We start from the raw sequence: 57,671 nt of genomic DNA on the forward strand, positions 1-57,671 counted from the left end.
ATGGTGCCCAGAGGCGGAATCGAACCACCGACACGAGGATTTTCAATCCTCTGCTCTACCGACTGAGCTATCTGGGCGTGCGGCGTATTAAACGGGTTTTGCCTTCTCAAGTCAACTTTTTTTTGAGGATTCTAACTGTTTGCACAGTTTTCAATCAAGATTGCTGATTTCAATAGTTTTTAGCTTATTTAACCAACAACTTTTATGCTTTTAAATTGACTCTCATCATAAAAGAGTTACCTCTGTTAAAAACGTGATGAATTTTTCTTCACAGATGGTAGGATTGTCTAAATATCAAGGAAATGTACCTAGCTGTAAAATTGTTGGATAAGAACCATGCCAAGTAAATCGAATTCACCTGTAAAAGGCTTACTACCGCTTTTTATAATTACGAATCTCGTCATCACCCTGTTAGCGGTCGTTGCTTTTTCGTTTTATCCAACTAATGATGAAGCACCAGTAAAAGAGTTGCAGCCAAATTTAACGGCCATTCAAGTTTCAAATCAATTGCGTGCCCCCCTTGTTAGTGCTTTAACAATGCCAGGGCAAGATAAAGTAAAAGAAGTACTGGATTTAAGCTTACTTCTTAATACTGGCTTTGATTACTATTTATATAGATACGAGTTTAACGGTGATGTTTCTTTAGTTTATGCAAACAACAAAGAGCTTATTCAACCCACTAAAGTCAATCAACAACTAGCTGAAAAAACACTAATACATACTGTTCTTGAATTTAATGACCAGCCTGTTGGCGAGTTAATTGTGAAACAACACCCTATTGAGCAGCCTATTACACAATCTTCTGTGCTTTCAATCGGTCTTGCTGGCTTAACGCTTCTAGCTTTAATTATATTATCTGTTGCGCTGAGTATTTTTATCAATAAGCGTTTTAGTAAAAGTAGTTCATCGTTAAATAAAGAGCTAAAAGCTATTACTGACAATGCGGACTACCAAGGGCAAGTAACTGAAACCCTTGACTTTGGCCTAGACTCTGTCGCAAAGCATGTAAATCAATTACTTAAAAAAGTTGAATCAGCAATTACCGAGAACAAAGCAGCACAAGCTGATTTGCAAAAATTACAAAACAGCCTAGAGACAGAGGTACAAAATCGTACTCTCGCTCTTGAGCAAGCAACTCTAAAAGCTGAACAAGCAAACGAAACTAAAACCACTTTCTTGGCTACCATGAGCCATGAGATTCGCACCCCAATGAACGGTGTTATTGGCACAATTGATTTACTTCGCCAAACAGAGCTTGATGGGGCGCAACATAGACTAAGTACAATTATTCGTGATTCTGCATTTTCGTTATTAGGGATATTAGATGACATTCTCGATTTCTCGAAAATCGAAGCGGGTAAATTAAATATCGATAACATTCCTTTTTCAGTATCTGACACGATTGAAGAAGTTGCCCGTGTTTTATCATCGGTTGCCAAAAAGCGTGACCTTGAGCTAGAGCTCGCTATTGCGCCCGATATCCCAACAAACCTAATTGGCGACACAGTACGAGTTCGCCAAGTACTTTACAATCTATGTAGTAATGCAATTAAGTTCACTAGCACAGACGACAAGCAAAAAGGTCATGTAAAAATTTCGGTGGAGGTTGCACAAAACACCACTGATCACTACACATTACGCTTTAGTGTATTAGATAACGGTAAAGGGATGACGCAAGCGCAGCTTCGCGAAATATTTAATCCATTTATTCAAGCTGAAGGGTCAATAACCCGCGAATACGGTGGCACAGGGTTAGGTTTATCGATTTGTAAAAGCTTAACCGAACTAATGTTGGGTACAATTTCTGTAACCAGTGACTTAGGTATTGGCAGTGAGTTTGTCGTTGAATTACCTTTTAGTACACAAGGTAAAGTTGATTATGCTCACAAACAAGTCATGAAAGATCAAAGAGTTGTTGTGGTCTCTAATCATGACGGTCGAAAAAAACTACTGACACGTTATTTATCATTTATGGGGGCAACACCAGTTATCGCCCAAAACAATGAGCAAATTGAAGTTGAGCAGGACCGAAAAGAGCTGATTTGGATCCTTGATGGGATCGAAACCATGGAAGATATTAACTATATCTTACGTCGCTTACTTTACACTTTAGAAGATAATAATCAGCAAGTTATCGTCTTAAGTAGATTAGATGAAGCTGCCGTAAATCATAAGAATATTTTTTATCTAAATGCAGTACCATTATGTAAGTCAAACTTTATGATGTCACTTCTCGTAGCAGCTGGGTTACATAAGCCTAAACAAATTTCTTCTACCAAATCATTTAACGACTACCTAAGTGTTGATAAGGCTCGTGAAGAAAACAAGTTAGTACTTCTTGTTGAAGATAACGTGCTAAATCAGCAAGTGCTGACCGATCAGCTACATCTACTAGGCTATGGTGTTGAAATGGCTGAAAATGGTGAGAAAGGTTTAGAAGCATGGCGTGAAGGTAAGCACTCTATTATCTTAACTGATTTACACATGCCAAAAATGTCTGGTTACGATATGGTAGAAAAAATACGCCATGAAGCATCGCAACTTGAAGATATCAACGCCCAGCCTTATGTAATTGCTATAACAGCTAATGCGCTTAAAGGTGAAAAAGAGCGTTGTTTAAGCATAGGCATGAACGATTACATTACAAAACCTGTTGAGCTAAATGTGCTTGAAGGAACACTTCATAAATGTGCTTATAAAGCAAACCCAGAAGCTGCAAAATTGGAAAGTAAAAAACTTACAACACCAATTGATATGGATGTGCTAGGTAAATATGTCAATGATGAAGCGAAGAAGCTACGTTTCTTTAAGATGTATTTAGAACAGAGTAATCAACTCAGTAAAGAGGTAAACGCTGGGGTTATAGAATATGATTTAGATAAAATTATTACTTCTTGCCATCAGCTAAAGTCAATTTCGAAAACCATAGGAGCAATGAAGGTTGCTGAGCTTGCCGCTGGATTTGAACAAACCTGCAAAGAAGGCGAGCCTACAAGCGACGAATTAATTGCACTTAGAGATAGTTTCGAAATTGAATACTCTAAGGTGGCTCAGTTCTTAAAAGAACAAATTAACAAAGCCGAACAAGAAGCTGAATAATACAGATCAAAAAGGGCCATTACGGCCCTTTTTACTTTTGATTATGCGCTTATTTTTCTGGTGGACGGTAGCCTTCTATTTCTACGTCTTTACCTTCAAATAAGAAACCCACCATTTGCTCTTCTAAAAAAGCACGGTGCTCTGGGTCCATCATGTTCAGGTGTTTTTCGTTGATCAGCATTGTTTGCTTGTGTTGCCATTGGCCCCACGCTTCTTTACTGATGTTGTTGAAAATCTTTTCACCAAGCTCACCTGGGTATAGTTGGAAGCCTAAGCCTTCAGCTTCTTTTTGTAACTTTTGACAAAATACTGTACGTGCCATAATTGCTCTCTACTCTTATTGCGTGGTGCTATTGTAATCTATTGCGCTTAATTGTTTAACCAGCTTTTTCGTTGGTGCAGCAAGACCAACCTCAACAGACTCATCAAGCGGATACCAAACCAGTTGTCGTTCATTAATGAGATCTGGAATGCTCGGCAAGGTTAAAACATGTGGATTGATGGTTAGCTCAAAATGCGAAAATACATGGGTAAAGGCTTCAAGTGCTTGCGTATTGTTTGATAAACCATGCTGGGCTAAAAATGTTTCTAACTCAGTTAATTCGTTAAACTCAAAAAAGCCAAACAATCCACCCCATATCCCTGAGCTTGGGCGCTTTTCCATAAGCACTTTATTGTCGCAGGCTAGAATGAGCTGATGGCATGACTTTTTCGGTACAGCTTTTTTAGGCTTTGAATGCGGGAACTCTTTTACTTTACCTTCTTTAAAAGCAAGGCATTTACTATTCAAAGGACAAGGCTCACAGTCAAACTTACTACGTGAACAAAGGCTTGCACCTAAATCCATCATTGCCTGATTAAACTCAGTAACCGACTCTTTAGGCGTTAATTGCGATGATAATGACCAAAGTTGATTTTCGACCTTTTTCACTCCGTACCAGCCTTCAACCATAAAAAAGCGTGCTAGCACTCGTTTAACATTGCCATCTAAAATTGGATGATGTTGACCAAGCGATAAAGACAAGATAGCCCCTGCCGTTGAACGACCAATACCCGGCAAGTCCATAACTTCTTCAAGCGTAGTTGGAAACTCACCTTGGTAGTTATCACGGACTATTTTTGCAGTTTTATGTAAGTTACGCGCTCGGGCGTAGTAGCCAAGGCCAGTCCAATGGTGTAACACCTGATCTTCATCGGCATTAGCAAGCGCAATAATGTCAGGAAAGCTTTGCATAAACTTTTCAAAGTATGGAATAACAGTCACCACTTGAGTCTGCTGTAGCATGACCTCAGAGATCCATACCTTATAAGGGGTTTTATTTAACTGCCAAGGGAGAGTTTTACGGCCGTGAAGGTGGTACCAGTCAACCACTTGGTTTGCAAACCAAGTTGACTCCTTATTGCTTAAATTCAAAATAACATCTTTACTTGCTGAAGCTCATTGCGGCCAAGTCTATTGCAGTTGGTTAGGCCAAGCAAGTCGAACAGCCCCTACTTTGCCTAAATAGCTAGCATATGGCTGCAATATTAATCTCATAAGATAAACAAGCCCAGACTATTGTACTCAAGGCGCAGGTCAGGGATAATACGCACCCTTTTTCTATCGTCAGTATTTTTATCAGGCCAAAATATATGAGTGACTCAAGTAACCCAAACCTCGAGCAAGCAAAGCAAGAGGGTAAATACATCCGCACGATTCGTAGTTTCGTAAAGCGCGAAGGTCGCCTCACAAAAGGCCAAGCGGCAGCCATCGAGAAGTGTTGGCCAACGATGGGCCTTGAGCATAAAAATGGCATGCTAAACCTAAAAGAAGTGTTTGGTAACGATAACGATGTGGTACTAGAAATCGGTTTTGGTATGGGTAAATCGCTAGTCGAAATGGCTAAAAACGCACCAGAGCTTAACTTCATCGGTATTGAAGTTCACCGCCCAGGTGTAGGTGCCTGTTTAATGGATGCCGACGAAGCAGGTGTAACAAACTTACGCGTATTCGAACACGATGCAGTTGAAGTTCTAGCTGATTGTATTGCCGATGAAAGCTTATCTAAGCTGCAATTATTCTTCCCTGATCCATGGCATAAAAAACGTCACCATAAGCGTCGTATCGTACAACCAGAGTTTGCACAAAAGTTACGTAGCAAATTAAAAATTGGCGGTGTTTTCCATATGGCGACTGACTGGGAAAATTATGCTGAGCATATGCTTGAAGTAATGCAAGTTGCTGAAGGTTACAAAAACCAATCAGAAACTAACGATTACGTTCCTCGCCCAGATTCACGTCCACTGACAAAATTTGAGCAGCGCGGTCACCGTTTAGGTCACGGCGTATGGGATCTAATGTTTGAGCGTACTAAGTAACAAAAGGTAAAGCAGCATGAGTAAGTTAACCAACCCAAGTTTATTATTGCTTCGAAATGAAGACGAACTTGTTGGACAATCGATTTTAGTGGTTAACTTTGAGCAAGATGGCTTCTTACGCGAACTTAAAACGCTAAACCCTGAAGCAAAAATTACTGCGTTCAGTTATAACCACGCAAATGCCATGTATGCTAGCAGAATTGCCGGTGTACATGCTGTGGTTAGCCACACTATTCCAGATAATAACTACGATTTAGTTATCTATTATTACCCAAAAGCTAAGCCCGAAGCACAAATGTGCCTCGATAACATTCGTGCTGTTTGTCATCAAGACGCGCAACTATTTGTGGTAGGTGAAAATAAAAGCGGTGTTAAATCAGCAGAGAAACAACTAAAAGATCACTGTGGTTTTAGTAACAAAATCGATAGTGCCAAGCACTGTATTTTGTATTTATTCTCTGAGCTTACGCTAAACGATAACTTTGCTATCGGTCGTTATCATAAGCAATTTCAAGTGAAAGCCGGCGATATTGAATTTACGGCGATTAGTGTGCCGGGCGTATTTAACCACGGTGCGCTTGATGTAGGTACCGCGGTACTTCTAAATAATGCGCCAAGTATTAGCAAGGGTAAAGTGCTCGACTTTGCATGTGGCGCAGGCATTATTGCTACTTATTTAGGAAAAAAGCAGCCTGAGCTTGAGTTTGTATGTAGCGATGTAAGTGCTCTTGCTACTTACGCCACAGAGCAAACACTTGCATTAAATAACCTTAAAGGCCAAGCGGTATTAAGTGATGGCTTATCTGATATTAATGGTAAATTCGACTTAATTATCAGTAACCCTCCTTTCCACACCGGTATTGCCACTGATTACACCATTGCCGAGGCATTTCTTAGCTCTGCAAAGCAACACTTGAGTAAGCAAGGTAAACTGACCATAGTTGCAAACAGCTTCTTAAAATACCCACCTATTTTAGAAGCGCAATTTGGCCAATACAGTACCGATTTCAAAAATACAAAATTTGCAGTTTACTCAGCTAAATAAAAGTTGAGTAAATAGCTTATTCGTAGCAAAAATATTTTTTAAAATATTTAGTTACTTTTAAATGTCTTTGCTAGACTAAACTCTTACTAATAAAATAAAAATTTAGGCTTTCTATAGCGCATGTTAATTTTATCGGCACAAACGAGTATTCGTAAGGCATTAACTAATGCGGTTATGCTTGTTACTGCGTTGTGCTTGTCTTTGTCTATCTCTATTTCGACCTATCTAGATGTAAAAGAACAAAAAGCCTTAATTGTCGATAAAATAACTATTCTATCTGAAATTATTGCATATAACGCCCAGGTCACAGTGTTATTTGATGATAACGAAACTGAAACAGAGCGCCTAAAATCTTTCGAGACAGTGCCGCTCATTAAAAACATTCACATATACGCAATTGACGAATTATCGAATGAGCCTGTTTTTTTCAGCAGCTTTAACGCCAATAGAACTCCGCCAGTTCCTATCAAAGTAAACAGTATCAGCGAGCTGTCTGAGCCAAAGTTTAAAGATGATGTAATAGAATTAATAAAACCAATCAAATATGAAGGAGAAGTGATTGGCTATGCCTATGTTCGTGGTGGCTTAGATAGGCTCAATCAGTATATTAACCGTAAAATCTTTATTGATATTTTACTAACCCTATTTGTTTTAGTGTTGGTATATTTTGTTGCTCTGCGTATTCAAAAACGTATTGCGAACCCAATTGATGAACTGAGTAACTTGCTTCAAGATGTGTCAAAAAACCATAACTATGACACTCGCGCACAAAAAACTAATGTCGATGAAATTAATCAGCTTTCTAGCAGCTTAAATATCATGCTTGCCCGAACCCAAAAGCAAATCGAGCGCCACGAAAAAGACAAACAAGAAATAAAACAGCTTAACCAAAGCCTTGAAGAGAAAGTAAATCAACGTACTATTGCCTTGCGTGAGGCTAACCAAGAACTACTCAATACACTTGAGCGTATGCATCAATACCAAAATCAAATAGTAGAAAATGAAAAAATGGCCTCTTTAGGGCAAATGGTTGCAGGTGTAGCCCATGAGGTAAATACACCTATCGGCTTAGGTATTACGGGTTCAACTTTGCTGCGTGACAAGCTGGCAGAAATCAACGCGCAGTTTGAGCAAAAAACACTCACCTCAGCACATTTAAAACGCTTTATAACTGATGGCATTGAAAATCTAGATCTTATCTATCGCAACTTAAACCGAGCCGCAGAGCTAGTCTCAAGCTTTAAGAAAGTGGCAGTTAATCAAGATGTCGAAATAACCACTAACGTAAACTTATATAATTTATTAAATGATGTGATTATGTCGATGCGCTCAGAAATGCAATATCGCAATCCTAAAATCACGATTAACTGCAATAATGACTTTAGTATTGAGACTAAATCGGGACCATTACAGCAGGTGTTACAGCAGTTATTGAGTAACTCTGTGATCCATGGTTTTAGCGACGAGCTTGATAACGAGATCACCTTTAACGTTGAGCGCAATGAAAGCAGCTTTATTATTCACTATTTCGATAATGGCGTTGGTGTTGAAAAGACGATTCGAAAACGTATTTTCGACCCATTTGTGACAACCAAACGAGGCGAAGGTGGAAGTGGACTAGGTATGCATTTAGTTTATAACCTGGTAACCCAAGCCTTAGGCGGTACAATAATTCACGATGAGTTAAATACCGAGGGTGCTCATTTTATTATTACTCTCCCCTTATCTGAAGGTAATGCATGATGAAAATCATATGTTGCCTTTTTGCTTTTGTTATTTACGCCACCCCGAGTTTTGCAAAATCACCAGAACAAGTAAAATCGGCGTTTTTATATCAAATTGCTAAGTTCACTAAGTTTAATGAAAGCATGGATCCTCCACCTATTTCTTTCTGTTTTTATAATGTAGAAACAGGGCCTGGGTCGTTCCTAAAGGACAAAAGTGAACTGCAAATTAACAAAAAACCTATCAACGTTATTTTAGTGAAAAAAACTCAGCAAATTTCTGAACTTTCTCAGATTTGTGATATCACATACATTGATGAAACATTAGAAAATGATATACTTCCACTTTGGACCGATACAATTTCATTAAATACTTTAACGATAGGTGAAAGTATTCGCTTTTTAGAGAAAGGCGGAATAGCCTCTCTGGTTCAAGAAGGAAATAAAATCCGACTGTATATCAATAAGCAGCACGTATTGCAGCATAACTTTAAAGTGCAATCTCGATTGTTAGCTATGGCTAAGTTTTATCCAAATTGATTTTACTTGTTAACAATTGGATCTAATCCTATAATCTCTAGTATTCGGTTTTGCTTGATAATACCGAATTTTTGTAAATAAAATTTCCGAAAAGGTTAATATACAATGCAAACGCCAGTCATTCTGATCGTAGAGGATGAAGACGTAACTCGACTAAACCTCGTTAGTTTATTTGAAGCCGAAGGTTACAAAGTTATTGAAGCCATTGATGGCGATGATATGCATGACAAGCTTACAAATAATGATGATGTGAACCTTGTAGTTATGGATATCAACCTACCAGGTAAAAACGGGCTTATTTTAGCGCGTGAATTACGTCAAAAACGTAATGTTGGTTTAATTTTCTTAACAGGTCGTGACAACGACGTTGATCGCATTTTAGGTCTTGAAATTGGTGCTGATGATTACATCACAAAACCATTCAACCCTCGCGAATTAACTATTCGTGCTCGTAACCTTATTTCGCGCACAGCATTAGGTGGCGAAGAAGCGAATATCGAAACAAATGGTGTTATTACATTTAACGGTTGGGAACTTGACGAAAACAGCCGTTGCTTAACATCTCCAAGTGGCGACGCTAAGCGTTTACCTAAAGGTGAATACCGCGCACTTCGTTTAATGCTCGATTCACCGGGCCGTATTTTCAGCCGTGAGCAATTAATTAAGCACATGACTGGCCGTGAGCTTCGCGCAAATGACCGCACTGTAGACGTAACCATTCGTCGTATCAGAAAACACTTTGAAAGCGATAACAGCACCTCTGAGCTGATCAGCACCATCCATGGTGAAGGCTATCGTTTCATTGGTAAAATCGACAGCTAATTAGAATTAATCTTCTAACTGTTGTAAGAATAATTGGAGGGCGTCACGCCCTTCATTTATTTTAACTGCAAGTTCATCAAGCCACTGTTGTAACTCTTCACTACTTTCTTCAAGCGCGCCGTGTTCCATCTTCTTAGCATGTAACTGCACATCGTTTAAGCCTACAGAGCCAGCTGCACCTTTCAATTTATGCGCCACCGATTTGTATTCTTCTCTATCATCTTCAGCTAACGCATCTGCTAGCTCAGTTTGATACTGAGGGTTTAACTTATTAAATAACTCACAGCTACGATTAAAAATAACCAGCCCCATTGAGCCTACAAAGTCTTCGATGGTTTCTATATCGAGAAGCTCAACACGTATACCCGATAAGTCTTTTTCCGTCACGGCTTTAATTGGCTCAGGCTGACAATTTTGTTGCTGTTTGATATCAAATAGCTCGCCGAGCATTTTATCGAGTTTTGTGGTGTTGATAGGCTTAGCGAGTGCACCTTGAATATTAATACCCGCAAGTTCTTCTTCGGCACTACGCACGTTGGCAGTCAAGGCAACGATTGGCAGCTTATCAAAGTGCTCATCATCACGAATTTGACGAGCAACTTCATCACCATTGATGTCTGGTAATTGCATATCAAGTAAAACGAGGTCTAAGTCATCTTCTGTGTAGACAAACGACAGCGCATCTTCACCAGTTTCAGCCCAAATAACTTCGTGGCCACGCTGCTCAAGTAAGTTGGTAGCAATCTCAGCATTTAGCGGCACATCTTCAACTAAAAGAATATTTAAGCTGCGTACCGCATAACTTTGCTCAGCTGGCGCAATACAAAGCTTAAGGGGAATTTCGACAACAAAAACACTGCCTTCACCTTCAGTACTGCTGACATTGATTTCACCTTTCATCGCAGTAACAAGTGCTTTAGTTACTGCAAGACCAATCCCTGAACCAATTGCATTGGTGCCTTTGATATCAGGTGCCTTATAGTACATGTCAAAAATACGGTGCAGCTGCTCTTGAGGAATGCCTTGACCGGTGTCGCTTACACGCATCACTAACCAAGGCCCATCAGCGCGATTCTCACGGCGACATTCAAGCTCAACATGACCCTGTTGGGTGAACTTAACCGCATTATTGATGAGATTCCAAACAACTTGACGTAAACGAGTCGGATCAAGTGACGCATAAACGTCTAACGTACCTTTGCGTTTAATATTGAACTCAAGCCCCTTTTGCTCAGCAATTAAGCCTGCAAAGTTCACCACATCATTTATAAAGTCGGCCACATTGACTGAGTCAGCAACAATATCAAGCTGCTCACGATCAATTTTATCCAAGTCGATAATATCGTTAAATATATTGCCAAGGGTTTCGGCGCTTGAGAATACCGTGTTACACCAACTACGTTGTTGTTTATCAAGTTCTGTATCTAGCAACATGCGGGTTAAACCCACTATACCGTTAAGCGGTGTTCTTAGTTCATGACTTAGAGTCGCAATGAATTTACCTTTATCTTTGTAAGCCGCTTCAAGGGCCTGAGCCGCCTCTTTACGACTGGTGATATCACGGCCAAAGGCAAGTAAACCAATGTACTCACCTTTTTCATTAATAAAGGGTAACTTACGCATCTCAAACCAACGCTTTTCACCATTAACAGGGTATTCAACGTCAAGTGTAAGAGCTTGGTGAGTTTGAGATACTTTTTTGTCGGTGCGAAGTACCTCCGGTAAATAATCACTTGGATAGATTTCTTCGACACTCTTGCCGATTAACTCATCGCTGCTTTTACCAATCACTTGTTCGAACATTTTATTACAGCCAGCAAACACACCATTGTTGTCGCGGTAATAAAACAAATCGGGAGATGAGTCGACAATAGAGCGTAATAGCATGCCTTGTTGAGCTAGTTCTTGTTGAGTTTTCTTACGCTCAGCAATTTCGCGTCTAAGTTCTTCTATTGCTCTGTGCTTAGCATGAAACGCCATTTTACGTTCATCAATCTCTTCGTTTAAGCGACTGATATTGTCTTTTAGTGTTTGATTGAGCAGTTTTTCTTGTTTGGTTGCGCTATCTAGATAACTATAAGATGCTTCTAACTGGCGAATAGAATTGAGCAGCACTGTTATTAATATCGGCGATACTACTGCGGTAAAAAACAACACAGCTAAAACATCAACTAAAGTTACCGTACCGACTGCTACATAATAAAACATGCACGATAAAATCAGCGACATGACCAGTAATAAGGCATAACAGGCAGCGGCAGTTTTAAACTCACCGTACTTAGAAATAAAGCTTGAGAGTGTGCGAGCCCAGGGACTCAAAGAAGAATCAATCATATATTAAAGCTTAGGCACATAATCGAAAAAAAACAGCATAGTTAATTTTATCACTATTCCTTTAGAAATATTCATATTGTGCGATAAACATAGAATTTTTTCATCAACGCCGCTTTTTTATATTTTTTCATGTAAAATACCGCGCTTTAATAATTGCAAAGAATGAGTATTACCATGCAAACCACAATGCCAGATATTGCTGATACGGCTCCCGCCTTACAAACAGGTAAATTAGACTGGGTTGGCATGGGCGAAATTGAACTTCCTTTCATTTTTGAAACTCGCAATATTGCCCCTGTAAACGTAATTGCCAAGGCACGCGCTTTTGTAAACTTGCATAAAGAAGACGCCAAAGGCATTCATATGTCGCGTTTATTTTTAGCCCTTGATACCTTATCAACCGAGCAGCAAGTTAATCCACAAACTCTCAAGCAAGCACTTGATGCCTTTATTAGCAGCCATGATGATTTAAGTGACCAAGCACAAATCGAATTTAAGTTTGAGCTACCACTGCGCCGAAAATCTTTATTAAGTGGCAAAGTAGGTTGGAAAAACTACCCGATTCATCTGATCGCTAAGATCAACCAAGGCATTGTAAGCTTTGAGTTAATGGTTAATGTCACTTACTCGTCAACATGCCCATGTTCAGCGGCTCTTGCTCGTCAATTAATTCAAAATGCCTTTAGCGAAAAGTTTGCAGAGCAAAATGTTGATAAGCAAACTGTTTTAGAATGGCTAGGCACAACTGACGGGATTGTAGCTACACCACACTCACAGCGTTCAATCGCCAACGTGAAAGTAAAACTCGACAGCCAAATTGACAGCTTTGATGTGGTTGGCTTAATTGATGCTTTAGAAACTGAGCTAAAAACGCCAGTACAAGCGGCGGTTAAACGTGAAGATGAGCAAGAGTTTGCCCGCTTAAATGGTCAAAACCTCATGTTCTGCGAAGATGCTGCACGTAAAATTAAAGGCTTACTTGAACAGCATAACTACGCAGATTACTGGCTACAAATAAACCACTACGAATCACTTCATGCCCATGACGCGGTAGCAATCGCTGTTAAAGGGGTTGCTGGCGGATACACGGCTTAAAAATTTCGGGTAGCTCCATACAGTTAGGCACGCTAATTGCTATTAGTTTTCAGTGTCAATTTGTTGTTGTGGAGTTACCGTATGGAATTCGCTTTATTATCAATTTTAGTATTAGTCGTCGTAGCCTCTGTTGTTGCGTCAAAGTTTACCGATGAAGGCGGAAACCCTTACCCTTTCACTCGTAAGCAAACTGTTTTTACGCAAGTTGAGAGTGCTTTTTTACACCTGCTAGAACGTGCTGTAGGTGACCAGTACAAAATCGTCAGCCGTGTTAAACTGATTGATTTAATCGACTGTAAGCAAGGCTTATCTGTCAAAGCTAAACGTGCTGCAATGGCTAAAGCCAAAAACAAACAGTTAGATTACGTGCTTATCGACAAGGACAAACTTAGCATTGTTGCCGCTGTTGATTTAGTAAATAACACCAACCGCGACGGCCATAAAGCACAACGTGACTGGTTTGTCAGTGGCGCGTTAGAAGCGGCAGGCATTCCGCATATTCGTATGAAAGTAAAATCAGGCTATCAACCAAGAGAAGTGCGTGACGCTATCATGTTTAAACTTGGTAAACCTGCAGCAGCACCGGCAAGACCTGCACGCAATCGAGTAACTAAACCAGCAGTACTATCACCATCACAAGCAAAAGCACACTCAACGGCGCTTGCAGAAATATAGTCCGTCATAATATTGGCAAAAGCAGACTTTAAGGTCTGCTTTTTTGTTTGTTTTAGACATTTTTAGGTATAATCATCCTATTCAACCTAAGGAATCAAATATTATGCACGTTGGTATTATTGGCGCGATGGAGCCAGAAGTAAAAATCTTACGCGAAGCAATGGTAAACCCAAGCATCATGACTAAAGCTGGTTTTACCTTTTACACCGGTGAACTAGCGGGTAACACTGTTACTTTAGTTCAATCTGGTATTGGAAAAGTAGCTTCTGCAGTAGCAACGACACTACTAATCGACAACTTCAGCCCAGATTGTGTGATCAACACAGGTTCTGCAGGTGGTTTTGAGCCATCGCTAAATGTAGGTGATGTGGTTATTTCTTCAGAAGTTCGTCACCACGATGTAGACGTTACTGCATTCGGTTACGAAATCGGCCAAGTACCACAAATGCCAGCGGGCTTTACTGCGCACCCTAAATTGATTGAAGCGGCAGAGCAAAGCGTAAGCCAAATCAGCGATGTCAAAACCATGATTGGCCTAATTTGTACTGGTGATTCATTCATGTGTGACCCGGTAAGAATTGAAAAAACACGCGCAGAATTTCCAACTATGCTTGCAGTAGAAATGGAAGGTGCAGCAATTGCACAAGCTTGTCACGTGCTAGAAACACCATTTGTTGTTATTCGTTCAATGTCTGACATTGCTGGCAAAGAATCGCCGCAATCATTTGAAGAGTATATCGAAACTGCATCTATCAACTCATCTAAAATGGTTGTTGCTCTTTTAGAGAAGCTAACATCGGTGAGTTTATAAGGTGATTGCAAATATTGTTCAAAACCATTTGGACATTATTGTATTTTTTGTAGCGCTCTTAGCTGAGCGCTTCTTTCCTTTGGTTAGTTGGTATCATCCTAATACCTTTTTAACCGTTATTTTCTCTGCCCTCAGCGATCGTTTATACAACCCAACGAATCCTAAAAGCTATCAATATTTAGCCTCAACTTTGGCTTTTACACTCACCATTTTAGTGATAGTGACATTAGTTGTGCTGTTTTTAGAGTTTGCTTTTTACCCTGAGTTATTAAGTGGCTTAATTTTATATTTGTTACTCAGTAGCCGCGCGCAAGAGAAGAAATCATTACGTATTGCCAGATTGCTCAAGCTCAACCAAAAAGCGACTGCTAGAGAGCTACTCTCGAGCCTTGTTGCCCGTGATGTATCACGTTTATCGGCTTCTGGAATTTGTAAAGCAACCATGGAGTCACTGGTGTTACAAAGTGCGCGGCATTATTTTGCCGTTATATTCTTTTATCTACTTGGCGGCGCTATCCTTGCTTTAGTTTATCGCTTACTGACATTAATTCATCAAGCATGGCGAAAAAACCAAAAACCAAACAACCCGTTTTTGGCTACCATTGCTAAGTTACTATTTGTATTGGAGTGGTTACCCACTCGATTAGTCGCATTAACCATTGCAGCAACCAATGCCAGTAGACAGAGCATCCATTACATTAAGCACTATGGCAGACACTTTTATCAAACCAATACGGGTTGGCTGTTAAGTGTTACATCGGCTGCTCTACAAGTGCAATTAGGCGGCCCTGCCCTTTACCAAGGTGAGCGCTTTAATAAAATGCGTGTTGGTACTGATCGCTTGCCAGATGCCGATGATCTTCCCGCTTTAGTGAATCGTTTAAATCAAGCGAAAGCATTTTGGTTACTACTTATCATCGCCATTGAAGTGGCTACGCTGTTTATTAACTAAAAAAGGCACAAAAAAACCAGCCGCAGCTGGTTTTTATTCTGTTAGCTTATTTAAGCTAAGGTGATTTTAGCAAACTTACGTTTACCTACTTGGTAAATCTGTGTAGTGCCTTTAGCAACTTCAAGCTTAGTATCCGTTACTTTTTCTTCACCATTAATTTTTACAGCGCCTTGTTTAATCATACGCATTGCTTCTGACGTACTTGCAACAAGGTTCGCTTCTTTTAATAGATTAGTGATAAACACAGTGTCTTCAGCAATTGTTACTGTTACTTCAGGGATCTCATCTGGTAATGCATTCTTTTGGAAACGCTTGATGAAATCTTGATGAGCACCTTCGGCTGCTTCTTCGCTGTGGAAACGTGCAATCATTTCTTTGGCAAGCTCAATCTTAATGTCGCGCGGGTTTGCACCATCTGCAACACGTTGTTTAAGCGCTGCAATCTCTTCGATAGATAATGCACTTAATAAGTCATAGTAACGCCACATTAGCTCATCACTAATAGACATCACTTTACCAAACATGTCGTTAGGCTCATCAGTAATACCAATGTAATTACCTAATGACTTAGACATTTTCTGAACGCCATCAGTACCTTCAAGCAGTGGCATCATAAGTACTGTTTGTGGCTTTTGACCTTCGTCTTTTTGTAATTCACGACCCATTAATAGGTTAAAGCGTTGGTCTGTACCGCCAAGCTCAACATCAGCTTCTAATGCAACTGAGTCCCAACCTTGTACCAGTGGATATAAAAATTCGTGGATAGCAATTGATTGACCGTTGGCATAACGCTTTTTAAAGTCATCACGTTCTAGCATACGTGCTACTGTTTGACGCGCAGCCAGTTTAATCATACCTGCTGCACCTAAGTTCTCCATCCAAGTAGAGTTGAATGCAACTGTAGTTTTAGCAGGATCAAGAATCTTAAATACTTGCTCTTTATAGGTTTCAGCATTAGCTAATACATCTTCACGGGTTAACGGTTTACGCGTTACGTTTTTACCCGTCGGATCACCAATCATACCGGTGAAGTCACCGATCAAGAAAATCACTTCATGACCTAGGTCTTGGAAGGTTTTCATTTTGTTGATAAGAACTGTGTGACCTAAATGCAGATCAGGCGCAGTTGGATCGAAACCCGCTTTGATCTTAAGTTTCTTACCAGACTTTAGCTTTTCGACTAATTCGTCTTCAATTAATATCTCTTCTGCACCGCGTTTTATCTCAGCTAGAGCGGTTTGTAAATCCACTGTGTATTACTCCAAAAATTCAGCTACCGGGGCGTGGTGGCCTGTCAGGGTTATAAATATAGAGCTAAAAACTTTAAAATTTAGCTAGTTAGCACCAAAAAGCGACACTAGAAAAAAGCCTAACTTAAATAGTTTAAGAAACAGCCCTGAAGGCAGCGCGCATGATTGTTCTTTATACCGCGTTATTGCAATTTAATGAAGGGACTTTAGTTAACTAATGTAGATTTAGTTTAACCATAGACATCTGCTGCAATTTTAAACAAAAAAGTTTAACGCGCAGGCCAATTCTAGCGTAAAATAGCGCCAGTTTAAATCTACAAAACACTGGTATTTGCTCTATTTTAGGTATATCCTGCGATATTAGTATTTAAATTTCTTGACAGCAGAAAAGGCACGATATGGTTCACGTAGTGCACAAACTTCCCAAAAAACACAAACTGCTTATTCTCGGTTTGGTTTCTGCTATTGTCGGCTTGGCATTATTGCCTTCTGAAAAAGCCACCGCATCAAAGGACAACAGTGCAAACGCACTTGAAATTGGCAAACGCTACGAATTACAAGTTAAAGTTGATGATAACGAAAAACTAACTGAGCTTAATTCGGAGCAAGCAGCAGCAAAACTTCCAGAATACGAGCTTATCGACCATGAAGTACGTAATGGCGATAATTTAGCACTTATCTTTAAACGTGCGGGTTTCTCAGCGCAAACATTACACAAACTAGTTAATACCAACGCTGAAACTCGTAAGTTAACAAAAATTCACCCAGGCGAAATCTTAAGCTTTGCAACCGCTGAAGATGGCTCTTTAGCGCAGCTTCGTTATGTGATCTCAAAAACAGATACCTTATACGTTACATTAAATGACGAAGGTAACTACGACACTTCTATCGATAGCAAAGAAATCGAAACGCTAAGTAAATCTGCTGGCGGCGAGATCTCTAATAGCTTTTGGACATCAGGCATTGCCGCTGGCTTAAGCGAGCGTCAAATTATGAATTTTGCTGACATCTTTGGTTGGGATGTCGACTTTGCTAATGACATTCGTAAAGGTGACCAATTTGGTCTTATTTACGAAGCTCACTATGTTGATGGTGAATACATTGGCGACGGTAAAATTATTGCCGCAGAGTTTATTAACCAAGGCGAGCGTTACACTGCTATTCGCCATACCGATGGTAACTTCTATACGCCTGAAGGCCGCAGCATGAAAAAAGCTTTCTTACGTGCGCCAGTTAACTTTAAGTATATTAGTTCGAGCTTTAACCCGCGTCGTTTACACCCAGTGACCAAAACGGTAAAACCACATAACGGTATCGATTACGCAGCGCGTACCGGTACGCCAGTTGTATCATCGGGTAATGGTAAAGTGATTAGAGCAGGCTACAGTAAATACAATGGTAACTATGTATTTATTAGCCATGGCACACAGTATGTAACTAAGTACTTACACTTAGACAAAAAGATGGTTAGAACTGGTCAGAAAGTGAAGCAAGGCCAAAAGATTGGTACGGTTGGTGCGACAGGTCGTGTAACGGGCCCACACTTACACTATGAATTCTTAGTAAACGGTGTACACCGTAATCCGAAAACGGTCAAACTACCTAAATCAGAGCCTTTACCGCGCGATGAGTTAGCTAAGTTTAAACCGATTGCTGATAACTTCTTAGCGCAATTACAACGTAACCGTGAGTTACAATTGGCGTTAAATAAGTAGTTAAGTAAACATAAAAAAGCCGCTTCAATTGAAGCGGCTTTTTTGTGCCAAATAAACCCGGCTAAAACTATTATAGACTTTACTAAAATGAGTACTGATAGCACTGCGGTTTAATACAACTATTACCTTAAAAGAACATAGATAAGTTGAATAATCAGCGAAATCATCACCAGTGGCCAAATGTACTTTGCATACTTTGTCGCGCCATCAAGCCCCATTCTAGACTGATATTTTTCAAGTAGCGGTATTAGAATAACCAAGGCAACAAAAAGGCATAATAAGATAATAAAAACATTCATGGCGGCTTCCTTACACAACTATCATTTAACTACAATTTCTTTAGGGTGACCCTAGTCTATAGGCAAAAAAAAGCGCAGTAAAATTACTGCGCCAGTCGGTTGGAAGTAAATCGACTTAGCCAACAATCGCTAACAGAATACCTGCTGCAACGGCACTTCCTAATACCCCTGCTACGTTTGGTCCCATGGCATGCATTAACAAGAAGTTATGCGGGTTGCTCTCAAGGCCTACCTTATTAACCACCCGTGCTGCCATTGGTACCGCTGACACACCTGCTGCGCCTACTAATGGGTTGATTGGCGATTTAGAGATCTTATTCAGACCTTTTGCCATAAACACCCCTGACGCTGTACCAATTGCAAAGGCCAATGCACCTAACACCAAAATACCGATTGTTTCTACGGTTAAGAACTTATCGGCTGCAAGCTTTGAGCCTACCGCTAAGCCTAAGAAAATGGTGGTAATGTTGATGATTTCGTTTTGTGCACTATTGCTCAAACGATCAACCACGCCCGATTCACGCATCAAGTTACCTAGGCAGAACATACCTACCAGCGGTGTTGCCGCAGGTAAAAACAAGATAGTTAAACTAAGCACCATTAATGGAAAAACAATTTTCTCTTTTTTCGATACTGTACGAAGTTGCGGCATTTGAATTTCGCGCTCTTCTTGCGTTGTTAATGCACGCATAATTGGCGGCTGAATAATTGGCACAAGTGCCATATATGAATAAGCCGCTACTGCTATTGCACCAAGTAAATCAGGTGCCAGCTTAGATGCTAAGAAAATAGCTGTTGGACCATCTGCTCCACCAATAATGGCAATGGCCGATGCATCTTGAAGTGTAAACTCAAAACCAGGAATAAAGTTAAGTAGAATTGCACCAAATAAAGTAGCAAAAATACCAAACTGTGCAGCCGCGCCTAACAGCAACATACGCGGATTTGCTATCAAGGCACTAAAGTCTGTAAGCGCCCCCACGCCCATAAAGATCAAAAGTGGGAACACCCCAGAATCAATCCCGATATCGTACACGTAATAAAGCAAACCACCCGGTTCAGATAACCCGGCTACAGGAATATTAGTTAAAATAGCCCCAAAGCCGATAGGTAATAACAATAATGGCTCAAATTTACGGGCGATTGCGAGATATAATAACCCGCAACCTACCGCAATCATTATTAATGCAGGAAAGGTAAAGTTAGCAATACCTGTCGCATGCCAGAGGTTTAAAACACCATCCATCCTCTGCCTCCTATGCTAGCGCGATTAGCGCATCGCCAGTGGCAACAGAGTCGCCCTCTGCTACTAATACTTCAGCTATTGTACCTGAGTGTGCGGCGCGAACTTCTGTTTCCATTTTCATTGCTTCCATTATGATAACCACATCACCTTCATTTACTGTTTGGCCAGCTTTTACTTTCACTTTGAAAATATTGCCTGCTAACGGCGCGTTTAAGGTTTCGCTAACAGACGCTGAGGCAGATTGAGGAATTAACTCACTGTCTTTTAGAGTTACTTCTTTTAGTTCACCACCTTGCGCTACAACGACATCGTAAACTTTACCGTCAACTTTAACGCTGTATTGCTCTGCTTTTGCAGGACTTGAAGCGGCTGGTTTGCTTTCTGACTTAGCAACTTCACCCGTTGGAATTGCTTCAAACGCATCAGGGTTGTTACGGTTTTTAATAAACTTAAGGCCAATTTGAGGGAATAATGCGTAAGTAAGCACATCATCAATCACGTCATCAGCAAGCTCTAAACCTTGCTCTTTAGCTTCACTTAATAACTCTGCTTCAAGCTTCTCAAGTTCAGGCTCAAGCTTATCAGCAGGACGGCAAGTGATTGCTTCAGCGCCATCTAGTACACGTTCTTGCAGCTCTTTATTCATTGGCGCTGGTGTTGCACCATACTCGCCTTTAAGGACACCCGCAGTTTCTTTAGTGATGGTTTTATATCGCTCGCCAGTCAAAACATTAAGTACTGCTTGAGTACCAACAATTTGCGAGGTTGGTGTAACGAGTGGAATGTAACCTAAGTCTTCGCGAACACGCGGGATCTCGAGTAATACTTGATCAAGTTTGTCAGCAGCACCTTGCTCTTTAAGCTGATTTTCCATATTAGTTAACATGCCGCCCGGCACTTGCGCTAATAAGATACGTCCATCAACGCCTTTAAGGCTACCTTCAAATGCAGCATATTTCTTGCGTACGTCACGGAAGTAAGCAGCAATTTCTTCTAATTGGTTTAAATCAAGGCCTGTGTCTCGCTCAGTGCCTTCTACAATTGAAACGATGGTTTCTGTGGCGCTATGACCATAGGTCATACTCATTGACGAAATAGCCGTATCAAGCATATCGATACCTGCATCGATCGCTTTTTGGTAAGTTGCAGTGCTTAAACCTGTGGTCGCGTGGCATTGCATCGCAATAGGAATAGACACAGTTTCTTTTAAACCTTTGATCAACTGTTCACAATCATAAGGCTTTAATAAACCTGCCATATCTTTGATACAAATTGAATGACAACCAAGATCTTCTAGTTGTTTTGCAAGCTCAAGCCACATATCAAGCGTATGTACAGGGCTTACTGTGTACGAAATAGTACCTTGGGCATGAGCACCTACTTTAACAGCAGCTTTAATGGCAGTTTCAAGGTTACGCACATCGTTCATCGCATCGAAAATACGGAAAACATCAACACCGTTTTTGTGGGCACGCTCAACAAACTTTTCGACTACATCATCAGCATAATGACGGTAACCTAGAAGATTTTGTCCGCGTAGTAGCATTTGTTGCTTAGTGTTTGGCATTGCCGCTTTTAGCTCGCGAATACGTTGCCAAGGATCTTCACCTAAATAACGGATACACGAGTCAAACGTCGCACCACCCCATGATTCAATTGACCAATAACCCGCATTATCGAGTTTTTCTGCCATGGGTAGCATGTCGTCTAAGCGCATACGCGTTGCCAAAAGAGACTGGTGTGCGTCGCGCAATACTAGTTCGGTTAGTTTTAATTTAGCCATGTTTAAGCTGCCCCGTTATTTTTGTTTATTTCGAAATTGAGCAATTGCAGCGCTGATTGCTGCAATATGTGCCTGTGGCACACCCTGTTGAGGTTGAACTTTTGCTGTACGCGTAGGTTCTGCAGTTGCAGGATCATCAAATCGACCCACCAGCTTTGACATTAAAGTGACTGCTGAAATCAAAATAGTCAGAAAAACAAACACGCCTACCATGCCTGTCACCATCAAACTGGCCGCAGTGGTGAGTAATCCACCTATATCCATACGACTCCCCTAGCTTACTTAAAATAAAAAGTTATTTTTGTTAAATAATTATGCACCAATAATAACAAACAAAATTCATTTGTATAGCACCATTGTAAATTGGTAAAACCAATTAAATTTAAAATAACATGACGTACATATAATTAACACCCTACTATTAGCGCATTTAAAGCCCCGCTATAGATGATATAAATAATCAATATAGCCAGTCGTTATATGCTGAACTATTAATTAATAGCAACAAAATGGCTAAAAACCACACACAACAAGGTGTTAGAGGTAGCCAACCCAAATAAAGTTAAATTGGTCTTACCATTTATTGATGCATTATCTCTTTTTCTCATGCATCTCAATATGAAAAAATATCACTATGAATAAGTTACATGCTTACTCGTAAAAGTTACCAAATGATGAACCCTCTAAAGAACAACAAAAACACACAACCCATTGAAATATATAAAATAAAAGCTCTGGCACGGAACTCGCTTCAGTTACATCGAACTTAAGAAAATTTAAATAGCCAAGGAGACCACTATGTTACGCTGGACAATTACTTTTCTAGTTATCGCGTTAATCGCAGCAGTGTTAGGTTTTGGCGGTATCGCAGGAGCCGCTGCAGGCATCGCTAAGATTATCTTTTTTATATTTTTAGTATTACTTGTTATTTCGCTGGTATCAGGAGCACTTAGAGGCAACGTCCCTAAGTAGTTAAAAGCAGATAACCACTTACTTTATTTTTAAATTTACAAGGAATTTCATTATGAAAAATTCAACTTTAAAAGCCGCAACTATCGCCCTATTTTCAGGTCTTTTCATCATGGGTTGTGAAGACAACTCTGCTGAAGACGCAGGTGAGCGTATTGACGAAGCAATTACTGATACACAAAATGCAGTTGAAGATGCATGTGAAGAAGTAAAGGAAGGTGTTAACGCAGAAGAAACTAACTGCTAATAGCACACCATACTTAAGAAAAGCGGCCAAGTGCCGCTTTTTTGTTTTTTAAATGATGCATGAGATCTGAGATAATCGTAGGAATGGTTTTAACCGTGAACTTTTGGCTATAGCGTGAGTTTTTCGGCGTTAAAACGCCTCCTACAAGTCTTAACTTGGGTTTAAAGTCTGATGACTTTATAAACCACCGCGCGAAATAAATTTCACGCCTACGTGAGCCTCAAACTCGATAACTTTAATCTTTCCTCTAGAAATTCGCTAACTTGTTGGGTTTTAATCTGATAGCTGACAGCTGAAAGCTAATAGCTCCTCTCTCTAGAAACTCGCTAACTTGTTGGATTTTAATCTGATAGCTGACAGCTGAAAGCTAATAGCTCCTCCCTCTAGAAACTCGCTAACTTGTTGGGTTTTAATCTGATAGCTGACGGCTGAAAGCTGATAGCTCCTTTCTCTAAAAACTCGCTAACTTTCAGCTTTCATTTACAAACCTTAGTGAGGGGCTCGTTTGTCGTTACACTTGCTATATGCCATTGGCCGTCGATAAAACTTACTTTTGCGACATCGCTTACAGCAAAATCTCCGGGGACATTTAAACGCGTTAAGTTACTCGCTAACGGCTGCTGACAATATGGGCCGGTATCGCCATGCATTACAAGCACAGGCTTCTTAGTGTGCTTTGCAAAGTCGCTGATGGCATCTCGGTATAGTTTAAATGCATCACATTTAGAGCGCTGCGATTCACTACAGGCGGGTTTACTGCTTGGGTGGTAAATATCAGCCTGAAAGCCAAACACATAGGCCTTAGCATCTTGTTGAACAAGTGCTTGTTTTAACCAAATTAAGTTGTACTTATCACGTTTGTCAGCGGCATCAAGTGCTGCGTTTTTGTCACTTTTTAAAATTTGCGAGCGGCCATTAAAAGTGCCCGGTATATGCAAAGTACGAAACTCAATACCATCAAACTGCCAACGGGCATTCTCTAGCATTTCAGCTTGTGTGGCATAACCCTGTAATTGCTTCGCTTTTTGTGTATAAGCCTCGTCGAACATTAGGCCTTTAACAAAGCTTAGCCGCTCAAGCTCATCAAAACGTACCGATAGCTTTTCTCGGTCACAATCGGTCCATTCATTATCACCTGGGGTATAAATAAAAGGCTGTTTGGTCAACGACGTCAATAACGCTTTATTTGTTTGCAAAAGCTTGTTCGTGCAAGCAAGCGCCCCGGATTTCATATCACCAAGATGTATTAAAAAGCCATGAGGTGTTGCTTCGATTGCCTTGGTAATTTTTCCGCCTTTGGCGAGATTAATTTCATCAATCGGGGTGTATGGCATATCGCCCATTACTAAAAAAGTATTTGTGGTCATTGCAAGTGCTAATGACATTGAACTAACTAACATACAACTTACACCTTTAAAATACACATAACTTAAGCTCTCACAATGACAACTAAATGAAAACCAACTACGGCAGATTTTTTCTATCAATGTTAAACTGCTGTCAGCAAATTAAGTGAGCCCACGAATGACATTAAGTACAACTTACACATTAGATAAACCGTATTATTACGAATGCTTTGATGAGTCTTTGCCGTATTCATCTCAAGCCAAGCCTAAATACCCGCTGTTGATATTGTTAATAACCTTAAGCTTATTGGCGTTTTATCAATTAGAGAATCATTACCTTGGTAGCTTTATGATTATGCTTGCCGTCGTTGAGTGCTTATCGTTTTATTACAAGCGCCCATGGTGGGTCGCAAGACAAATGATGAGCCGTGCATCAGGCAGCGAAGTGACTATCGTATTTGATGATGATGGGGTGAAAGCCGAAAACCCGCATAAAAGCTACCAATTAAGCTGGCAACAGATTAGTGAGATTATTGAAACTGAGCGAGGTTATATTTTAAAGGCACAGCGCGGTATGCAATATATTTCTAAACAAGCGCTAAATGATGAAATGACAGCCGAACTAAATAAAAGAGCCACTCAGTGAGTGGCTCTTAAAATATCTGTCGCTGATTAAACGTTGCCCGGATTTGGGTTAGATTTCTCTGCTTGAATTCGCATGTAGATTTCTTCACGATGTACAGATACATCTTTCGGTGCGTTTACACCAATGCGAACTTGATTTCCTTTAACACCAAGAACAGTAACTGTTACTTCGTCACCGATCATTAGGGTTTCACCTACTCTACGAGTTAGTATTAGCATTCTCTTGCTCCCATGTTCCAAAAAATTAAAAGATTCCGCGTCAAAAACATTCTAATGAAATCTAGACTTAAAAGTAAGTAAAAACTCTAGATCTTATTCATTTTCGGTTAAAAAAACTTTGTGTAGCGCACGTACAGCCAGTTCTAAATACTTTTCGTCAATTAAAACTGATATCTTTATTTCTGATGTCGATACAAGCATCACTTTGATGTTTTCATCGGCAAGGGCATTAAAAAATAAACTTGCCACACCAGAGTGAGATTTCATCCCTACACCTACTGCAGACACCTTGGCAACATTGCTGATCCCTTTAATAGATTCTGCGCTGATACCATCTTGGTTACTGGTCAAAATTTCAAGCGCTTGCTCAAAATCATTCGTGTGCACAGTAAAAGCATAGTCTATTTTTTCAAAGTTATGATTAACTTGATTAATCATATCTATTTCGATGCCAAATTCTGCAAAAAGTTTCAAAATTTTTGCAAGGTTTTCCGTTCCTTGGTGTACGCCATTGACGTAAATCAAGCTTTCGTCACGATTAAAGGCGATACCCGACACAATGTTTGCTTGCACATCCGGCTCCTCAAAACTGATCAAGGTCCCTTGATCCGGGTTAAAACTCGATAACACTCTGAGCGGTATATTGTATTTTCCTGCCGCTTCGACACTACGAATATGCAGTACCTTAGCCCCAAGACTAGCCATTTCGAGCATTTCTTCGAAGGTGACATGGCTCATACGTCGCGCATTAGGCTCAATACGTGGGTCGGTGGTGTATACCCCATCAACATCGGTGTAAATTTGACATTCATCGGCATTGATAGCGCCTGCAATCTCAACCGCAGAAGTATCAGTACCACCGCGACCAAGCGTGGTGATATTGCCTTCAATATCACGGCCCTGAAAGCCCGCTATTATAGCAATCCGGTTATGTTCAAGTTCATGCTTTAGACGAGTCGCCGCAATCTCTTCAATGCGCGCTTTACCAAACATGTTATCGGTGCGAATGTTGACCTGATCAGCAAGTAAGCTTACCGCTGAGTGACCACGTTTAATAATAGCCATAGCGAGTAAAGAGACCGACACTTGCTCACCGGTGGTTAGCAATACATCAAGCTCACGAGCACTGGGTCGAGAATCGATTTGTTTAGCGAGTTCAATTAGACGGTTAGTTTCTCCCGACATCGCCGAGAGCACCACCACAACTTGATGGCCTTGTTGTTTGGTTTTTACAACAAGGTCGGCGACGGCCTCAATTCGCTCTATTGAGCCAACTGAGGTGCCACCGAATTTTTGGACGATAAGTGCCACTAGTGATTAAGAACGCTCAGTTAACCAAGCCGTTACACTTTCTAAGGCTGCAGCTAGGTTCTCTGGCTGAGTACCACCTGCTTGCGCCATATCAGGACGACCACCGCCCTTACCGCCTACTTGTGCAGCCATGTGATTTACAAGTTCACCGGCTTTCACTTTACCTGTTAAGTCTTTAGTTACACCGGCAATTAGGCTTACTTTGTCGCCATTAGCAACACCAAGGGCAATAACACCTGAACCAATCTTCGTTTTCAGGTCATCAACCATGCCGCGTAGTGCTTTAGATTCAGTACCTGCAACATCAGCAACCAGTAGTTTAATACCGTTCACTTCAACAACAGAGTCAAGTAACGATGCACCAGCCGCACTTGCTAGCTTGTCGTTAAGCTGCGCAATTTGCTTCTCAAGGCCTTTTGATTTCTCTAGTAACGCAGTTACTTTTTCAAGTACTGTGCTGCTATCACCTTTTACTAGTGCTGCAACATCGTTTAACTGTTGTTCTTGCTCACTTACATAAGCAACAGCTTCAGCACCCGTTACCGCTTCAATACGGCGGATACCGGCAGCGATACCGCTTTCTGATACGATTTTAAATAAACCGATATCACCTGCACGCTTAACGTGAGTACCACCACATAGCTCGATTGAGTAATCACCAATGGTTACTACGCGAACTTCATCGTCGTATTTTTCACCGAATAATGCCATCGCACCTTTTGCTTTTGCATCTTCGATAGCCATTAGCTCAGTTTCAAGCGCAAAGTTACGACGGATTTCATCGTTTACTGCGCGCTCGATTTGACGTAATTCGTCTTTTGTTACCGCTTCAAAGTGAGAGAAGTCAAAACGTAAACGTTCAGGGTCAACTAGTGAGCCTTTTTGACTTACGTGCTCACCTAAAATTTGGCGTAATGTTTCATGCAAGATATGCGTTGCAGTGTGGTTTTTCTTGATGCTATCGCGACGTGCTGCATCAATTGTTGCCTCTGCTTTATCGTTTGTACCAATACGACCTTGTACACGACCATGGTGTGCAAATGCATTACCAAGTTTCGTGGTGTTAGTCACTACAAACTCACCACCAGCGACTTTTAAAACACCCGTGTCACCAACCTGACCACCTGATTCAGCGTAGAACGGTGTACGGTCTAAGATTGCGATACCTTCTTGACCATCTTCAAGTACAGAAACCGATTGACCTTCAGAGAAAAGTTCAACCACAGTACCTGTGTAATGTTCTGCATCGTAACCTTTAAAGTCTGTGTGTTTTTCAGACTTAAGTTGTTGGTTGTAATCAGCACCAAACTTACCCGCTTGCTGTGCTTGCTTACGCTGAACAGCCATACACTCTTGGAAGCCGTGCTCATCAATCGTCATGAAACGCTCACGCGCCACGTCAGCCGTTAAATCAGCTGGGAAACCGTAAGTATCGTAAAGTTTGAATACTAAGTCACCTGGGATCACATCGCCTTCGATGTCAGTTAGGCTTTCTTCTAAAATAGCCAGACCACGCTCAAGTGTTTTACCAAACTGCTCTTCTTCAATACGCAGTACTTTTTCAATAATTTCCTGTTGCTTAGCAAGCTCTGGGTACGCTTGACCCATTTGCTCAATTAGCGCAGCAACTAGCTTGTAGAAGAAAGCACCTTTTGCGCCTAGCTTGTTACCGTGACGAACAGCACGACGAATGATACGACGTAATACATAACCACGGCCTTCGTTTGATGGCATAACGCCGTCAGACACTAAGAACGCACACGAACGAATGTGGTCAGCCACAACGCGTAACGATTTATCATCTAAATCTTGTGCGTTTGTTACTTTGGCCGCAGCTGCAATAAGAGCTTGGAATAAATCGATTTCGTAGTTTGAGTGCACGCCTTGTAAAATTGCAGAAATACGCTCAAGACCCATACCTGTATCAACAGACTGCTTAGGAAGCGGCTCCATTGTACCGTCGGCATGGCGGTTATACTGCATAAATACTAGGTTCCAGATCTCGATGAAACGGTCACCGTCTTCTTCAGGTGAACCTGGAGGGCCACCCCAAATTTCTTCACCGTGATCGTAAAAGATTTCAGAACATGGACCACAAGGACCTGTATCACCCATTGACCAGAAGTTATCGCTAGTTGCAATGCGAATAATACGGTCTTCACTTAGACCCACTTCTTTATGCCAAATGTTGAAGGCTTCTTCATCATCGTGATAAATAGTAACAAGGAGCTTTTCTTGCGGTAGTTTTACAACGTCAGTTAAAAACTCCCAAGCAAATTTGATTGCGTCTTGCTTGAAGTAATCGCCAAAGCTGAAGTTACCTAGCATTTCAAAGAATGTATGGTGACGTGCAGTGTAGCCTACGTTTTCAAGGTCGTTATGTTTACCACCTGCTCGTACACAACGTTGAGAGCTGGTTGCACGTGAATAAGGGCGGCTTTCCGCACCTAAAAATACATCTTTAAATTGCACCATACCGGCGTTATTGAATAATAACGTGGCATCGTTACCCGGGATCAGCGAGCTTGAAGGAACAATTTGGTGTTGTTTAGAGGCAAAAAAGTCTAAGAACTGTTGCCTGATCTGTGCGGTAGTCATATGCTGCATGTGAAAATCTCACCCGTTTATTGCTGTGCTTGCATTGCAAAATCAATTTGTTCGTAATTAAAGCCTCGATACATCAAGTAGCGTACACGTTTCGCTCTTTCTTTCTGGTCGAGTTCTTTACCTGAATTTGAAAACTTCTTTAAATATGCGTCCTTTGCGAGTTCGAACCAATCGACTTCGAACTCCTCGAGCGTCTTGTCTAATAGTGCTCGGTCTATCCCTTTTGCCATTGCTTCGCTCTGAATGCGTTTTACACCATGATACTTAGCTAAATGGCGGCGTACAAACCCTTCGCAATAGCGCTGTTCGTTAATAAAGTTGTGTGATTCACACCAATCTAACAAGCGCTCTGTAAACTCAGGTGTCGCCTCTTTTTGCTGTAACTTTCGCGTTAAATCCCGACGCGAATAATCTTGTCGGGACAATAACCAAAGTACGTAATTCTTTAACTTTTGTTCTTTATCATCCATTACGCGTCAAAGCGTCCTGATTGTGACTGTGCTTCAGGTGCTTTTGTTTGGTCATCACCTTTTGGCACAACTGGCATAAAAATGGCCTGAAAAGACACGAAGAAGCTAATGTAACAAATTGGCATTAAAACCAATAGTGGAATAAACGATAAAGGAATACAGATCACCATTAAAACAGCGCAAATTAGGCCATAAACACCAAGTGGCGCCATATTATGGTAAAACACCATGAATGAGGTTTTTAAAACCTGAAACATATTGCTTTGCTTTTGAAAATAAACCAAAGGCACTGCATAGGCAAAAGCAGTTAAATACACACAGATCGCCAATAGAAATACCGCAACTTGCCCCATTGAAATGGTTGCTAATAAATCGGCAATATGTGTTTGGTTTTGTGGGTCGAAAGTTTGACTCGAAATAACTGCGTAGGCATCTGCAAAAATGAAATTAGACAGTAAGGCTAATAAAATACCTGCCGCCATCTGATACACAGCCACACGCACTAAACCTATACGGTTTCCTTTATTACTAAATGGCTTAAAAATATCAGCTTGGCTGATAGTCCCGCCTTGCTGCTTAGTTAACACAGCTTGATAAAAACCTGCCATCAAAAATGGCGTCACAAACGCACCAACAACTTGCAGTAAAGGTAGCAGCAATGCTAAAAAGCTAATTATCACGATTAGCAGATGCATTAAAATAAAAGTCAAAGGTTGCAGCTTAAAGATTTCCCATCCAGCTTTAAACCATTTAACGCCCGCATCAGCTTTAAAAATACGTACTTCGATCGACATAGTTTCTCATTCAATAACGACAAAACGCACCGAGTATAACTGGGTGCGCCGCTTGTTTATAGTCACCTGTAGTGAAATTTACTCAGGCTTTTTAATTTTTTTAATATCAAGCATGTGCGAGCCATGTTTGATTTTCGTTTCAAGGTAAGCTCGGTTACCTACCACACCCGCTTTAATGTGCGCATGAGTGCCAACCACTGAATCAACTTCAATACCCGCATCACGCAGTGCTTTGAGCTTATTTGGGTTGTTAGTCATTAACTTAACATGCTTTTGATTGAGTGCTTCGAGCATTAATACCGCGTCTGAAAAATCACGTAAATCATCAGCAAAACCCAAATGGTTATTTGCTTCGTACGTATTCATACCTTGCGACTGTAATACGTAAGCATCAATCTTATTGTATAAGCCAATACCACGGCCTTCTTGGCGTAAATACAGTAAAATACCACCTTGCTGGTGCATCATCTCGATACACTCATTTAATTGCTCACCACAATCACAACGTGAAGAGTGAAATACATCGCCCGTTAAACACTCTGAATGCATTCGAATTAAAGGAACATCTTGCTCTGTGTCGGCTTGATTAAACACTAAAGCAACATGTTCTTGGCCATCATTTAAGCCACTAAAAGATACGATTTCTGCAGGGATATCACTGTTTTTGCCAACATTCAGCTGGACTCTTGCTCTTACTTGCGCCACGACAAATCCAAATTAAAAAATAAATGCGATACTGCAAATGTGATTACAACAGCTTGAGGTTGTAAGGATGCAACATACGACGAGTGATAACTAATATTGAGGCAGTTACCAGCAATTCAAGTATTATACACTCAAACCACCCCAAGATACGAGCTTTGCGCCTCGCTTTAGTGGCGCTCATCAAACACTTGAAAACTCGCCGTCATACAGCTACCTAATTGAATTGTAATGCGTTTTAAAAAATCACATTCAAAATATTCGAAAAAATAGATTAGTTTAATCTCGATAAACAGTCAGACCTTGTTCAAATTGTTAATAAAAACATACTATGTATCTTAATATTCAACAGTGACACAGCGAGTGTAACTTGCTACCTTGCACCTAATGATGATAATGATTATCATCAACTAGTATTAATTCCCTTCTCTATCTCAGGGCAAAATAATAAGGAATATTATGAAAAAGAGCTCGCTTGCCTTATGCATAGCACTTTTATTTAGCCAGCAAAGCATGGCTAATGAAATGACCACCCAAGAGTTTAACGACACCTACCGCGCTTATGTCGCCGCTGTAAAAAATCAGCAAGACAGTAGTGAGCTTGCAAAAAAAGCGTTTGAACTAGGCAAAAAAGTTTATGGCGAAAGCGCCGACAACACTGCGAACCTTGCTATTAACTATGCAAACAGCCTAGATAAAAGCGAGCAAGAGCAACGCTTTGAGTTATATCGTACAGCCTACGAAATACTAGAACAAAATCACGGTAAACTCAGTGCACAAGTGTATGACTCATTAATCGGCATGGCAGAATCAACACCTTCAGCTAAGCGTGCAGATACGTATTTAGATGATGTCATTGCCATTGCTGAAAAACAAAACTCCGCCAAGCTTGTTGCAGATGCAAAAATGACCGCCGCTCGTATCCTTGCATATAAAGGCACTGGTGAGCGCTATTACACTGCAAAGAAATATCTTGAAGAAGCCGATGATTACTATCAAGAGAATTTACCCAATAACGCTGTCGATCGTATTAGCGCTGACTTTTTAGTTGCCGCATTTGCAGAAAATCAACGTAAATACAGCACCGCCATTGAGCGTTTAAATCACGTGGTAAGCGTATTTGATCAAGAGCTAGACTTTGATCATCAAACCGAATTAAACGCCCATTCAAAGCTAGTTCATTTATACGAAAAAACAGGTAAAAGCGACGAAGCAACTAAACATTGCTTAGCGATTGCGAAAATGGTGCCGTGGAAAGAAAGCCAAGAACAAGAGCCGTTATATCGCGTACATCCTAAATATCCAAAATCAAAAGTTCAACGTATGGAAGATGGCAGTGTCGTAATGGAGTTTGAAGTAACCCCGTCAGGCTTTGTAGACAACATTACTGTGGTTGGCTCTGAGGGTGGCTCTGCATTTGAAAGAGAAGCTGTTAAAGCAGTAAAACAGTGGCGTTATGCCCCTAAGTTTGAAAATGGGCAAGCTATTGCTGCGACTTCTCGGGTGCAATTAGATTTTAAAATCAACAACTAAATAACAGGGTCGCAGTGCGACCCTATCATATCTTGTTAAGTAGTTTATCTGCTGCGTTCTCAATTAAATCGAGTACTTTTTCGAAGCCTTGATCGCCACCATAGTAGGGATCAGGGATCTCGTTTTCCCCTGCGTCACCATGACTTAAAAATAGCGACAGCTTATATTGTAAGTGCTCTGGACACTGGGCTTTTAAATCAGCAAGATTTTGCTTGTCGGCTGCGAGGATTAAATCAAACTCATAAAAATCAGCTTGAGTCACAGGTCGCGAATAAATTCCTTTAAAACTATAGCCGCGCTTTTCGGCTGCTGCTTTTGAGCGAGGATCTGGTGGATTACCTTGGTGATAACCAATGGTGCCAGCAGAATCAACTTTGACATTAATACCTAATGACTTTGCTCGACTACGAAGCACCGCTTCAGCTGTGGGTGAGCGGCAAATATTGCCTAAGCAAACAATCAAAATCTTCTTCATTAAAATGAACCACCTTTATTATTTGCTTCAAAAAATTGCTTAAAACTCATAACTCAAGTTGATACCACCATCAACACGTTTATCATCATCGCTTGAGGCTTCACCGTATCCTAATTCAAACCTCAATCGCCAACCGTCTTGGTTTAAGCCACTGAAATTATAGCTGTAACTAAGCCCAATACCATTAGTGGTTTCTTCATCAAACGCTTCAGCGAGAGCACAACCAATTGCGTTGGCAAATGCTGCTGTAAGTTCATCGCTATTTTGAGATTCATCGCACTGAGTATCTACTTCTCTGTTTCCTAATGCGCCAACCAGCAAGCCGATTGCATGTTTATTATTATCACTTATAGCTTGCTCAAAACCCACAGCAAATCCATCATCAAGGCCTATCTTATAATTGCCATACCAACGCTGGCTTAAGTCAGCACTTGCAACAGATACTTCAGGTATTACAAAGTACGGATAGCCACCACCAATCGAAAAACTAATATCATTAGCGCTAGCAAAAGTGGGGCCTAGTAGCAGCAACGAGACAACTGTATGTGTTATTTTTTTCATTGTTCACAATCTTTAAAATTTTGACGGAACAAAAAATAAAGCAAAATAGGTACAAAGACAACTTTTTAGTATTGATTTAGTATCTTTTCGTCATACTTATCAACATCTAAAGTTAAATTGTACTGCTGCGCAACACTATCAAGCTCAGCCTGCTTAATTGCCAACTCATCCATGGTAATAGTGTTGTCATCAAGCTGCCATAACAAACGTGACCCCGCATAACTGTATTGAATTGCTAATAAAGCATCGGCATTGCCCTCACGCCCTGCTGCTTTTAACTTTGGCATTTTACGGGTGATTTTATTCAGCGCTTTTTTAAGCTCCCACACATAGACAATTTCAGTCATGTAATCATGATTGCGGTACTTATTAAGCACAAAGCCCACCAGCAAACTACACACAACAACCCCTAATAGGTTCCAATGAAAATGGCTACCGCTTGGATCAGGAAATAACGCAATTAATGTTTGTGAAATGGCTAAACTGCCAACGGCTAAAGCAATTACACAAGCAATAATTACTTGGTTTAAATGTTTACGGTAACGGGCTTTATCTATTTGAATAAGTTTCATAACAACCTAAAAAACTTGTGAAAAATAAAAAGTGAAAAAAATTTCACCCCTTTTTTATTTGCCAGCCGTTTTAGCTATGAAAGCAATTATCCAAAGAGGAACGGCTATGCATACTTTACCACTAAACTCAGCAAGCTTGAATAACAGCAATGCTGCTTTAAAGACAACCGCAGCAATTATTGGTGGTGGTGTCATGACCTTTGCAGCATTTGCATTTATGCAGTACTTAATTTCTGCTGAGCAAAGAGCCGATGTAAAAACAGGCCCAGACATCACAGTTGAAATTTATGAAGTACCGGAAGACTCAAAAGTACAAGTAAAGCAAACACTGCCGCCACCGCCAGTAGCAAAAATGCCACCAAAAGTGCCACCGCGGCCAACCATTGATACGACCGAAACAGTTGTGGTGGCTGATTTAACACCAACAATGACATTCGATAACATTGGCGACACACTGAGCAAAACTATTAATCAACCAACAGGAGATGCAACGCCAATTGTACGTATTAACCCTAAGTACCCTCCGGTAGCAGCTCGCGACGGCATTGAAGGTTGGGTGCAAATTAGCTTTAGTATTTCACCGACTGGTGAAGTGATTGATCCTGTTATTATTGATGCTGAGCCTAAACGGGTATTTGACCGTGAAGCAATTCGCGCGATTAAACGTTGGAAATATCGCCCTAAAGTTGTTGAAGGTGTGGCACAATTGCAAACAAACCAAAGCGTTCAACTTGATTTTAAAATAGATGGATAACTGCCTATGCTAATGAGCATCAAGACATGGTTATTTGACAAGCCAAACACAGATTGTTTGGCGCAGTATGCCAAAACGGGCGACAACCGTTACCTTAACCAACTCGTTGCTCAATACGGGAATGATCTTTATCACTATCTAGTTACACAAAGTGATAAAGATCTTGCCCTTGATATATGCCAGCAAACCTGGTTAAAAGTTATTGATAAACGCGACTTTTACAATGATCAGAACAACCCAAAAGCGTGGCTTTTTCGATTAGCTCGTAATTTATTAATTGATGAATTTCGTAAGCAGCAAAAATTCGTTGAATTAGAAGACAACCAACTATTTACCGAATCTCAGGATGCAAGTTATCACTACGACTATGAAGCCTTTGATAAAGCACTTATGGCGCTTAGCTTTGTACAACGTGAAGCGCTGACCTTACAACAAGAAGGCTTTAGTCTCGATGATATTGTAGCTATCACACAAAGTAACCCAGAGACCATTAAAACTCGGCTGCGATATGCCCGTCAAAACCTGAAACAACAACTAGGAGGCCATCATGAAGCGTAACGACGAGCAACTCGATGCTGATTTAAAAGCACATTTTCAAAAACGTAAGGCAGAGCACAGCTTAAGCAGCGACGAGCTTTCACACATGCAAAAGCCACAGTCGGCAACGCCAAGACCACAACGCTTTTTAGGCCTACAAATGACCGGTGTTTTTGCTGCTTTAGCGATTCTTGGCTTTGTCATGCTGCAATACAACAACCGTGAATTAACTGATGTTTACGCCGTGGATTTATCTGATTATCAATGGCTTGAGGTACACGAACTTGACGCCAAAGGCAGCTATGTGAGTAATCTTAAACAACAAAAACAAAACCTAGATGCGAACTACCAACAAGCATTAGCCAATCACCAAGCCCGCACCAGCTTCACCGGCCGTCTAGTCAGTGTTGATAACGACTGGTATATCGCCGACTGCGAGCAAAATGTCATAGTACAAATTAAACAATCACTCCTTGAAGAGCTGCAAAAACACGGCACCCTAGATACACATATTCACCAAGGTGACCTACTCGCCCTAGACCAAAACAAGCAAGGCCAAATCATCGCACTCAAACAGCTAACTCACGAGGCGAAAAAGTGTACGAGTTAGCGAGCTCGTAGGTTGGGTAGAGCGTAGCGAAACCCAACACACTCAGAGCAGTCAGATTTAAAAAAGTTAGCGAGCTACAAGGGGAAAGAGTAAAGGAGTACTGTAGGCGTGAAATTTATTTCGCGCGATTCTCTCAATTTATGCGGCTGTAAGTCGGGCTTTAGCCCGCCACGTATGAGTGATAAAACATGTTTCGCCATAAATGACGACCTACGTGACGTTGGTTAGAACGGAGTGAAAACCAACACACTCAGAGCTTTCAGCTATCAGATTTAAAACAACCTAGCGAGTTACAAGAGTAAAGTCGCAAGTTTTTAGGTAGCAGCTGGTTTACCCCGCGTAGTTAGTCTTCAGATGTCAGATCATTCTTCTGACATCTGATCCCTAATATCAATCTCACTCCCCTACCTTCGGCAACATGCTTTTACTAATCACTTCAAATGTATCTAAGTCTACCAGCATAGAGTAAACTTCATCGTTGTTAATAAATACAACGAATAAATTGCCCTCAGCGTTGAGGTTAGACTCTATAATGCGGTTGTAACCTGAAATAACTTCGCTGTAGTTTGAGCCATCAATCTTGCTTAGCGCGAAGGTGCGCTTATCTTTGCCATCGAGCAGTTTGTCGTTGTTGGTATCGTTTTTGATAACTTCGTAAGAAACGGCCTTAGGAGCATTGGCTTTTTGCTCATTGTAAACTCGAGTATCAAACTCTTCGTAATGGCTTAATGCACCAAACTCTATGATCAACTGATCCGTTGTTTTAAATAGCCACTTGGCGTGATTGGTTTTGTCATTAAGAAACAAAATGTTCTTTGAGCGCGTAGGTCTGTATTTATAACCACCGCTAAAATTATTGTAAACTGTTACATCAGCTTTCACCTCGATATCCAGTTTTTCTGATTCCAACGGGATAAAGTAAAAATCACTCCCCTCGACCTTACGGGGGTAACCCAGTTTCCACTTTTCTTGCTGCTTTTCATCTTCAGCTAAGTTTAGTGTTTGTTGCTGAACATGGTTATCGGACTTTAGTAAGTAAGCAACAAAATTATACCCTATTGCTGCAGCTCCAATGATTAAGCCCATAAGTAAAATTAGGCCGTTAACATTCCACACCCATTTAAAAAACTTTTCTGACTTCATACGACTGGTTAAATCCTTTTAAGAATAAGAACTCGCTAAGCTAGCAGATTTAAAACAAGTTAGCGAGCTACAAGGGGGAAAGAGTAAAGGAGTACCGTAGGCGTGAAACTTATTTCGCGCGATGGTTCAACGAGCCATCAGCTTTCAAACTGACGGCTGACAGCTGACAGCTGACAGCTAATACTCCACTCTTTACCTCGCTTTTCCTACCAATAATCGCACATTGCTCTAATGTTAATAACAATTTAATGCTGAACCAGCTAGGCTAGTAACATCGTGTTTAAATATTATGGAGTTACCATGAAAAGGTCTTTGTTTAACAGTTTAATCATTACCTCAATTAGCTTGTCGAGCTTGCAAGCGTGTGCTCAGCCGGAGCAAAAGATCCCTCTGGATGCTAGCGCTAATGACTACAAACTAGAATTAGTAAGTGAAGGAATTCAAATTCCGTGGGGTATGGCTTGGCTTAACGAGCGTGACTTACTCGTTACCGACAGACGTGGCGAGCTTAGATTAATTCGTGATGGCAAACTCGTTGAGCAAATAGTTAAAGGCACACCTAAAGTACATGATGAAGGTCAAGGGGGCTTATTAGACATAGAGCTTGATCCGAACTTTGCCGACAATGGCTGGATTTACTTTTCGTACTCGGGCTATGAAGGCGATGGTGAGGGTTATAACACCTCGATTATGCGCGCCCGCTTTAAAGATATGGCTCTTATCGATCAGCAATTATTGTTTGATGGCGAGCCAAATATTGAAACAACAAAACACTATGGTTCGCGTATTGAGTTCGACAAACAAGGTTACTTGTACTTCTCTATTGGCGACCGTGGCAAAAGAGACGTTCACCCACAAAGCCTTGACTATGATGCTGGCAAAATTCACCGTATCAATAGCGATGGCTCTATCCCTAAATCAAACCCGTTTTATAACCATAAAACAACTCACAAAAGTATTTATTCATATGGACACCGTAACCCTCAAGGTATGGCGATGCACCCAGAAACTGGGGTTATATGGAGTCATGAACATGGCCCCCGTGGCGGCGATGAAATCAACATAGTTAAAGCAGGTGCTAACTATGGTTGGCCTGAGATCACTTATGGGATCAACTACATTGGTACAAAAATTACTGACGAAACCAGTCGCGAGGGAATGGAACAACCTGATTGGTATTGGGTGCCTTCCATTGCCCCTTCTGGAATGGAATTTATCACCAGCGATAAATACCCTCAGTGGCAAGGTCAAATTGCCGTAGGTTCGATGAAGTTTGGTCATCTTGTGTTAGTGAAACTTGATGGTGACAAAGTAACAGGCCACAGCAAGGTTTTTGAAGGTGTAGGTCGCGTGCGCAGCCTTGCCACTCACCCTAATGGTGATTTATACCTTGGTGTTGATGGTGTCGGTGTTTATAAGGTTGTACCTAAATCGTAGGTTGGATAGAGCGAAGCGAAACCCAACACCTCAGAGCTATCAGCTTTCAGCCGTCAGCTATCAAATTTAAAACGAGTTAGCGAGTTACAAGGGGAAAGAGTAAAGGAATACCGTAGGCGTGAATTTTATTTCGCGCGATGGTTCAACGAGCCATCAGCTTTCAAACTGACGGCTGACGGCTGACGGCTGACGGCTGACGGCTGACGGCTATCAAACTTGAACATACGACTTACGTTACAAGCAATAAAAAACCACAGACTCCTCTGTGGTTTTTTTACTTATAACTTAAGGCTTAAAGCTATTACTTATAAAACAATTATGCTCGTCACTAGGTAAGCAATAAAAGTTAGCGCACCGCCGAATAAGGCATATGGCATTTGGGTTTTTACGTGAGTTAATAAATCACACCCTGATGCAATGGCCGATACCGCGCTGGTATCTGAAATTGGCGAGCAGTGATCGCCAAACACACCACCACCTAGAATAGCAGCAATGACCAATGAAGGTGGTAAACCTAATGCTTGAATGAGCGGTACACCAATTGGAATAAGTATTGCAAATGTGCCCCACGAGGTACCTGTGGTAAATGAAATTACTGCACCCGTTAAAAACAGCACTGGCACAACCAAGTAAATAGGTAAGAAATCACCGACTAGCCCGGCTACAAACACACCCGTACCTAAGTCTTTTAAGCTTGCACCTAAAGTGAGTGAAAGTAATACAATAGACACTAATGGCAGTAACTCACCCATTCCTTTAAAGCCAATATCAACCAGCTTATGATGCGTAAATTCACGCGAGCTAATCATTAAAAAGTAAGCCACAACACAAGCTAAAATAGTTGCATACAGCACTGATTTAGAGCCGCTGCCGCTGGCAATATCGCCATCGCCAGTCCAGAACATAAAGCCAACCATGCTACCAATTAAAGTGATAAGTGGCACAAGCATGTAACGCGCTTTTGAGCCTTTGACTTCTTCTGTTAGTTCGGTTTCTTGTTGTTCAAAATTTTCTTCTGCTTGCTTTAATGGGCCATGTACCTTGTCGAAAGTAATCGTATAAAACACGATAAGTAGCGCGATAATGGCATAGAAGTTATAACCAATACTGCCCCATAATACCGATACAGCTGACTCTTCCATTTCGTAGTTGCCAAGCAAGCCCAACACATAAGCGCCCCAACCATTTAGCAAGATTAAGATACACACAGGTGCACTAGTACTATCGATAATGTAAGCAAGGCGCGCTCGGCTCATTTTAAATTTATCAAACAAACCACGCGATAAAATCCCCGAGGTTAATACACTTAAGTTCGATTCAATGAACACCGCAATACCTGAGAACATGGTTAAGTAACCCACTTGGCGCTTACTTTTTGCAACCCCTTTGTTCATCAGTAAATTAACCGTCGCAGCCACACCGCCAGATTCACGAATGTAGGCAAGTAAAGCACCGATTAGAACACTAAAAATAAGGATACGGCTATTACCAGGGGAGCTGGCAACTTCAATGACTCGCTCTATGGTATTGATAAAGGTGAAAAACAAGGTATTACCTTCACCATTCAGAGCAAGTAAAAACTCAGACGACGCAACAGCGACTAATAACGCCATGATCACTTCTTTGCGCCAAAACACAATTAAGATAGCAATCAAGGGTGGTAAAATTGAATACCAAGACATAAAAACCCTTTTAAATTAAGAACAACATTTTATTTTTATTATGCGAAAACTTGCTAAGCTTAATGGCTTTGCCACCAAACTCAACTTAATTCGACTAGTGATTTAATATACTCTCATAAATCAGTGAGATAATAGAGCCATACTTACCTGTTTCGAAACGCTTGCCGACAAACTGGTAATTTTCTTGCGACCCTTCAATAGGGGTATGACGCGCATTGGTTAGTAGTACAATAGCAAGGTCGTATTCGGGGTCAATAACGGTTACAGTGCCTGTCCAGCCCGTATGACCAAAAGCCCGCGGGCTAGCATAAGGGCCAAAATGCCATTTGCGCGCTTGATGCCCAGCGCGTCGCCACCCTAACCCATAGGTCTCATCGCTTGCTTGGGAGTTTGTGAATTGCTCAAGTACTTGTGGCGTAAAAATTTGTTTGTTGTCGTAACCGCCACCATTGAGTAACACCTGCATAAGTACGGACAAGTCACCAGCGGTACTAAATAGCCCCGCATGCCCCGCTACACCACCTAAAGCATAAAAGGCTTTTTCATCATGTACTTCACCTTGCAGTACATTGGTTCGAATGTTTTCAAACTCAATGCGACCACCTCGGGTGTTGCCGTTAATCTCAGTAGCGGCAATCTGTGAAGCTAAAAAGCCTTTTTGCAATGGATTATAAACCGTATGTGTTAAACCAAGCGGCTGATAAACTTGGCTCTCAACATAGGTATCGAGCGCCATACCGCTGATACGCTCAACTAATACACCAAGCAACATATAATCGATATCAGAATATAGGTGTTTTACGTTACGACCAGCCACAAAAGGCACGCCTGTTAATAACAGGTTTTTAGTACGTAGGCTGTTTTGAGAAAAAAAGCGCTCACCAAATTTATTGTCTTTACGATGAAAATCAACCACGGCTGGGTAACCCGCACTATGGGTGAGTAAATCTTTTACTAAACGCTGTTCACGGCCGCTGCCCCTAAATTCTGGTAGGTAATAGAACAGCGGTTTTTCTACGTCGAGTTTTCCTTCGCTGGCAAGCTTCATCAGCGCAAAGTTAGTGGCAAACATTTTTGAATTTGAAGCTATATCAAACAAGGTATCGTTTTGCATGGCTTGTGGGCTTGCAAGCTCACTGCCATCAGTATGGTACTTTTTAGCCGCGCCATAATGGCTTAGTTTGATCAACTTGCCATCTTTAATAACGGCAAGTACTGCACCCGGAAAGCCCTCTTTAATCTCTTGATTAATTAACTCATCAACGGCACTAAAACGCTTTTGACTGTTGTTTGTATCAAGCGTTGGGTAAGGAAAACGTAAGGTTAAGCTTGCCCCTTCAGGCAACACATTCTCTACCTTATAAGTGTTAATGCCATCGCGGGTGCGTTTAGCTAAACTGTATTGATATATTTTTTCGGCTGTTAATGGTGAGGCAATATTAATTTTTTCACCATTAATGAAAATATCAGCACTGGTTGCATCTTGATTTTCTATGATGATTTCACCGCGGCCTTTATAGGCTATAAAAGTGCCTCGGTCGTTCACTAGCGCGCGGCTACTCGGATCAAGCGCCGGAATACGCGCTACAACTTGTGCATTGGCCAATGTTTTTGGCGCAGGCTCAACCGCTTGCTGTTGCTGCTGATATTCTTGGAATAACCGCTCAAGCTTTTTAGGAAAGTATTTATCTAATAACGCAAATAGCACTGCGGCACTTCTTGCATCACTATTGCCACTGACATGCCAAGGCAAAAAGTGCATTTGAAAAGCACTTAGGGCATCGAGCGTTTGCGAATCAAGCTGACCCGTTGCAATCACCTCATAGCCGTAACTGCGCAATGCTTTTTGCATTAACTCAACAGAAGGTTTTGATGCGCTAAATAGCTGCCAATACTTATCAACGGTGTTGCTGTCATACCACGCACCGATACCTGCTTTATACAGTTGATACCAAGGAAAACGCGGACCTGGGTCGTTCTTACGGCTTGGAGCAATATCAGAATGGCCAATAACTTGAGTTGGGCCGATATCTGGGTTACGAGCAAGAATATCTTTGCTTAGCTTGATTAGTAGCTCTATTTGCTTAGCGTCGTAGTCAGGAAAAATACATAACTTGCTGGCGTCGTTTTCCATTGCAAGCTTTGTTTGCTCAGGAATATGACAGCTTGGTACATTCACTATTTCAATACCAATAGAATGATCGTTTAAATCTTCTCGGCCTTGCCAAAAGCTGCGTCCGGCGTGCCATGCTCTATCTTTTTCATCAACTAGCTGAATAATTTCTAAATCATCTTTTGGGTAACTAGGATCGCCTGATTCGGGTAATAAATAATGTGAACTCAATCCCCCTTCATCCACGAGCGCACGCATTGATTTTTCGTAATCAATAGCGGTGTAATGCATCACTAAGAACTTAACACGATGGCTGTAATTAGCTGATTGTGTGTAGGTATATGGATTACTGGCACAGCTTACTAATAATGCCGCACTACTGAGATAACACAGCTGTTTAAGTAATGTTTTCAAAGGGGTAAAACTCATAACAGATTCATACCTGATGATTTAAGCATTGACGATTCTCAGCAATACAGTAGCAACACCCACTTAACATGTAAAATATTTTATTTCACATTTAAAGAATAAAAAGCATACATTATCGCTAAGTTACTAAAAATAGGGCTTTCTCAATAATTAGTGTTGTATCTATTATGGAATAAAACTATATTATTCCATCTAAATTAAGAAAAATATTCCAAACTTAGGTCTGCTAAAACAAAAATAAGTCGTCGTGTTAAGCAAACAATGCGCCCAAGCCCTGTGTTTATAATAGAACCATGCTTTGCGTTTTGACTAAGTTAAGCAAACAAAGTGAGCCCTATGTCTACTTTTGTAAAAATTAAAGCCTTACGCCAATCTCTATCGAGCAGCGAAGCTAAGCTTGCTGACTTTACGTTAAATTCAGCGAATGCGATTCGTAATTTATCATCGGTTGAACTAGCAAAAGTGGTTGGTGTAAGCCAATCTAGTGTGGTGAAATTTTCGCAAAAGTTAGGTTATAAAGGCTTCCCTGCTTTTAAACTTGCAGTAATTGATGCCCTTAACGATGAAACGAGCGAACCTAAACTACATGGCAAGATCACCCTTAATGACTCGCTAGAGCAAATCGCCGAAAAACTATTAAGCAGTAAATTGGCGGTATTAACGGAAACAAAAAACCTCAACGAAGCGCCTGCCGTCGAAAAAGCGGTAGAGCTATTAAAATCAGCAAAACGTATTCTGATTTGTGGTTTAGGTGGCTCAGCGCTGGTTGCAAAAGATTTTTCTTATAAATTACAAAAACTCGGTATGCCTGCAATTGCAGAGCCAGATGGGCATGCACAACTTGCGTATGTTGCGACCTTTTCGAAAGGTGATTTGGTCATCGCGATTAGTGAATCAGGTATGACTCGCGAAATTGCCGAAGTTGTTAAGCAAGCCAAGAAAAATTCAAGCTCGGTGATCTCAGTGACAAAATTTGGCAGTAGCCTTGTTGCCGACTCAGCTGATGTAAAACTTTACTCGGTTGCTGAGGGTGAGTCTGTACGTTTATCGTCAATTTTAGCGCGAACGGCACAAGATTTTGTCATTGATATTTTGTTTATAGCCCTAACGCAATCAAGCCGTCAAGGCCGTAAGTTACTAGAACATTCTAATGAAGTTGTTGGCGAATTTAAGAATAACTAATTTCTTCATTAAAGTTACTTAAATACTAAAAAGCAGCTTAGGCTGCTTTTTTTGTGTCTATTTTATATTTGTAATTAACAATTCATTTTTACCCTCTAAATCATTTACTCGTTTAGCTAAGGTACTGACCAAAAAGTCATAATTTCTTACAAAGTTTTGCTAACACTAAATTAGCCACTCGCTAAGGCTAGTTATTGCTAAGCTTTACCTAAAATCGGTTATATATTTTATTCCTAAAAACACACCTTAAAATAAAAAAATATTCTTGACCACATTCAATAACACCTGTTTAATATATGGGCAACATAATTTTAAAGTTCATAAGTCTCAATTGGGTAAGTAGTCCAGCAAAGCATATAAATATAAGGACGGGAAACAATGAAACAACATGCATCCACACTCGCAATGAGCTATATAGCAAAAGCGACTAGCAATGCACTTCGCGCAAAGAAAACAGCCTTAACCGGTGTTGTTATGGCCGCGGCACTCGCCAGCGCGCCAGCCTTTGCAAATCTAACCGGGGGGATCAAAGGTAAGGTATCATCACCAGAAGCACAGCAGTCACTGGCGGGGATCACCGTTACAGCAAAAAGTAATGTGATGCCAAAACCACGTACTGTTGTTACACGAGAAGACGGCAGCTACGACTTACCACAATTAAAACCGGGTACTTATGAACTGACTTTCACCGATAAAAACGGTGTAACTCAAACCATGACTGTGGATGTTTTACTTGAACAAACTTCGAGCCTAAACGTCACTATGGGTGGTGCTAACGAAAACGTTGAAGTCATCACGGTTACCGGCAGTAAATTATTCCGCCAAGGTAAGTCTGCACTAACTAACTCATTAGGTGAAGAAGCAATCAACAGCGTGCCTGTTGGTCAAGATTATCGTGACCTATTAAAACTTGTACCGGGTGTTGAGCTTTCGGCAAATACAATTTTAGGTCCGTCAGCGGGTGGTTCTGGGGTTGATAACTCTTATGGATTTGACGGTGTAAATGTTTCAATGCCAATGTTTGGTAACTTAGCATCAGAGCCATCAACTCACGACGTTGCTTACGTTACTATGGACCGCGGTGGTGCAAAAGCGGTTGGTTTTAACCGCTCAGGCGGCTTCTCAATTAACACTGTATCAAAATCAGGTACTGACGAGTTTCACGGCAATGTAGAATACAAAGTACAACCAAAAAGCTTTGTTGCAACACCTGTTGGTGAAGAAAGCTATGAGCTCGATAAAAGCTGGTTAACAGCAAGTTTAGGCGGCCCACTTATTGAGGATACCTTATATTTCTATACCTCTTATTATCGCCCAGAAGAAACTCGCTCGAATAAAGATACTGCCTATGGTGGCGTTAAAGAATATGAAAGTGTCCGCGATGAATACTTTGGTAAATTAACTTGGGCACCCACTGACGATATTTTAATTAATATTTCACAACGTACATCCGACAAAGAAGTTAAAGGTGATTCAATTGGCGCTTACGAAACTGACAGTGTATCTGTCGGTAGTAAAGCTGACCAAGATATTTTTACTTTAGATGGCTCTTGGATTTTAGGCTCTGCAACCACTCTATCATTCCAATACAGTAAGTTTGAATTAGAAACAGGTTCGAAACCAGATACAGAGTTGAGTGTCGTACCTTCATTAAATAGTCAGCTTGATGTTAACAACCTTACTCAGATGGGTTACTTCTCGGTACCAAGCCTTAGAGACTATGATCCTGAAGAAGGCTTCACTGAAGAACAAATTGCTATTTACAATGCTGGAGCTACCGGATTAATTAATACCTACGGTTACACGGAAGATGGAGTGTTAAAAGGCGGTGGTGGAGTTGGCGCTTATTCACAATATGACAATATTAACTTCTATCGTGATTCGTTTGAAATTAGCTTAGAGCATGAATTTGACTGGGGTGACACATACCACACGCTTCATTTTGGTGCTAAGTGGGAAGAAAGTGAAGAGCAACTTACCCGATTATCAAATGGCTGGGGACGCATCTCTTACCTTGGCGGTTTAGTCGATGCTGATGCAGACACTGAAGGCTTTGACCCTGCCGATGCCATTTATCGCGCACATGTACAACAAATGAGTCTGGCAACCGAAGATGGAAGCACAGTCTCAGGTATCGATTCTGAAATGCGCAGCCTCAATTTCGAAATAAACGATACTATTGAGCATGGTAACTGGACTTATAATATCGGTTTACTTGTGAGCCAAGATACTTGGTACGGACAAGGCTTAAAAGCGAAGTCAGGAACCGTTTCAGGTTATGAGTTGGCTCCAGGAAATAAGTACGAAATGTATAAAACAGATTGGAGTGATATGCTTCAACCTCGTTTAGGTGCAACCTGGACATACTCTGGCGAAGATTCAGTATTTGCGAACTTTGCTATTTATAACCCTGAAGCAAGCTCTTTGGCTCGTGCAGCTTCATGGGATCGTAATACTCGCGCTGAAATTGAATTACTACTTGATGAATCAGGTAATATTCTTTCTGCATCACCTCGACGCGGCTCGTCAGGTAAAGCATTCCAAGAAGGCATGAAGCCTCGTCGAATTAATGAGTTCACGCTTGGTACCACTAAATACGTGGGTTCTGATTTAGTATTACGTGCTCACGTACGTCACCGTAAAGGTATGCATTTTTGGGAAGATATGCCAAACACTGCACGCTTAACTGACTACTCTGGCGTTGATGCTGATGGCGTACCGCAACATATTGCAGATAAAGGTTTATATGTAGATAACCTAGATGAAATCCGCGATGAAATTGGTGGTTCTTCTTATGTGATTGCTGAAGTCGATGGCGGTGAAACCAAATATTGGGAAGCCAGCATCGAAGCTGAATACTTAGGTGAAAACAGCTACATCAATGCTTCATATGTTTGGAGCCATTACTACGGTAATTTCGACCAAGACAATACCACAACAAGTAATGATGCAAATAACTTTATTGGCTCATCATACTATGGTGATGGGCGCGGTCGTTACTCATGGGATAACCGATACGGGACTCTTTCCGGTGATAAGCCACATAAAGTTAAAGTGTATGGTTACTACACTGTGCCGTGGGAAGCAAACATTGGTGCTTACTTTGTATTCCAATCTGGTCAAGCTTGGGAAAACTGGGATGGTACTATGTATGGTTATCCAACCAGCCATGTTAGCCGCTATGCCGAGCCTGCAGGTTCTCGAAGAACAGCAAGTCACTGGCAACTTGACTTAAACTACACCCAAGACTTTAAGTTCTCAGGTGATATGGAATTACAATTCCGCGCAGATATATTTAATGTCTTTAACCGCCAAACAGGTTACAACAAAAACCCATATGTACTTGATGAAAACTATGGTGAATCACGCAGTTACTATAACCCGCGTAGTTTGCAGCTTTCAGTTAACTTCAAGTTCTAAGTTAATCAATCCTGTTGGGGCCGCTATTGCGGCCCTTTTTTATGCCTCAAAAAATAAAAGACAAAGCTTAAATTGTACAAAATGCTTTTGCAGCATCTATATTAGCCGCTTCTTTCATGAAGTAGTCTAGCTGCACCGTTCGGGTTATCGCTCGCGACTCGCTGTTACTTTTACTTGCCTGCCACAGCCAATGTTTAAGTGACTCTAGCGACACATCGACAAACAGCCCTTCAGGGAAGCTCTCCACAAAACGGATATCGGTGGTATTACCTTGTTTATCAATAGTAATAATAAAGCGCGCACAGCCTGTCTGCTTAGATATTAAAGCAGCTTGAGGGTAGTTGGGCTTTGTTGCATGTTTAAGTGTCCACAGCTGCTCTGCTGCGTTTTTATCATCACGAAGGTCGAGCAAATCGGTTGAGTTACTTGTTGCACTGTTTGGGAGTTGTGAGCAGCCAGTGAGTAAAGAAAATGCAGCAATTAAATGAACTTTCATGGTATATCCTTATAAATCAAGTCCCTGAATATACCACAATTAATTTTTAGAAATATAAAAAAACGAGGCAAGCGCCTCGTTGTTATTGCTCTAGTTATCTAATTATTATTGATACAGCAAATATGGCGTTCGCTTGCGTTTAAAAGCACTTAAATCGGCTTGCCAGTTTTTCTTGATTTGCTGCTCAGTTTGGCCTGCTTCAATGGCTAAGCGCAATTTATCAGTACCTGCAAGTTTATCCATAAAATCAGCGCGTTCAAAAAACGTTTGCTCATTCGCAGTTAGCTTTTGATAAGCCGAAATAAACAAGCTTAAATCTAGGCCATGAATATCAGCATCTCGTAAGTCTTGACCAAATACTTCAACCCCTTTGAATTTAGGGTGCATTGAAGCGCCTTTAATTGCCCTTGGGGTAAAACTAAATTCGCCGAGTTTAACTGGCGAGTAACCGACAACTTGAAACGGAAAATCAGTGCCACGGCCAATAGTTACAGGCGTTGCTTCAAAGAAACACAATGATGGATAAAGCGCAATTGATTGAGCATTCGGTAAGTTAGGGCTTGGCTTTATTGGTAGCTCATAGACCATAGTACGGTCATAGTTTGTAACAGGCACGACACTTAGCTCAAGCTTATCTGCGTCATTTATCCAGCCTTCGCCTTTGATCATTTGAGCAAGTTCAGCCACTGTCATACCGTGTAGAACAGGAATTTCGTGCATGCCAACAAATGAGCGAAATTGTGGGTCAAGAATAGGCCCATCAACATAGGCAATATTCGGATTAGGTCTATCGAGTACCACAACCTGTTTACCATTTTCAGCGGCAGCTTCCATTACGTAATGCATTGAGCTGATGTAAGTATAAAAACGCACACCAACATCTTGAATATCAAAAATAATGACATCTAGATCTGCAAGCATCTCAGGGCTTGGCTTTTTATTACTGCCATAAATCGACACAACATCAATGCCGGTTTTAGCATCTACTGTGCTTTTAACGTGAGCACCGGCGTCATGATCGCCGCGAAAACCATGCTCTGGGGCAAATATTTTGCCGATCACTACGCCATTATCAAGTAATGCATCAACCAAATGTTGACCATTCACCACTGACGTTTGATTAACTACCAAGCCAACACGTTTACCTTCTAATGCAGGAACATAAGCTTGAAAATTGGCTGCGCCCACCTGTAAAGGCTGTACATTTTTAGGCGCTTGTACGGGTGTTTCTTGGCAACCTAAAAGCGCAAAACAACTAAGAACTAAAATAACTAATAAACGCATTATTCTTCAACCGCCTTACGTAAAAAGCCACCTGCTTTTGACAATAACTGTTTTGCTTCAGGAGCTGGTTTTCCGGTCAACACAATTAAAATAGCCAGTTTTGCGCTTTGCCCTGCTTGCTTTAATGCATCAACGGCTTGCTGCTGCGAACACTCTGTTGCTTGCATCACAATACGAATAGCACGAGCATGTAGCTTTTCGTTACTGGCATTTACATCAACCATCAGGTTTTTATAGACTTTACCTGTGCGGATCATGCTGGCTGTACTTAGCATATTCAACACCAGTTTCTGTGCAGTGCCCGATTTCATACGTGTAGAACCAGTCACAGCTTCTGCACCAACTACAGGGCAAATACCAATTTGTGGTAAACGCATCACAGCTGAGTCTGGGTTACAAGTAACACCCACAGTGACACAACCTAACGATTTAGCGTATTCAATTGCCGAGCAAACATAGGGGGTACGGCCACTGGCAGCTATGCCAACCACGACATCTTTACTGTTTAAACTCACATTTTTTAAATCTTCAACAGCAAGTGTTGTACTATCCTCAGCGCCTTCTACGGCTTTTTTAACCGCGGTGTCACCACCTGCAATAATACCGAGGACTTGCTGATCGCTAACGCTATAGGTAGGCGCACATTCAACTGCATCCAAAATACCTAAGCGACCACTGGTGCCAGCGCCAATGTAGATTAACCTGCCACCTTGTTGAAATGCGTCAACCACATGATCGACAGCTTCACTAATTTGTGGGATCACTTGTTTCACGGCACCCGCTACTTTGTGATCTTCATTATTGATCTTAGTGAGGATCTCAGTGGAGCTGAGCAGATCGATATCCAAAGTGTCTGGGTTTTGCCCTTCGGAGACAATACCGTTTAACTCTTCGAGTAACTCACGTTGTTGCTTAAAGACGTGCTCAGGGCTCATTGGGTTGTCCTTTTTCAATAATGTCATGGTAATGCTTTGCCGCTAAAATGGCGGCACCAGTTAATGAATCTCCTTTACAAGGAGATAATTCGTTTTGTAAGGCTCGTGGCAATAATGGTTGGCTGACTTTCGCTAAACCACCAATTAAAATCACCGGTAACGGCGAGTTACCTCGGCTTTTATTTATTAACCTAACCACCGATTGGGTATGCTCTGTTAATACCGTTTTTGCCGCCTCACAGTCGTTTTGTAAGCTAAACACTAATGGGCTAAATGCTGCATAATCCGCAGGTTTTGCTTGTTTAAGCCAACTACTAATTGTTTGACGAGTGCATCCTAGCTGCTCACTCAAACGAACCGTTAATCGACTTTTTGGTAAATCATAAATATCTATATCGTTTAATAATTGCTGCACTGCCATCAGCCCGATTCGGGCACCACCGCCAAAATCATCAACGGAAAAGCCCCAACCGCTCACCAACTTTGTTTGCTTTTGGGCGTTTAATCGTGCACCGACAGCACCGGTGCCAAGGGCAATAACCACACATGGGTCACCAAGATTAGCACCATATAATGACGTAATTGCATCGCTGGTAATTTGCAAACTGGCAAATTCTATTTCGTAAACTAGCTTGAGCATCACTGTTAATTGTTCAGCAAGACTCTGCGATGAGCCACCAGCAACACCCATAACGGTGACAATTTCACTTGGCTTTGCGCCACTTTGCTGGCAAACATCACGGGTCACTTTAACAATGTTTTCTAACGCTAAATCAAGATCATTCGAAATTGATGCCGAACCCGCTTGGGCACGGAAAGTCGCACCACTTGCCTGCTCTTTTAGCTCAGCTAACACTTTGGTGCCGCCGCCATCGATGGCTAAAATATAGCGTAAGGCCATTTATGCGCTCTTCTCGTGTGCCGCTTTACCTAGGCAACATACAAGTGTTGCGAGCAATGTACCTATGCATAGCTGCCAAGTAAATCCTAAGTAAAAGCGCATTGACTCAGGTAGTAGCCAGTCAATCATGTAGGGCTGCATTAATAAGGTCACCATAAAGCCCGCTATTAGCGCCGCTAACACTGAACCTTCACTACCTCGTTTGGTGAACAAGGTAGTAAAATACACACCTAACAAACCGCTGTACGAGAACACCATGACACTTAGCGCAAATTTTAATAATGGCATATCACTGTATTGCTGCCAGAAATAGCAAAGAATAGCCATAAGCGCTAAAGCAAGGCTTACTAAAGCCATGCCTACACGACCCGCTTTTACAAAGTGATGGTCATTTACTTGTTTATTGTGTTTTTCCAAGTAAGGGCGATAGATATCTTGTACGATGACTGAAGACATCGAACTAAGCCCAGAGTTCAAAGTAGAAATAGCGGCAGCAATAATACCCACGCTGACTAAACCTTTAACCCCGGCTGGTACTTCGTTTAATACGTAGTACATAAAGATAGTAATTTTTTCGCCATTAAATTCTTGTACGACCGTTTGCCCAGCTTCGCTATTCATTAGTGCAGGTTGCTGATAAACAATATACAGCAGCAAACCAATAAAGATAAAAATAGCCATAACTGGGATCACCATCACCACCGATAGTAATAACGCTTTACTGCCTTCTTTTGGACTTTTACAGGTTAATAAGCGCTGCGTCATATCTTGGTCTAAACCAAATGCAGCGATGTTTAATAGCACAAACCCCGTTAACACAGAGGCCATGTTAAACACACCTGACGGGCCAAAATCTAAATCAAATTTAAACAGCGCAAGTTTTGAATCTGCACCAGGACTTGGCTCATTCAGCGTTGCAATAATGGTTGAGAAATCAGCCGGAATAACACTCAACAAGCACCAAATAACCGCAATAGCCGCACTGACATAAACGATACTTTGCAGTACATCAGAATAAATAACGCTGCGAATGCCACCCAAAAAGGTATAAAGCAGACCCGCAAGCGCCAATACTAAAGTCGCGATGACCACACTATCGGCATCGATATTGCCATACAGAATCATCGCCACAGCAATCGCTGCCATGTATAAGCGGGCGCCACTGGCAAACACACGACCAAATAAATACATCATGCCGCTACGGCGCTTGGCCTTTGGCCCGATACGTTTTTCAAGCAGTTCATATACAGTGAACACTTTTTGCTGGTAGAACTTCGGAATTAAAAATGCCGATACTATGAAGGCCGCAATAAAGGCACCGATATTAGTCGCAATATAAGAAAAATCACCTTGATAGCCTTGATCAGGCCCGCCAATAAACGTTGCCGCTGATTGCGAAGTCGCTAAAACAGAAATAGCCACCATCCACGTTGGCATGCTATTTCCGCCTAGAAAAAAATCTTGGCTTGAGTTAGCGCGTTTGCGATTAAACCACCAGCCACTTAGCAATAAAATTGCACCGTAACTTGCGAATACTAGCCAATCGAGAAAAGCGTAATTTGCACTCATTTATTATCCTAACCCAAACCTTGATGGAATATATTATTCCATCATTATGACAAAATTAAAATACTTTTATTTCATTATTTTTATTTAGCTAAGTTAGGTAATTGCCACTGACTTTGCTTTTGTTGATATTGCGCTTTGGTTAAGCTGACTAATAGCGGCTTTTTACGCTCATCTAACCACGCAAGTAACGCATCCATATTGCTTTCTGTCATTGCTGTGCAACCTGCTGTAGGCTTACTTGGCGCCCGCCATAAATGCATAAAGATACAACTGCCCGCGCCATTGATATTGCTTGGGTTATGCTTAACAACAATGCCTTTTTTATAAAGGTTATCTTGGCTGTAAATATCACGACGCATCCATTCTGAAGAGTCTTTTACGGCATCTTCACCTACTTGTGCTTTATCAACCAATTGGTTGTAAAACGGTGAGCCTTTCACATCGATACAATAATCATTTGCTGTCATTGCTTGATAACTAAGGTTCGTTTGTAATGAATCTAAATAGCCAAAAGCAGTACCAAGCTCAAAAATACCTGCCGGCGCTTTACCATCACCTTCTTGTTTTTGCTGACCCGGCTGTGCAGGGTGCAGCCCCACTCCCCACGCAAGGCCAGTACGACCCAGTACCACCGCGTGTTGCTGGCCTTGTTGTTGCCAACTACCAGCGGTTTTTTCAAAGCGATACAAGGTAGCATCAATGGCATCACTGTCATTGGCTACCACCACCACGAGCTGTTGGTGACTGTTATCAATAACAGGTTTAGGTAACTCTTTACTGGCACAAGCCGATAAACTCATAACTGCAATAAGACTGACTAGTTTTTTCATGCTGGCCATACTCCGTTTGTAATTAGTTCAAGCCCTGTTATTGATTCAATACCAAGACCTGGGGATTCCGATAAGCGTATTTGTGGGCCGCTAAATTCAACGCCCCCTTGCACAGGGTCATATTGACCAAGGGCTGGACCATCTAAATCGATTTTACTGATTTGCTGCGCTTTGGCAGAGGCTAAATGTGCAGCACCTGCAACGGCAATACTGCCCTCTAGCATACAACCTATCATGCACTCTGCTTGGTATTGGGCTGTGATATTAGCAATCTCTATTGCTCGGCTTAAACCGCCCGTTTTCATTAATTTAATATTGATGATATCAACTGCGCCAAGTTCTAAAAGTTGTATTACTTGCTTCGGTGAAAAGGCGCTTTCATCGGCCATAATCGGGGTGTTCACTCGCTCAGTAATATATTTTAGACCTTGAATATCACTGCTTTTTACTGGTTGCTCAACCAACTCTAATACCACGCCGGCTTGCTCAAGTTGCTGCAGTGCAAACACAGTTTGTTTGGCATTCCAACCTTGGTTTACATCTAAACGCAGCTGAGCCTTATCGGCAAAGCCGGCATGAATTGCTTTTACACGTTCAATATCTTGATTAAGGTTATTGCCGATTTTTATTTTTAATACATCAAAGCCTTGCTCAATCGCTCGCTGACAGTCACTGAGCATTTTATCTATGTTATCGACACTAATGGTGATATCGGTTTTTAGCGCTGATTTACCACCACCAAGTAGCTTATATAAAGGCGCTTGATAGAGCTTGCCCCACAAGTCGTAAACCGCCAACTCTAAAGCCGCTTTTGCACTACTGTTACCAACCACCGTTGATTGAATAATGTGGGTAAGCTGATTAATGTTTTCGATTTCTTGCCCCACTAATTTAGGAGCAATAAACTGCTGAATGACCGCTATCATTCCTTGATGGGTATCGCCTGTAATAACCGGAGTTGAGGCCGCAGAGCCATAGCCAATTTGACCACATTCAGTGTCGATTAAAACCACTAAATCCTCGATAAAACTCACTTCTCTCAGTGCGGTTTTAAATGGGGTAACTAATGGCACTTTGAGCTTTGCAAAGCGAACAGCTTTAATTTTCATACTGGCCTCTAACGAATACGCTTAATGTTATAAACACGATCTAAGTAGCTGGTTTCTTGCGATAATCTAAGTGGCAATAATGGCGTGACCGACACCCCATTCAAGGCACTACTATAAAAGCTACCATCACCTTTGTTATAACCTAAGCCTTTAACGTCATGAATAACATAAGGCTCACCGTGATGCTCTCCTAAGTACATCATTACATGACCCGGAATATAAATTAGATCGCCAATCGCCATGTTCTTAACCGTCGGCAACTTATCATCTGCCGCAGTATTTTTATCAAAACGACTATTTTGCCCGTATTCACTACTGCCTTGCTGGCCTGAATTACGCGGCATTAGTAGGCCAAAGCTCTTATAAATTTCACCAACAAACCCAGTGCAGTCGCGACCATTGTAATCATGGCCCCAACCATAACGCTCGCCTAAAAACTTAAAGCCTTGTTTAATCAGATTCTGTTCGTTGTAGTCTAGGTAGCCTAAGTTTACATCGGCAGTTTTACTGATCATCGCCGGTTTAATTACAAGTTTGCCTTGCTCATCGCGGGTTGGTAACTGTACAACATGGCTAGCATAGCTGTTTTGGCCGTTGAGCAAATACGGTACTTGCTCACTATCAACCAATGGTAAGCGTACTCCCATATCGAGCTGCACTTCTGAGAGGGTTTCATCGCTTGGCACATAAGCAGTATTGACCTTTGCCCCGGTTACCACCAAAAAGTTAGCTTGTTCGCGATAAGCTTTTATTTTATCCGCATCAGCAAAGGCAAGATCTTCGGCTGGCGTCCATGCAAGGTAGTTGTAAGCACGAACTAACAACCATTTTTTATCTGCGCTTTGATGCAATACAGCAACCGCTTCGCCCGGAAACATACCGCTTTCTTGAAAACGATCTAAGTCTTGATCAAGGCCGCTATTTAATACCCGATCCCAGGTTGGAAAAGTGCGTAATGCGGTGCGCTTAACGACCACAGCAAAGCGTACCTCATTGTTATCTTCGACTTTGTTAAGGTTTAAGTTTTCCTGATATTTAGCAAAATCTTTCGCTGTGAGTTGGCGGCCATCGGTAAAAAAGCGCGGGCTTTTTGGAATTGAACTTGCTGAATAAATGGCGCTTGTTAGCTCGTCTTTAGTGAGCGACTTTTGAAATGAAAGAGGATCAACAATGTATTTATTATCTTTTACTAGTTTCTCGTTGAAGGCCGCAATTTGCGCCTCTGTCATGATCACTTTTGCCGATGCACCTTGTGCTAGCCAGTAGCTGGGCGAAAGCTGTGACTGCGTGACCCCGATAACATCTGATTGCCACCCCTCAGCATGCATAGGTGCACTAAAAGCAACACCTAAAGTAATTGATAAAGCGATAATTGAACGACGCATAGCTGTACCTTAATTCTTATTGAACGCGTTAATCTAATAATTTTGTAAAAGCATGCTGCAACTTTTGCTGCATTTGCTTACCGACTATTGGCAAATTGGCTTCGTCGGCCCCCGAAGTTGACTGCTGCACACTAAACGTAAACTCACGGCCACCTTGGTAATTGCCTAAACACACATGTGCCAACATAACCGTTTCTGTGGTGGAGCGCGTTTCACTTGGCCCCCAACCAATTTTTTGCCAAACACGCCACTGCCCATTCGTTGCGCCATCGAGCACTTCCTTTGCTGAGCGACTATCATTTGGTGCAATAACATTTGCCAATGCATTTGTTACGATATGACTGATACCCACCATCATGCCGCCTACAGGAGCATGTTCATCTGTATGACCTGTGCCGTTAAGTAGCACATCAACATCACTTGCTTGTAAATAAGGCATTTGCGTACTTGGTTCACGCTGATGACTAACCAGACGTTTTAACCATTCCGTTTGAGCAAGTGTGGTCATTGCTTTGTTGCCCGTTAAACCACAACCCTCACAACGATACCCCAAATAGCCAGGATCATCACTGCTTGCTTTGTACCGGCTTATCTTTGCATCACGCTCATTATTAGCAGGGTTATGCCAGTATTCGTCTGATGGCATAAACTGCTCTGAGCCATATGCGCCGTTAAATAACAAACGCTGATCCTGTAGTTTTAGCCAGCCATCATTAAAAAGCCCACGTAAATATTCGCGCCCTGCGACATTGACAAAATAACTGGCTATCGCATTTGAGTTACCATCAGCTTTACCAAATGCTTCGTAACTATTAATACTGCTGATCAAATCAGCGAGTGCCGTATCACCAGCAAAAGAAGCTGCACCAAGCTCTGGGTGAGTTTGTCTTACTTTTGACAGCGCACCGCTAAACGCTTGAACCTTCGATGAGCTCCAAGGTTCATACAGCTCATTGTGGCTGCCGTCACTTAAATACCGGTAAGCTAATTGCCCTGCTTGAACTTGATAATCAATTAGGAGTAGCTTACCCGGTTGCTCTGGGGCTAAAAAATACTGCCAATCGGCTGCCACTCTGTTTTGCCAACCTGCTTGCTGATAATTAACCTCAGCCGCTGATTTATAGCCTTGCAGCTTAGTTTCACTCTCAAGCGATAAACAGCCAGTATTGGTTAAATCGTTTGGCAAAATAGCAGGCGCTAACATCACCTGCTCGAAGTATTGTTGGTCGGTTAACGGGGCTTTTTCAGTGCTTGTTTGACAACCTGCCAAGAGTATCAGGGTGCAACTTATAGCCAGCCTGTTTTGATATGCACCTTTCACATACATAAAATAAAATTCCCACTTGTTATTATTTTTGGAATATTTTATTAAATCTAACACAAATTGACCATGAAGCAAATTAACTCAATTTTTTAAACGTTTTTTGCATCCAATATTAGCAATTACTCGTTTGTTGATTAGCACCTTTCAAATAAGGATCTTTCAAATGAATAAGCTATGTATCAGTGTTGTAACCTTCTGCTGCTCTTTTAACGCGTTTGCTAATATAGAAAAAATAACGGTTTATGGTCACCGTACTGGATTAATTGGTGAGTCTATAAGCGCCTCTAGCGGTATTATTGGTCAGGGTGAAATAGAAAATAGACCCATGCTTC

Annotated in this window: 52 protein-coding genes and 1 tRNA gene (1 of these 53 running past the window's edge); 22 read left to right on the plus strand and 31 right to left on the minus strand. The window is 41.3% G+C overall.

Going from position 1 to position 57,671, the window contains the following annotated elements:
• Window position 1: 1 nt before the first annotated feature.
• A tRNA-Phe gene (locus NO991_RS07920) sits at window positions 2–77 on the minus strand.
• 259 nt (window positions 78–336) lie between these two features.
• Between NO991_RS07920 and NO991_RS07925 the strand changes: the two genes are divergently transcribed.
• The gene (locus NO991_RS07925; protein ID WP_194441746.1) at window positions 337–3,099 is read left to right on the plus strand and encodes an ATP-binding protein; all 2,763 of its coding nucleotides are present in this window, start codon (window positions 337–339) and stop codon (window positions 3,097–3,099) included.
• A 49-nt stretch (window positions 3,100–3,148) separates the two neighbouring features.
• Here NO991_RS07925 and NO991_RS07930 read toward each other — a convergent pair whose 3' ends face one another.
• Window positions 3,149–3,421, minus strand: coding sequence for an oxidative damage protection protein (locus tag NO991_RS07930; RefSeq protein ID WP_036970432.1), 273 nt, complete (start codon window positions 3,419–3,421; stop codon window positions 3,149–3,151).
• Window positions 3,422–3,436: 15 nt separating this feature from the next.
• Entirely contained in the window at window positions 3,437–4,513 is a 1,077-nt protein-coding gene (mutY, locus tag NO991_RS07935) for an A/G-specific adenine glycosylase (protein ID WP_371351927.1), read from the minus strand.
• A gap of 218 nt (window positions 4,514–4,731) precedes the next feature.
• On the opposite strand from mutY, the gene trmB reads away from it, so the two are divergent.
• From trmB to arcA, 5 genes are all read left to right on the plus strand, one after another.
• Window positions 4,732–5,457 carry a tRNA (guanosine(46)-N7)-methyltransferase TrmB gene (gene trmB, locus NO991_RS07940; RefSeq protein ID WP_054551299.1) on the plus strand — a complete coding sequence of 242 codons (726 nt, stop codon included), beginning with the start codon at window positions 4,732–4,734 and terminating at the stop codon, window positions 5,455–5,457.
• A gap of 16 nt (window positions 5,458–5,473) precedes the next feature.
• The gene (gene rsmC, locus NO991_RS07945) at window positions 5,474–6,502 is read left to right on the plus strand and encodes a 16S rRNA (guanine(1207)-N(2))-methyltransferase RsmC (RefSeq protein ID WP_371351928.1); all 1,029 of its coding nucleotides are present in this window, start codon (window positions 5,474–5,476) and stop codon (window positions 6,500–6,502) included.
• A gap of 120 nt (window positions 6,503–6,622) precedes the next feature.
• Window positions 6,623–8,245 carry an ATP-binding protein gene (locus NO991_RS07950; RefSeq protein ID WP_371351929.1) on the plus strand — a complete coding sequence of 541 codons (1,623 nt, stop codon included), beginning with the start codon at window positions 6,623–6,625 and terminating at the stop codon, window positions 8,243–8,245.
• Window positions 8,242–8,766: a YfiR family protein gene (locus NO991_RS07955; RefSeq protein ID WP_240920985.1), complete on the plus strand. Its 525-nt coding sequence runs from the start codon at window positions 8,242–8,244 to the stop codon at window positions 8,764–8,766. Before NO991_RS07950 ends, NO991_RS07955 begins: the two co-directional genes overlap by 4 nt.
• A gap of 105 nt (window positions 8,767–8,871) precedes the next feature.
• Window positions 8,872–9,588, plus strand: a complete 717-nt coding sequence (gene arcA, locus NO991_RS07960; RefSeq protein ID WP_054551295.1) for a two-component system response regulator ArcA — start codon at window positions 8,872–8,874, stop codon at window positions 9,586–9,588.
• A gap of 6 nt (window positions 9,589–9,594) precedes the next feature.
• On the opposite strand, the gene arcB is transcribed toward arcA, so the two are convergent.
• Window positions 9,595–11,922, minus strand: coding sequence for an aerobic respiration two-component sensor histidine kinase ArcB (arcB, locus tag NO991_RS07965; protein ID WP_138602046.1), 2,328 nt, complete (start codon window positions 11,920–11,922; stop codon window positions 9,595–9,597).
• 174 nt (window positions 11,923–12,096) lie between these two features.
• Here arcB and folE2 point away from each other — a divergent pair, with 174 nt between their 5' ends.
• The 4 genes from folE2 (at window position 12,097) to NO991_RS07985 (ending at window position 15,455) form a co-directional block, all read left to right on the plus strand.
• The gene (gene folE2, locus NO991_RS07970) at window positions 12,097–13,017 is read left to right on the plus strand and encodes a GTP cyclohydrolase FolE2 (RefSeq protein ID WP_187490254.1); all 921 of its coding nucleotides are present in this window, start codon (window positions 12,097–12,099) and stop codon (window positions 13,015–13,017) included.
• Between the two features lie 81 nt (window positions 13,018–13,098).
• Window positions 13,099–13,692 (plus strand): DUF2726 domain-containing protein, encoded by a 594-nt coding sequence (locus NO991_RS07975; RefSeq protein WP_054551292.1) that lies wholly within the window; start codon window positions 13,099–13,101, stop codon window positions 13,690–13,692.
• A 103-nt stretch (window positions 13,693–13,795) separates the two neighbouring features.
• Window positions 13,796–14,503, plus strand: coding sequence for a 5'-methylthioadenosine/S-adenosylhomocysteine nucleosidase (mtnN, locus tag NO991_RS07980; protein ID WP_055022305.1), 708 nt, complete (start codon window positions 13,796–13,798; stop codon window positions 14,501–14,503).
• Window position 14,504: 1 nt separating this feature from the next.
• Complete coding sequence (locus NO991_RS07985; protein ID WP_300418776.1) at window positions 14,505–15,455, plus strand: cobalamin biosynthesis protein; 951 nt, start codon at window positions 14,505–14,507, stop codon at window positions 15,453–15,455.
• A 50-nt stretch (window positions 15,456–15,505) separates the two neighbouring features.
• On the opposite strand, the gene tyrS is transcribed toward NO991_RS07985, so the two are convergent.
• Window positions 15,506–16,705 carry a tyrosine--tRNA ligase gene (gene tyrS, locus NO991_RS07990; protein ID WP_199530051.1) on the minus strand — a complete coding sequence of 400 codons (1,200 nt, stop codon included), beginning with the start codon at window positions 16,703–16,705 and terminating at the stop codon, window positions 15,506–15,508.
• 398 nt (window positions 16,706–17,103) lie between these two features.
• Here tyrS and NO991_RS07995 point away from each other — a divergent pair, with 398 nt between their 5' ends.
• Window positions 17,104–18,420: a peptidoglycan DD-metalloendopeptidase family protein gene (locus NO991_RS07995; RefSeq protein ID WP_054551288.1), complete on the plus strand. Its 1,317-nt coding sequence runs from the start codon at window positions 17,104–17,106 to the stop codon at window positions 18,418–18,420.
• A 122-nt stretch (window positions 18,421–18,542) separates the two neighbouring features.
• Here NO991_RS07995 and NO991_RS08000 read toward each other — a convergent pair whose 3' ends face one another.
• The 4 genes from NO991_RS08000 to NO991_RS08015 all read right to left on the minus strand — a co-directional run bounded on the left by NO991_RS08000 (window position 18,543) and on the right by NO991_RS08015 (window position 22,012).
• Window positions 18,543–18,719 (minus strand): hypothetical protein, encoded by a 177-nt coding sequence (locus NO991_RS08000; protein ID WP_171042794.1) that lies wholly within the window; start codon window positions 18,717–18,719, stop codon window positions 18,543–18,545.
• A gap of 115 nt (window positions 18,720–18,834) precedes the next feature.
• On the minus strand, window positions 18,835–19,965 hold the full coding sequence (locus NO991_RS08005) for a sodium ion-translocating decarboxylase subunit beta (RefSeq protein WP_054551287.1): 1,131 nt from the start codon (window positions 19,963–19,965) through the stop codon (window positions 18,835–18,837).
• Window positions 19,966–19,975: 10 nt separating this feature from the next.
• Complete coding sequence (gene oadA / locus NO991_RS08010; RefSeq protein WP_054551286.1) at window positions 19,976–21,748, minus strand: sodium-extruding oxaloacetate decarboxylase subunit alpha; 1,773 nt, start codon at window positions 21,746–21,748, stop codon at window positions 19,976–19,978.
• Between the two features lie 15 nt (window positions 21,749–21,763).
• Complete coding sequence (locus NO991_RS08015) at window positions 21,764–22,012, minus strand: OadG family protein (RefSeq protein WP_199530053.1); 249 nt, start codon at window positions 22,010–22,012, stop codon at window positions 21,764–21,766.
• A gap of 534 nt (window positions 22,013–22,546) precedes the next feature.
• Here NO991_RS08015 and NO991_RS08020 point away from each other — a divergent pair.
• Both NO991_RS08020 and NO991_RS08025 read left to right on the plus strand, forming a co-directional pair.
• Window positions 22,547–22,720 carry a DUF1328 domain-containing protein gene (locus tag NO991_RS08020; RefSeq protein ID WP_064485886.1) on the plus strand — a complete coding sequence of 58 codons (174 nt, stop codon included), beginning with the start codon at window positions 22,547–22,549 and terminating at the stop codon, window positions 22,718–22,720.
• A gap of 52 nt (window positions 22,721–22,772) precedes the next feature.
• On the plus strand, window positions 22,773–22,964 hold the full coding sequence (locus NO991_RS08025; RefSeq protein ID WP_054551284.1) for a hypothetical protein: 192 nt from the start codon (window positions 22,773–22,775) through the stop codon (window positions 22,962–22,964).
• Between the two features lie 476 nt (window positions 22,965–23,440).
• Here NO991_RS08025 and NO991_RS08030 read toward each other — a convergent pair whose 3' ends face one another.
• On the minus strand, window positions 23,441–24,364 hold the full coding sequence (locus NO991_RS08030) for a hypothetical protein (protein ID WP_300360472.1): 924 nt from the start codon (window positions 24,362–24,364) through the stop codon (window positions 23,441–23,443).
• Window positions 24,365–24,488: 124 nt separating this feature from the next.
• On the opposite strand from NO991_RS08030, the gene NO991_RS08035 reads away from it, so the two are divergent.
• Entirely contained in the window at window positions 24,489–24,956 is a 468-nt protein-coding gene (locus tag NO991_RS08035; protein WP_300360471.1) for a YcxB family protein, read from the plus strand.
• Window positions 24,957–24,982: 26 nt separating this feature from the next.
• Here the strand turns inward: NO991_RS08035 and csrA are convergent, their stop codons facing one another.
• The 6 genes from csrA to ribA all read right to left on the minus strand — a co-directional run bounded on the left by csrA (window position 24,983) and on the right by ribA (window position 31,061).
• A complete protein-coding gene (gene csrA, locus NO991_RS08040) occupies window positions 24,983–25,174 on the minus strand; it encodes a carbon storage regulator CsrA (protein WP_036970495.1) in 192 nt (63 codons plus the stop codon).
• 93 nt (window positions 25,175–25,267) lie between these two features.
• Entirely contained in the window at window positions 25,268–26,485 is a 1,218-nt protein-coding gene (locus NO991_RS08045; protein ID WP_054551281.1) for an aspartate kinase, read from the minus strand.
• Between the two features lie 6 nt (window positions 26,486–26,491).
• Window positions 26,492–29,092 (minus strand): alanine--tRNA ligase, encoded by a 2,601-nt coding sequence (gene alaS / locus NO991_RS08050; protein WP_054551280.1) that lies wholly within the window; start codon window positions 29,090–29,092, stop codon window positions 26,492–26,494.
• 17 nt (window positions 29,093–29,109) lie between these two features.
• Window positions 29,110–29,562, minus strand: coding sequence for a regulatory protein RecX (locus NO991_RS08055; RefSeq protein ID WP_054551279.1), 453 nt, complete (start codon window positions 29,560–29,562; stop codon window positions 29,110–29,112).
• The gene (locus tag NO991_RS08060; protein ID WP_166339830.1) at window positions 29,562–30,356 is read right to left on the minus strand and encodes a BPSS1780 family membrane protein; all 795 of its coding nucleotides are present in this window, start codon (window positions 30,354–30,356) and stop codon (window positions 29,562–29,564) included. Before NO991_RS08060 ends, NO991_RS08055 begins: the two co-directional genes overlap by 1 nt.
• Window positions 30,357–30,434: 78 nt before the next feature.
• Entirely contained in the window at window positions 30,435–31,061 is a 627-nt protein-coding gene (gene ribA, locus NO991_RS08065) for a GTP cyclohydrolase II (RefSeq protein WP_054551277.1), read from the minus strand.
• A gap of 456 nt (window positions 31,062–31,517) precedes the next feature.
• On the opposite strand from ribA, the gene NO991_RS08070 reads away from it, so the two are divergent.
• The gene (locus NO991_RS08070) at window positions 31,518–32,591 is read left to right on the plus strand and encodes an energy transducer TonB (RefSeq protein ID WP_300360470.1); all 1,074 of its coding nucleotides are present in this window, start codon (window positions 31,518–31,520) and stop codon (window positions 32,589–32,591) included.
• 25 nt (window positions 32,592–32,616) lie between these two features.
• Here the strand turns inward: NO991_RS08070 and NO991_RS08075 are convergent, their stop codons facing one another.
• From NO991_RS08075 to NO991_RS08085, 3 genes are all read right to left on the minus strand, one after another.
• Window positions 32,617–33,066, minus strand: coding sequence for a low molecular weight protein-tyrosine-phosphatase (locus NO991_RS08075; RefSeq protein WP_300360469.1), 450 nt, complete (start codon window positions 33,064–33,066; stop codon window positions 32,617–32,619).
• 39 nt (window positions 33,067–33,105) lie between these two features.
• The gene (locus tag NO991_RS08080; RefSeq protein WP_300360468.1) at window positions 33,106–33,627 is read right to left on the minus strand and encodes a hypothetical protein; all 522 of its coding nucleotides are present in this window, start codon (window positions 33,625–33,627) and stop codon (window positions 33,106–33,108) included.
• Window positions 33,628–33,692: 65 nt separating this feature from the next.
• Window positions 33,693–34,199: a DUF3087 domain-containing protein gene (locus tag NO991_RS08085; protein WP_054551273.1), complete on the minus strand. Its 507-nt coding sequence runs from the start codon at window positions 34,197–34,199 to the stop codon at window positions 33,693–33,695.
• 106 nt (window positions 34,200–34,305) lie between these two features.
• On the opposite strand from NO991_RS08085, the gene NO991_RS08090 reads away from it, so the two are divergent.
• Genes NO991_RS08090 through NO991_RS08100 form a run of 3 tightly spaced genes read left to right on the plus strand, consistent with a single transcriptional unit; the run spans window position 34,306 to window position 36,100 of the window.
• Window positions 34,306–34,953 carry an energy transducer TonB gene (locus tag NO991_RS08090; protein ID WP_054551272.1) on the plus strand — a complete coding sequence of 216 codons (648 nt, stop codon included), beginning with the start codon at window positions 34,306–34,308 and terminating at the stop codon, window positions 34,951–34,953.
• 6 nt (window positions 34,954–34,959) lie between these two features.
• Window positions 34,960–35,511, plus strand: coding sequence for an RNA polymerase sigma factor (locus tag NO991_RS08095; protein WP_194441758.1), 552 nt, complete (start codon window positions 34,960–34,962; stop codon window positions 35,509–35,511).
• Window positions 35,501–36,100, plus strand: a complete 600-nt coding sequence (locus NO991_RS08100) for a hypothetical protein (RefSeq protein WP_294412410.1) — start codon at window positions 35,501–35,503, stop codon at window positions 36,098–36,100. Before NO991_RS08095 ends, NO991_RS08100 begins: the two co-directional genes overlap by 11 nt.
• Window positions 36,101–36,496: 396 nt before the next feature.
• Here the strand turns inward: NO991_RS08100 and NO991_RS08105 are convergent, their stop codons facing one another.
• Window positions 36,497–37,243, minus strand: coding sequence for a hypothetical protein (locus tag NO991_RS08105; RefSeq protein WP_371351930.1), 747 nt, complete (start codon window positions 37,241–37,243; stop codon window positions 36,497–36,499).
• Between the two features lie 300 nt (window positions 37,244–37,543).
• On the opposite strand from NO991_RS08105, the gene NO991_RS08110 reads away from it, so the two are divergent.
• Entirely contained in the window at window positions 37,544–38,680 is a 1,137-nt protein-coding gene (locus tag NO991_RS08110) for a PQQ-dependent sugar dehydrogenase (protein WP_166338078.1), read from the plus strand.
• A gap of 305 nt (window positions 38,681–38,985) precedes the next feature.
• Here NO991_RS08110 and NO991_RS08115 read toward each other — a convergent pair whose 3' ends face one another.
• Together NO991_RS08115 and pbp4b are read right to left on the minus strand one after the other, a co-directional pair.
• The gene (locus NO991_RS08115; RefSeq protein WP_054551265.1) at window positions 38,986–40,362 is read right to left on the minus strand and encodes a Na+/H+ antiporter NhaC family protein; all 1,377 of its coding nucleotides are present in this window, start codon (window positions 40,360–40,362) and stop codon (window positions 38,986–38,988) included.
• A gap of 94 nt (window positions 40,363–40,456) precedes the next feature.
• Window positions 40,457–42,904, minus strand: coding sequence for a penicillin binding protein PBP4B (pbp4b, locus tag NO991_RS08120; RefSeq protein ID WP_300360026.1), 2,448 nt, complete (start codon window positions 42,902–42,904; stop codon window positions 40,457–40,459).
• Between the two features lie 336 nt (window positions 42,905–43,240).
• Between pbp4b and NO991_RS08125 the strand changes: the two genes are divergently transcribed.
• On the plus strand, window positions 43,241–44,086 hold the full coding sequence (locus NO991_RS08125) for a MurR/RpiR family transcriptional regulator (RefSeq protein ID WP_054551264.1): 846 nt from the start codon (window positions 43,241–43,243) through the stop codon (window positions 44,084–44,086).
• A 378-nt stretch (window positions 44,087–44,464) separates the two neighbouring features.
• Window positions 44,465–47,506: a carboxypeptidase regulatory-like domain-containing protein gene (locus NO991_RS08130; protein WP_371351931.1), complete on the plus strand. Its 3,042-nt coding sequence runs from the start codon at window positions 44,465–44,467 to the stop codon at window positions 47,504–47,506.
• Window positions 47,507–47,573: 67 nt separating this feature from the next.
• Here the strand turns inward: NO991_RS08130 and NO991_RS08135 are convergent, their stop codons facing one another.
• From NO991_RS08135 to NO991_RS08175, 9 genes are all read right to left on the minus strand, one after another.
• The gene (locus NO991_RS08135) at window positions 47,574–48,002 is read right to left on the minus strand and encodes an energy transducer TonB (RefSeq protein WP_300360022.1); all 429 of its coding nucleotides are present in this window, start codon (window positions 48,000–48,002) and stop codon (window positions 47,574–47,576) included.
• Between the two features lie 105 nt (window positions 48,003–48,107).
• Window positions 48,108–49,286 carry a DUF1343 domain-containing protein gene (locus tag NO991_RS08140; RefSeq protein ID WP_300360020.1) on the minus strand — a complete coding sequence of 393 codons (1,179 nt, stop codon included), beginning with the start codon at window positions 49,284–49,286 and terminating at the stop codon, window positions 48,108–48,110.
• Window positions 49,286–50,221, minus strand: coding sequence for an N-acetylmuramic acid 6-phosphate etherase (gene murQ / locus NO991_RS08145; protein WP_054551260.1), 936 nt, complete (start codon window positions 50,219–50,221; stop codon window positions 49,286–49,288). Before murQ ends, NO991_RS08140 begins: the two co-directional genes overlap by 1 nt.
• Complete coding sequence (locus NO991_RS08150) at window positions 50,211–51,122, minus strand: BadF/BadG/BcrA/BcrD ATPase family protein (protein ID WP_138601984.1); 912 nt, start codon at window positions 51,120–51,122, stop codon at window positions 50,211–50,213. The genes murQ and NO991_RS08150 overlap by 11 nt, the downstream gene beginning before the upstream one ends.
• Complete coding sequence (locus NO991_RS08155; RefSeq protein ID WP_199530068.1) at window positions 51,123–52,691, minus strand: sodium:solute symporter; 1,569 nt, start codon at window positions 52,689–52,691, stop codon at window positions 51,123–51,125.
• Window positions 52,692–52,771: 80 nt separating this feature from the next.
• Window positions 52,772–53,521, minus strand: coding sequence for a L,D-transpeptidase (locus NO991_RS08160; RefSeq protein WP_082389162.1), 750 nt, complete (start codon window positions 53,519–53,521; stop codon window positions 52,772–52,774).
• Window positions 53,518–54,630, minus strand: coding sequence for a dipeptide epimerase (locus tag NO991_RS08165; protein ID WP_138617557.1), 1,113 nt, complete (start codon window positions 54,628–54,630; stop codon window positions 53,518–53,520). Before NO991_RS08165 ends, NO991_RS08160 begins: the two co-directional genes overlap by 4 nt.
• Before the next feature lie 8 nt (window positions 54,631–54,638).
• Entirely contained in the window at window positions 54,639–56,015 is a 1,377-nt protein-coding gene (locus NO991_RS08170; protein ID WP_300360014.1) for an SH3 domain-containing protein, read from the minus strand.
• Window positions 56,016–56,043: 28 nt separating this feature from the next.
• Window positions 56,044–57,285 (minus strand): hypothetical protein, encoded by a 1,242-nt coding sequence (locus tag NO991_RS08175; RefSeq protein ID WP_371351932.1) that lies wholly within the window; start codon window positions 57,283–57,285, stop codon window positions 56,044–56,046.
• A 217-nt stretch (window positions 57,286–57,502) separates the two neighbouring features.
• Between NO991_RS08175 and NO991_RS08180 the strand changes: the two genes are divergently transcribed.
• Window positions 57,503–57,671: the start of a TonB-dependent receptor gene (locus NO991_RS08180; protein WP_371351933.1), read on the plus strand. It continues 1,847 nt past the right edge of the window; 169 of the gene's 2,016 nt are visible here — the first part of the coding sequence; its start codon is at window positions 57,503–57,505; the stop codon falls past the right edge of the window.

The sequence above is a fragment of the Pseudoalteromonas sp. DY56-GL22 genome (assembly GCF_041414715.1).
Classification (GTDB): domain Bacteria; phylum Pseudomonadota; class Gammaproteobacteria; order Enterobacterales; family Alteromonadaceae; genus Pseudoalteromonas; species Pseudoalteromonas simplex.

Bases quoted from the DNA above. Each gene is read 5' to 3' on its own strand.
- NO991_RS08020 (WP_064485886.1), top strand. From the start codon at position 22,547: ATGTTACGCTGGACAATTACTTTTCTAGTTATCGCGTTAATCGCAGCA.
- NO991_RS08060 (WP_166339830.1), bottom strand. From the start codon at position 30,356: ATGTCGATCGAAGTACGTATTTTTAAAGCTGATGCGGGCGTTAAATGG.
- NO991_RS08095 (WP_194441758.1), top strand. From the start codon at position 34,960: ATGCTAATGAGCATCAAGACATGGTTATTTGACAAGCCAAACACAGAT.
- NO991_RS08105 (WP_371351930.1), bottom strand. From the start codon at position 37,243: ATGAAGTCAGAAAAGTTTTTTAAATGGGTGTGGAATGTTAACGGCCTA.
- murQ (WP_054551260.1), bottom strand. From the start codon at position 50,221: ATGAGCCCTGAGCACGTCTTTAAGCAACAACGTGAGTTACTCGAAGAG.
- NO991_RS08115 (WP_054551265.1), bottom strand. From the start codon at position 40,362: ATGTCTTGGTATTCAATTTTACCACCCTTGATTGCTATCTTAATTGTG.
- csrA (WP_036970495.1), bottom strand. From the start codon at position 25,174: ATGCTAATACTAACTCGTAGAGTAGGTGAAACCCTAATGATCGGTGAC.
- folE2 (WP_187490254.1), top strand. From the start codon at position 12,097: ATGCAAACCACAATGCCAGATATTGCTGATACGGCTCCCGCCTTACAA.
- trmB (WP_054551299.1), top strand. From the start codon at position 4,732: ATGAGTGACTCAAGTAACCCAAACCTCGAGCAAGCAAAGCAAGAGGGT.
- NO991_RS08110 (WP_166338078.1), top strand. From the start codon at position 37,544: ATGAAAAGGTCTTTGTTTAACAGTTTAATCATTACCTCAATTAGCTTG.
- NO991_RS07950 (WP_371351929.1), top strand. From the start codon at position 6,623: ATGTTAATTTTATCGGCACAAACGAGTATTCGTAAGGCATTAACTAAT.
- NO991_RS08130 (WP_371351931.1), top strand. From the start codon at position 44,465: ATGAAACAACATGCATCCACACTCGCAATGAGCTATATAGCAAAAGCG.
- NO991_RS08005 (WP_054551287.1), bottom strand. From the start codon at position 19,965: ATGGATGGTGTTTTAAACCTCTGGCATGCGACAGGTATTGCTAACTTT.
- alaS (WP_054551280.1), bottom strand. From the start codon at position 29,092: ATGCAGCATATGACTACCGCACAGATCAGGCAACAGTTCTTAGACTTT.
- NO991_RS08030 (WP_300360472.1), bottom strand. From the start codon at position 24,364: ATGTTAGTTAGTTCAATGTCATTAGCACTTGCAATGACCACAAATACT.
- NO991_RS08070 (WP_300360470.1), top strand. From the start codon at position 31,518: ATGAAAAAGAGCTCGCTTGCCTTATGCATAGCACTTTTATTTAGCCAG.
- NO991_RS08150 (WP_138601984.1), bottom strand. From the start codon at position 51,122: ATGGCCTTACGCTATATTTTAGCCATCGATGGCGGCGGCACCAAAGTG.
- NO991_RS08085 (WP_054551273.1), bottom strand. From the start codon at position 34,199: ATGAAACTTATTCAAATAGATAAAGCCCGTTACCGTAAACATTTAAAC.
- NO991_RS08015 (WP_199530053.1), bottom strand. From the start codon at position 22,012: ATGGATATAGGTGGATTACTCACCACTGCGGCCAGTTTGATGGTGACA.
- NO991_RS07975 (WP_054551292.1), top strand. From the start codon at position 13,099: ATGGAATTCGCTTTATTATCAATTTTAGTATTAGTCGTCGTAGCCTCT.
- arcA (WP_054551295.1), top strand. From the start codon at position 8,872: ATGCAAACGCCAGTCATTCTGATCGTAGAGGATGAAGACGTAACTCGA.
- rsmC (WP_371351928.1), top strand. From the start codon at position 5,474: ATGAGTAAGTTAACCAACCCAAGTTTATTATTGCTTCGAAATGAAGAC.
- NO991_RS08090 (WP_054551272.1), top strand. From the start codon at position 34,306: ATGCATACTTTACCACTAAACTCAGCAAGCTTGAATAACAGCAATGCT.
- NO991_RS08125 (WP_054551264.1), top strand. From the start codon at position 43,241: ATGTCTACTTTTGTAAAAATTAAAGCCTTACGCCAATCTCTATCGAGC.
- NO991_RS08160 (WP_082389162.1), bottom strand. From the start codon at position 53,521: ATGAAAAAACTAGTCAGTCTTATTGCAGTTATGAGTTTATCGGCTTGT.
- NO991_RS08000 (WP_171042794.1), bottom strand. From the start codon at position 18,719: ATGAATGTTTTTATTATCTTATTATGCCTTTTTGTTGCCTTGGTTATT.
- NO991_RS08055 (WP_054551279.1), bottom strand. From the start codon at position 29,562: ATGGATGATAAAGAACAAAAGTTAAAGAATTACGTACTTTGGTTATTG.
- NO991_RS08100 (WP_294412410.1), top strand. From the start codon at position 35,501: ATGAAGCGTAACGACGAGCAACTCGATGCTGATTTAAAAGCACATTTT.
- NO991_RS07955 (WP_240920985.1), top strand. From the start codon at position 8,242: ATGATGAAAATCATATGTTGCCTTTTTGCTTTTGTTATTTACGCCACC.
- NO991_RS08165 (WP_138617557.1), bottom strand. From the start codon at position 54,630: ATGAAAATTAAAGCTGTTCGCTTTGCAAAGCTCAAAGTGCCATTAGTT.
- NO991_RS08075 (WP_300360469.1), bottom strand. From the start codon at position 33,066: ATGAAGAAGATTTTGATTGTTTGCTTAGGCAATATTTGCCGCTCACCC.
- NO991_RS08080 (WP_300360468.1), bottom strand. From the start codon at position 33,627: ATGAAAAAAATAACACATACAGTTGTCTCGTTGCTGCTACTAGGCCCC.
- NO991_RS08155 (WP_199530068.1), bottom strand. From the start codon at position 52,691: ATGAGTGCAAATTACGCTTTTCTCGATTGGCTAGTATTCGCAAGTTAC.
- mtnN (WP_055022305.1), top strand. From the start codon at position 13,796: ATGCACGTTGGTATTATTGGCGCGATGGAGCCAGAAGTAAAAATCTTA.
- NO991_RS07925 (WP_194441746.1), top strand. From the start codon at position 337: ATGCCAAGTAAATCGAATTCACCTGTAAAAGGCTTACTACCGCTTTTT.
- NO991_RS08135 (WP_300360022.1), bottom strand. From the start codon at position 48,002: ATGAAAGTTCATTTAATTGCTGCATTTTCTTTACTCACTGGCTGCTCA.
- NO991_RS08035 (WP_300360471.1), top strand. From the start codon at position 24,489: ATGACATTAAGTACAACTTACACATTAGATAAACCGTATTATTACGAA.
- pbp4b (WP_300360026.1), bottom strand. From the start codon at position 42,904: ATGAGTTTTACCCCTTTGAAAACATTACTTAAACAGCTGTGTTATCTC.
- oadA (WP_054551286.1), bottom strand. From the start codon at position 21,748: ATGGCTAAATTAAAACTAACCGAACTAGTATTGCGCGACGCACACCAG.
- NO991_RS07930 (WP_036970432.1), bottom strand. From the start codon at position 3,421: ATGGCACGTACAGTATTTTGTCAAAAGTTACAAAAAGAAGCTGAAGGC.
- arcB (WP_138602046.1), bottom strand. From the start codon at position 11,922: ATGATTGATTCTTCTTTGAGTCCCTGGGCTCGCACACTCTCAAGCTTT.
- NO991_RS08170 (WP_300360014.1), bottom strand. From the start codon at position 56,015: ATGCGTCGTTCAATTATCGCTTTATCAATTACTTTAGGTGTTGCTTTT.
- NO991_RS07995 (WP_054551288.1), top strand. From the start codon at position 17,104: ATGGTTCACGTAGTGCACAAACTTCCCAAAAAACACAAACTGCTTATT.
- NO991_RS08140 (WP_300360020.1), bottom strand. From the start codon at position 49,286: ATGCGTTTATTAGTTATTTTAGTTCTTAGTTGTTTTGCGCTTTTAGGT.
- NO991_RS08025 (WP_054551284.1), top strand. From the start codon at position 22,773: ATGAAAAATTCAACTTTAAAAGCCGCAACTATCGCCCTATTTTCAGGT.